Raw genomic sequence first — 57,025 nt, 5'->3', positions numbered from 1 at the left:
GAAGACCTCGATCACCGGCTCGACGGGAGCGGCGAAGGGGCTGCTGGGCAGGTGGCGGCGACGTGCAGGTGAGCTCGACATCGGCTCCAGTATGCGCCCGTTCGGGCGAGAAGGCTGCATCGTGGTGGACACCCGGTCACCGAGCGGGCTGGACCGGTCACGCGATGTCAGTCGGGCAGCTCGAACTGGATCCGCTGGATCGAGGTGGAGATCGGGGCGAACAGCTCGCGCCGGATCCGGTTGTGCTCCTCGTCGAGGTCGTAGGTGCGGTACGCCGCGGCGTCCGGGAAGTCGACCGTCAGGCAGTACGACGCGTTGCCCTCGCGCAGCCCGAGGTCCTGGCCGGCGACGATGCCGACGAGCTCGCCGTCCATCCGGAACTGGCGCAAGGCGTCGAGCGCCTCCTCGACCTGCTCGGGGCTGACGCCCTCCCGGACCACCCCGACGACGACGTTGCGGATCATGGGGAGATTCTGCCTGGCCCTTCGAGACGGCCCTTCGAGACGGTCGCTGCGCGACCTCCTCAGGGACCGAGGCGACCGGGCCGGCCCCTTCGAGACGGTCGCTGCGCGACCTCCTCAGGGACCGAGGCGACCGCGACCTCCTCAGGGACCGGAGCGACTTCCTCAGGGACCGGTGCGACCTCCTCGTGGACCGGGCTCACAGGGACGGAGGCCTCAGCAGCAGCGCGCCTGGGTGCCGTGCTCGCGCTGGTGGTCGCGGTGGCGCTCGAACTCGCGCCGCGTCATCGGGGGGACGCCGTCGCGCTCGCAGCGGGCGAGGTGCTCGTCCCACTTGGACTCGCCGCTGAGCTGCTTGGCGTACCACCGCACCCCGGCGAGGGCCCGGCGCAGCGGGCCCCCGACCGGGGTGGCGGAGTGGGGTGACGACGTCACCGTCGGCTCCCGACGCCCTCGTGGCGCTCGGACTCCCACGCGGCGACGGCCTGCTTCTCCTCGGCGGTGGCGAAGAAGTCGGCCGGGGCGACGAGGTCGGAGTGGACCGCGGGCACCTCGGTGGTGGGCAGCGAGCCCGCGCGGACCGCCTTGACCCAGATCAGGACCGCGTTGGCCACGATCACGATGACGAGCACCGCGAAGCTGGCCTGCAGGACGCCGTTCACGGTCGAGTTGGTGATCACCGTGTCCATCTGCGAGGCGTTGGTGGCCGGGGCGAGCACCTCGCCGGCCTCGCGGGCGCTGCGGTACTTGTCGGCCTGGGCGAAGTAGCCGATGGCCGGGTTGTCGGAGAACACCTTCTGGTAGCTCGCGGTCATCGTGGTGACCAGGTCCCACGCCAGCGGGACGGCCGGCACCCAGACGTAGCGCAGCCAGCCCTGCTTGAGGAACAGCGTCACGCACAGCGTCAGCGCGATCGCGGCGAGCAGCTGGTTGGCGATGCCGAACAGCGGGAAGAGCTGGTTGATGCCACCCAGCGGATCGGTGACGCCGACGTAGAGCATGTAGCCCCAGCAGCCGACGACCGCGGCGGAGGCGAGCCACGAGGCGGGCTTCCAGGACGTGTCGCCGAAGCGGGGCCAGATGTTGCCGACCGTGTCCTGCAGCATGAAGCGGCCCACGCGGGTGCCGGCGTCGACGGCGGTGAGGATGAACAGCGCCTCGAACATGATCGCGAAGTGGTACCAGAACGCCGCGAGGTTGCCGCCGAAGGCGTCGTTGAAGATGACCGAGATGCCGAAGGCCAGGGTCGGGGCGCCGCCGGTGCGCGAGACCAGCTCCTCCTCGACGGAGGCGGCCGCGGCCTGCAGCTGGTCGGGGGTCAGGGTCAGCCCCAGCCCGTTGACGAACTGGACGGCGCCCTCGACGGTGCCGCCGGTCGCGCCGGCGGGGGCGTTGATGGCGAAGTAGAGGCCCTGGTCGATGACGCAGGCGGCGATGAGTGCCGAGATGGCCACGAAGGACTCCATCAGCATGCCGCCGTAGCCGATCATCCGGACGTGGCTCTCCTTGGCCACCATCTTCGGGGTGGTGCCCGAGGAGATCAGCGCGTGGAAGCCCGACAGCGCGCCGCACGCGATGGTGATGAACAGGAACGGGAACAGCTTGCCGGCGAAGACCGGTCCGTCGCCGTCGGTCGCGAAGGACGTGACGGCGTCGTTCTGCAGCACCGGCCGGGCCAGGACCATCGCCACGGCGAGCAGCCCGATGACGCCGACCTTCATGAACGTCGAGAGGTAGTCGCGCGGCGTGAGCAGCATCCACACCGGCAGTATCGAGGCGACGAAGCCGTAGACCACCAGCGTGATGGTCAGCGTCTCCTTCGACAGCGTCAGCGCGTCGCCGAGGCCCCAGGCCTCGACGTACCCGCCGCCGATGATGGCCAGGAGCAGCAGCACCACGCCGATGCCCGTCACCTCGAGCACGCGGCCCGGGCGCACGTAGCGCAGGTAGAAGCCCATGAGCAGCGCGATCGGGATCGTCAGGCCGATCGAGAACACGCCCCACGGCGACTCGGCCAGGGCGTTGACGACCACCAGCGAGAGCACGGCCAGGATGATGATCATGATCGCGAAGACGGCGATCAGGGCCGCGGTGCCGCCGACGACGCCGATCTCCTCGCGGACCATCTGGCCCAGGCTCTTGCCGTCGCGGCGCATCGAGAGGAACAGCACGACCATGTCCTGGACCGCGCCGGCGAAGATGACGCCGACGATGATCCAGACCGTGCCCGGCAGGTAGCCCATCTGCGCGGCCAGGACCGGGCCCACCAGGGGGCCGGCGCCGGCGATGGCGGCGAAGTGGTGGCCGAACAGCACGCGGCGGTCGGTGACCTCGTAGTCGCTGCCGTTCTCCAGCCGCTCGGCCGGCGTGGCCCGGGTGTCGTCGAGGCGCAGCACCCGACGGGCGATGAAGCGGGAGTAGAAGCGGTAGGCGATCAGGTACGACGACAGCGCCGCGAACAGGATCCACAGGGCCGAAACCGACTCGCCGCGGCTCAGCGCCAGGACGACCCAGCAGGTGGCCCCGACCAGGGCCACGAGCACCCAGGTGGCGATCGACCGCGCGGACATCTTCTCGCGCCCGCCGTCCCCGGGTGGGGGTGCGCTGGGCGGTCGGGTGGGGGTGTGCGTGGACATCGTGCCTCCGCTCCGAGGGGTCGTGAGGCCGGTCACGCTACTCGGCCCGGGTCAGGGGGTGCGGGTCACCTGCACCGTGCGCGACCTCACCACGTCGTCGCCGGTGGCGACGTACCAGCCGCCGTCCTCGGGCGTGGAGCGCGGCGCCAGGGTGACCTGGAGGGTGGCAGCGCCGTTGCGCAGGCCGGCGGCGTCCGGGTCGGCGTACGACGAGCGCAGCAGCGTCACGGTCTGCTCGACCGCGGCGCCGGTGCAGGTGGCCTGGAGCAGGCCGCCGGTGTCGCCGCGCAGCCCGCGGTTGTAGGACGGCCGGTCGGTCTGGGTCAGCTGCACCACGAGGTAGTGGGCCTGGGTGGGGCCGTCGGCGCACGCGTAGCGCAGCCGCACCCGGGCGACGTCCTGGCCGGTGAGGTACGCCACGCCCGCCGGCAGCGGGCCGAAGCGCGGCGCCACCGTGTCGTCCGCCTGGGCGACCGCCGGGGTCGCGAGCGGTGCTCCGAGGGCGATCAGCGAGGTCGTGGCGAGCAGGGCGGCGGTGCGACGGAGCATGAGGTCCCCCAGGAGTTGGGCCGTCTCCCGAGCGGAGCGGCACGTCGTGGTCCTCCCGAGCCTGCCCAGCCGATGAATCCGACAAACCTCACGAATCACTCATGCGCGGCGAGCGGATCAGCGAGCAGCGACCACGAAGACCGACCGGTCGACCGCCACGTCGGGCCCGGTCGGGACGTAGGGCCCCCCGCGGGAGGGGATCGAGCGCGGGCTGATCGTGGCCTGCAGGTCGGCCGGGCCCTGGCGCAGCCCCGGGGCCGCGGGGTCCTCGTAGGAGGTGCGGACCAGCCGGACCAGCTCGCTGACCGGGGCGCCCGTGCAGCGCGCCTCGCGCAGGCCGGTGCCGTCGTTGCGCAGGCCGGCGTTGTAGTTGGGGGTGGTCCGGGGCTGCTGGAGCAGCAGCGAGAGGTAGTGGACCTGCTCCGCGTTGTTGGTGCACTGGTAGCGGACCGCGACCCACGCCACGTCCGGGCGCCGCGAGTACAGCGCCACCCCCGGCACGGCCAGCAGCCGCGGCGCCACGACGGGCGCGGGCTCCGGCTCGGCCGCCACGGGGGCGGCGCTCGCGGGGAGCGGGACCGCGGTGAGCGCCGCGATCAGGGCGGTGGCGACGACGGCCGTGGTGCGGAACGCCTGCATGTGTCCTCCCGGGATGGTCTGCACGAGAAGACTAGGGCGCGAACGGCCCCGGAGCCCGCAGGTGGAGCAGTCCATCTGGGGCGCCGGGGCCGGCGTGGGTCTCGTATTGCGGGCAGGGCCCTCAGAGGCGGTTCCAGGCCTCCGTCAGCACCGAGCGCAGGGTCGACTCCATCTCGTCGAAGTGCGACTGGTCGCAGATCAGCGGGGGAGCCAGCTGCACGACCGGGTCGCCGCGGTCGTCGGCGCGGCAGTAGAGCCCGGCCTCGAAGAGGGCGCCCGACAGGAAGCCGCGCAGCAGCCGCTCGGACTCGGCGTCGTCGAAGGTCTCCTTGGTCGCCTTGTCCTTGACCAGCTCGATCCCGTAGAAGTAGCCGTCGCCGCGGACGTCGCCGACGATCGGCAGGTCCTTGAGCTTCTCCAGCGTGGCGCGGAAGTCGCCCTCGGTCGCCAGCACGTGCTCGTTGAGCTGCTCGCGCTCGAAGATGTCGAGGTTGGCCATCGCGACCGCGGTCGAGACCGGGTGGCCGCCGAAGGTGTAGCCGTGGGCGAAGGACGTGTCGCCCTTGCTGAAGGGCTCGAAGAGGCGGTCGGTCGCGATCATGGCGCCGAGCGGGGAGTAGCCCGAGGTCAGGCCCTTGGCGCAGGTGATGATGTCGGGCTGGTAGCCGTAGCGCTCGGCGGCGAACATGTGCCCGAGGCGGCCGAAGGCGCAGATGACCTCGTCGCTGACCAGCAGCACGTCGTACTCGTCGCAGATCTCGCGCACCCGCTGGAAGTAGCCGGGCGGGGGCGGGAAGCAGCCGCCGGAGTTCTGCACGGGCTCGAGGAAGACGGCCGCGACCGTGTCGGGGCCCTCGAACTCGATCGCCTCGGCGATCCGGTTGGCGCACCACTGGCCGAAGGCGTGCTCGTCGTCGGGGTCGCCGAGGTAGCTGGTCTCGCCGGCGCGGTAGAGGTTGGTGTTGGGCACCCGGAAGGTGGAGGGCACCAGCGGCTCGAAGGGGGCCTTCATGCCGGGCAGGCCGGTGATGGACAGGGCGCCCTGCGGCGTGCCGTGGTAGGCGATCGCGCGGCTGATGACCTTGTGCTTGGTCGGCTTGCCGGTCAGCTTGAAGTACTGCTTGGCCAGCTTCCACGCCGACTCGACGGCCTCGCCGCCGCCGGTGGTGAAGAAGACGCGGTTGAGGTCGCCCGGCGCGTACGACGCGACGCGTGCGGCCAGCTCGATGGCGCCGGGGGTGGCGTAGGACCACAGCGGGAAGAACGCCAGCTCGGCGGCCTGCTTGGCGGCGGCCTCGGCGAGCTCGGTGCGGCCGTGGCCGGTCTGCACGACGAACAGGCCGGAGAGGCCGTCGAGGTACTTGCGGCCGTGGGAGTCCCAGATGTGGGCGCCGTCACCGCGCACGATCGTCGGCACGTCGTGGCTGTCGTAGGTGGAGTGGCGCGTGAAGTGCATCCACAGGTGGTCCTTCGCGGCCTGCTGCCGGGTCTGCTCGGACATGGGGTCGGTCATGGCGTATCGGACCTTCGTTGTCGCGTCGTGCGCGGGTGTCGGACGGTCCCGCCAGTGTGCCTCCCGCCACCGGGGGCTGGCAAACGATTCGGACGTGTTTCACGGATGTTTCGATGGAATCCATGGTTGGCAACGGCTCAGACCTACCGAATCCGTTGTCGGATCACTACGCTCCCCCCATGCCTGAGACCCACTTCCGCAACGTCATCAACGGTGAGCTCGTCGACGCAGCGTCGGGGGAGGCCTACGACGTGGTCGACCCGACCACCGGCGAGGTCTACGCCACCGCGGCCAAGTCCGGCGCCGAGGACGTCGACCGGGCGTACGCCGCCGCCGACGCCGCCTTCGAGGGCTGGGGGTACGCCACCCCGCAGGACCGGTCCAACGCCCTGCTGAAGCTGGCCGGGGCCATCGAGGAGCGGATCGAGGAGATCAACGCCGTCGAGTGCCGCGACACCGGCAAGCCCCTCCAGGTGACGATGGAGGAGGAGATGCCCTACGCCTCGGACCACTTCAAGTTCTTCGCCGGCGCGGCCCGCCTGCTCGACGGCGTCTCGGCCGGGGAGTACATGGCCGACCACACCTCCTGGGTGCGCCGCGAGCCGATCGGGGTCGTGGGCCAGGTGACGCCGTGGAACTACCCGCTGCTGATGATGATCTGGAAGATCGCCCCGGCGCTCGCGGCCGGCAACACGGTGGTGCTCAAGCCCTCCGACACCACCCCCGCCTCCTCGACCCTTCTGGCCGAGATCGCCCAGGGCGTGCTGCCGCCCGGCGTGCTCAACGTCGTGTGCGGCGACCGCGACACCGGCCGCGCGCTGGTCGAGCACAAGACGCCCCAGATGGTGGCCATCACCGGCTCCGTGCGGGCCGGCATGCAGGTGGCCGAGTCCGCCGCGCGCGACCTCAAGCGGGTGCACCTCGAGCTGGGCGGCAAGGCGCCCTGCGTGGTCTTCGACGACGCCGACGTCGCCGCGGCGGCCGAGGGCATCGCCGGCGCCGGGCTGTTCAACGCCGGCCAGGACTGCACCGCGGCGACCCGGGTGCTCGTGCAGGCCGGCGTCCACGACGAGTTCGTGGCGGCCCTGGCCGAGGCCGCCCAGGGCATGCCGACCGGCATGCCCGACGCGGAGGGCACCTACTACGGCCCGCTCAACAACGAGAACCAGCTCGCCCACGTCAGCGGCATGGTCGACCGGCTGCCCGACCACGCGTCGGTCGTCACCGGCGGCACCCGCCACGGCGACCGTGGCTACTTCTACGACCCCACCGTGCTCTCGGGCCTGCGCCAGGACGACGAGCAGATCCAGACCGAGATCTTCGGCCCCGTCATGACCGTGCAGAAGTTCGGCGACGAGGCCGAGGCGCTGCGCTGGGCCAACGACGTGCCCTACGCCCTGGCGTCCTCGGTCTGGACCCGCGACCACGCCCGGGCGCTGCGGGTCTCGCGCCGCCTCGACTTCGGCGCGGTCTGGATCAACACCCACATCCCGTTCATCAGCGAGATGCCCCACGGTGGCTTCAAGCACAGCGGCTACGGCAAGGACCTGTCGAAGTACGGCTTCGACGACTACACGCGCATCAAGCACGTCATGAGCTACATCGGTGAGTGAGCGCGCCGCGATGAGGATCCTGCTGGTCGGGGCCGGGGGCGTGGGGTCGGCGTTCACCGCCATCGCCGCCCGCCGCTCCTTCTTCGAGCGCTGCGTGGTCGCGGACTACTCCCGCGAGCGGGCCGACGCCGCCGTGGCGGCGCTGGAGGGCGACACCCGCTTCGTGGCCGCCCAGGTCGACGCGTCCGACGCGTCGTCGGTGGAGGCGCTGGTGCGCGAGCACGAGGTCACCCACGTGATGAACGCCGTCGACCCACGCTTCGTGATGCCGGTCTTCGAGGGAGCCCACGCCGGGGGCGCGGACTACCTCGACATGGCGATGAGCCTGTCCCACCCGCACCCCGAGCGGCCCCACTCCGAGACCGGGATCAAGCTCGGCGACGAGCAGTTCGCGGTCGCCGACCAGTGGCAGCGCGAGGGTCGCCTGGCGCTGGTGGGGATCGGCGTGGAGCCGGGCCTGTCCGACGTCTTCGCGCGCTACGCCGCGGACCACCTGTTCTCCGAGATCGACGAGCTCGGCGTGCGCGACGGCGCCAACCTGGCGGTCGAGGGCCACGACTTCGCGCCGTCGTTCTCCATCTGGACCACGATCGAGGAGTGCCTCAACCCTCCCGTGATCTGGGAGCGCGACCGCGGCTGGTTCACCACCCCGCCGTTCAGCGAGCCCGAGGTGTTCGAGTTCCCCGAGGGCATCGGCCCGGTCGAGTGCGTCAACGTCGAGCACGAGGAGGTGCTGCTGATGCCGCGGTGGGTGGACTGCCGCCGCGCCACCTTCAAGTACGGCCTCGGCGACGAGTTCATCGAGGTGCTCAAGACGCTGCACAAGCTGGGCCTGGACTCGACCGAGAAGGTCCGCGCCTCCGGCGTCGAGGTCAGCCCGCGCGACGTGGTCGCCGCCTGCCTGCCCGACCCGGCGACGCTGGGCGCGAAGATGACCGGCAAGACCTGCGCGGGCCTGTTCGTCACCGGCACCGGCACGGACGGCCGGCCCCGGGCGACGTACCTCTACCACGTGGTCGACAACGAGTGGTCGATGCGCGAGTACGGCCACCAGTGCGTCGTCTGGCAGACCGCGGTCAACCCGGTGGTGGCGCTCGAGCTGCTGGCCACGGGGGAGTGGACCGGCACCGGCGTGCTCGGCCCCGAGGCCTTCGACGCGGTGCCGTTCCTCGACCTGCTCACGGCCTACGGCAGCCCCTGGGGCCAGCGCGAGGACGGGCTCGGCGACGTGTCGGTCGGCGACGAGCGGCACGAGGCGGTCTGAGCGTGGCCCGCTACGGCGCCCAGTTCGGGCCGGACCTCACCTTCCTCGGGGTCGACGCCGTCGACCTCGAGGACCGGACGGCGCTGGAGGCCGCCGACGTGGTGGTGGTCGGTGCCCCCTTCGACGGCGGGGCCAGCCACCGAGCCGGCACCCGCTTCGGGCCCGGCGCCATCCGCCAGGCCTGCTACCTGCCCCACGACGGCTCGCGGCCCAGCCTGGCCCTGCGCGTGGACGCGCTCCAGGACGTCCGGGTGGTCGACGCCGGTGACGTGATGATGCCGCCCGGCCACATCGAGCAGTCGCTCGGCAACCTCGAGGACGCGGTGTTCGCCGTCGCCTCGGCCGGCGCCGTCCCGCTGGTGCTCGGCGGGGACCACTCCATCGCCCTGGCCGACGCCACCGGCGTGGCCCGGCACCTCGGCTACGGCCGGGTCTCGATGATCCACTTCGACGCCCACGCCGACACCGGCGACATCGAGTTCGGCTCGCTCTACGGCCACGGCCAGCCGATGCGTCGCCTCATCGAGTCCGGTGCCCTGCGCGGCGACCGGTTCCTCCAGATGGGGCTGCGCGGCTACTGGCCCGGCCCGGAGACCCTCGGCTGGATGGCCGAGCAGCAGATGCGCTCCTACGAGATGACCGAGATCGGCAAGCGTGGTCTCGACGCCTGCCTCGACGAGGCCTTCGAGATCGCGCTCGACGACTGCGACGCCGTCTTCCTCTCGGTCGACATCGACGTCTGCGACCCCGGCCACGCCCCGGGCACGGGCACCCCCGAGCCGGGCGGTCTCTCGTCGCGGCAGCTGCTGGACGCCGTGCGCCGGATCTGCCTCGAGCTGCCGGTGGCCGGGATCGACGTCGTGGAGGTCAGTCCGCCCTACGACCACGCCGAGATCACGGCCTTCCTGGCCAACCGGGTCTGCCTCGAGGCGCTCTCGGGACTGGCGGCTCGGAAGGTCGGGATCAGCCACGACCCGGCCGGTCCGCTGCTCGACGGTCGCTGACGCCGCGGATGGGTACCGGCAGGGACACCACCACCCGTCGAAAGTAGAGTGCCGCAGTGCAGTTCTTCCGCTGCCGGGCCACGGCCCCGGCTTCCTTCCTACTGGCGGTGCTGGGGCTGCTCGTGCTCCTCGCCGGGCCGGCCCAGGCAGCCGACGGCGACGGGCCGCTCGTCCGGGTCGGGACCGAGGGCACCTACCCGCCCTTCACCTACGAGGACCCCGACACCGGCGACCTGACCGGCTACGACGTCGACGTCATGAAGGCGGTGGCCAAGGAGGCCGGCTGGCGGGTGCAGTTCGCGACCTCCCAGTTCGACGCCATCTTCGGCTCGCTCGACAGCGGCCGCATCGACGCGGTCGCCAACCAGATCACGATCAACCCCGAGCGCCAGGCGCGCTACCTGTTCTCCGAGCCCTACACCTACTCCCGCGGCGTCATCGTCACCGCCAAGGACGACGACAGCATCACCACGCTGGCCGACCTGAAGGGCCGCACGACCGCCCAGTCGGAGACGAGCAACTGGTCCCAGGTGGCCAAGGACGCGGGCGCGAAGGTCGAGAACGTCGACCAGTTCTCCCAGGCCGCCACCCTGCTCGCACAGGGGCGGGTGGACGCGATCGTCAACGACAACATCGCGGTCCTCGACTACCTCAAGACCAGCGGCTCCGACGCCATCAAGATCGCCGGCTACGCCGGTGACGACGTGAGCGAGCAGGCGCTGACCTTCCGCAAGGACGAGCCGCAGCTGCAGCGCCAGGCCGACCAGGCGCTGCAGGAGCTGCGCGCCGACGGGACGCTGTCACGGCTGTCGGAGAAGTACTTCGGCACCGACGTCTCCTCGGAGTCCTCCACCGAGGTCGACCTCCAGGGCGACCGCCAGCGCAGCACCTGGCAGGTGCTCCGCGGGGCGGCCGGGCCGATGCTGTGGGGGATGCTCAAGGGCACCATCCCGCTCACCGTGGTCAGCTTCGTCCTCGGTCTGGCGCTCGGCCTGGTCGTGGCGCTGGGGAGGCTCTCCCAGGTCCGGGTGCTCCGGGCCGCGTCGAGGTTCTTCATCTCCGTCATCCGCGGCACCCCGCTGCTGGTGCAGCTGTTCATCGTCTTCTACGGCCTGGGCCAGGTCGGGCTCAAGCTCGACCCGTTCGTCGCAGCGACGGTGGCCTTCAGCCTCAACGTCGCGGGGTACGCCGCCGAGATCATCCGGGCGGCGATCCTCTCGGTGCCCCGGGGCCAGTTCGAGGCGGCCAGCTCGATCGGCATGGACCGCGGCCTGGCGATGCGCCGCATCGTGCTGCCGCAGGCGTCGCGGATCGCGGTCCCGCCGCTGGGCAACACGCTGCTCTCGCTGGTCAAGGACACCTCGCTCGCCGCGGTGGTGCTCGTCGACGAGACCTTCCGGGCCGCGGTCTCGGCCGCAGCGACCAGCTTCGAGTACCTGCCGCTGTACTGCCTGGCGGCGCTGTACTACTGGATCGTCTGCTTCCTCATCTCCTCGGCGCAGAAGCCCCTGGAGCGTCGACTCGGGAGGTACGTCGCATGACCGGCTCGTCCACGGGCCGGTCCACCGGCCCCACCACCGGCCCGCTCGTCGAGGTGCGCGGCCTGCGCAAGGCCTTCGACGGGACGCCCGTGCTCGAAGGGGTCTCCTTCGAGGCCACCGAGGGCACCGTCACGGCGGTGCTCGGCCCGTCCGGCTCGGGCAAGTCCACGCTGCTGCGCTCGCTCAACGTGCTCGAGGTGCCCGACGCCGGCACCGTGCGCCTGGCCGACGACGAGATCGACTTCGGCACCTTCGCCGGCCTGGGCCGGGCCCAGCAGAAGCGCCAGCTGGCCGCCCTGCGGGGGCACAGCGGCATGGTGTTCCAGTCCCACCACCTGTTCCCGCACCGCACGGTCCTGCAGAACCTCGTCGAGGGCCCCGTGCAGGTGCAGCACCGACCTCTGGCCGAGGCGGAGGCGGACGCCCACCGGCTGCTGGACCAGGTCGGCCTGGCCGACCGCGCCGCGGCGTACCCCTCGCAGCTCTCGGGCGGCCAGCAGCAGCGCGTGGGCATCGCCCGCGCGCTGGCGCTCCACCCCGACGTGGTGCTGCTCGACGAGCCGACCTCGGCCCTCGACCCCGAGCTGGTGGGGGAGGTGCTCGGCGTGGTCCGCGACCTCGCGGCCCAGGGACGCACGATGGTGATCGTCACCCACGAGGTCCGCTTCGCGCGGGACGTGGCCGACCAGGTGCTGTTCCTCGACGGTGGCGTCATCGCCGAGCAGGGCGGCGCCGAGGTGCTCACCGACCCGCAGCACGAGCGCACGCGGCAGTTCCTGAGCCGGGTGCTGCAGGCGGGCTGAGCCGGCCCGCAGCCCCGGCGCGGGGTGGGTCAGGCGACGAGCGCGTGCGCCTTGCGACCGGTGAGGGCGTGGCCCTCGGCGCCGCACCAGCAGGTGAAGCTGACGAAGATGCCCGAGTCGGTGTTGTCGATGGAGGTCACCTGGCTGGGGGCGATCAGCTGACGCTGCTCGCAGGCGGTGCAGTAGTGGTCGAACATGGGGGCCTCCCCTTCAGGGACTCGGCGGTGCGGTCGATGCTGTCGAGGACAAGTCTGACGGCTTTCAACTGATAGAGGTAGCCTCGCTTTCCTTGTGCTGCCATAGGATCTTCCTATGATGACCCTGCACCAGCTGACGTGCTTCCTCAGCGTCTACGAGGAGGGCTCGCTGACCGCGGCGGCCGCGCGGCTCGGGTACGCCCAGCCGTCGGTCTCCGAGCAGGTCCGCAACCTGGAGAAGACCCTCGGCGCCGAGCTGTTCCGGCGCGCAGGCCGCGGGGTGGTGGCGACCACCGTCGCCGACGACCTGCGCCCGCACGCCGAGCGGGTGCTGGCCGCGGCGCAGGAGGCGCGGGCGGCGGTCGCGAGCGGCGTGCGCCTGGAGACCGGGACGATCCGCTTCGGGATGTTCGGCACCGCCCGGCTGTACGCCGGCGCCGGGCTGGTCGCCGACGTCCTCGCCCGACACCCCGGCGTGCGGGTGGAGCTGATCGGGCAGAACTCCAACGAGGTCAGCGAGGACCTGCGCAAGGGCCGCCTCGAGGCCGCCATGATCGCGGTGCCGCAGCTGCAGAGCGAGGGCCTCGACATCACCCCGGTGGCGCGCGACGAGCTCGTCTACGTCAGCGCCGACCCGCAGCGCCTGGAGTCCCCGGTGACCCCGCAGCGGCTGGCCACCGCCTCGCTGGTGATGCCGGAGACCACCTTCCGGGCTGAGGACTCGGTGCGGATGGCGCTGCGGCAGTGGCTCCACGAGACCGGCCGCAACCCGCAGACCCGGATCGAGGTCGAGGACGTCGAGACCGCCGTCGAGCTGGCCGGGATGGGCCTGGCCGACACCGTCATCAACCGGGGTGCCGCCGAGCAGCTCGTCCCACGGCTGGCGCCGGGTGCGGGCTGGGTCTCGCTGCGCCCCAAGCAGTACGACACCCTCGCGATCGTCCACCGCGCCGGCGCGACCCTCTCGCCGGCCGCGCGGCTGATGATCGAGCTCGCGACCGCCCGGATCCAGGCGATCGCCGAGCCGGTGCGGCCGCGCTGAGGCTCACACCAGGGTGAGCGCGACCTCCTCGATCACGTCGAGCGCCTCGTGGAGCAGGTGCTCGGGCATGACCAGGGAGGGCAGGAACCGCAGCACGTTGCCGTAGGTGCCGCAGGTCAGGGTGAGCACGCCGCGCTGGTGGCAGCCGGCGCTGAGCCGGCCCGCCAGGGCGGCGTCGGGCGTGGTGGTGCCGGGCTCGACGAGCTCGATGGCGAGCATGGCGCCGCGTCCCCGGACCTCGCCGATGGCGGGGAACTTCTCGGCCAGGGTGCCGAGCCGGTCGCGCATGGTCGCTTCGATGCGCCGCGCGGCGGCGTTGAGGTCGAGCTGCTCCATCGTGGCGATGGCGCCGAGGGCGGCGGCGCAGGCGACCGGGTTGCCGCCGTACGTCCCGCCGAGGCCACCGCCGTGGACGGAGTCCATGATCTCGGCGCGGCCCACGACCGCCGCGAGCGGCAGCCCGCCGGCCACGCCCTTGGCCACGGTCACCAGGTCGGGCACGACGTCGTCGTGCTCGCTGGCGAACCACGCGCCGGTGCGGCACATGCCCGACTGGATCTCGTCGGCCACGAAGACCACGCCGTTGGCGCGGCACCACGCGGCGACGGTGGACAGGAAGCCGGGGGCCGGGACCACGAAGCCGCCCTCGCCCAGGACGGGCTCGATCACCACGCAGGCCAGGTTGGCCGCACCGACCTGCTTCTCGACGACGTCGATCGCACGCGCCGCGGCCTGCTCGCCGGTGATCTCGACCGGCTCGCGGAAGGGGTAGGAGATCGGCGCCCGGTAGACCTCGCCGGCGAAGGGGCCGAAGCCGTCCTTGTAGGGCATGTTCTTGGCCGTCATGGCCATCGTGAGGTTGGTGCGGCCGTGGTAGGCGTGGTCGAAGACGACCACCGCGTCGCGGCCGGTGTACGACCGGGCCACCTTGACGGCGTTCTCGACCGCCTCGGCACCTGAGTTGAACAGCGCGGTCTTCTTGGCGTGGTCGCCGGGGGTCAGCTGCGCGAGCTTCTCGCAGACCTCCACGTAGCCCTCGTAGGGCGCGACCATGAAGCAGGTGTGGGTGAACGCCGCGACCTGCTCGGTGACGCGGGAGACGACCTCGGGGGCGCTGTTGCCGACGCTGGTGACCGCGATGCCGCTGGCCAGGTCGATGAACGAGTTGCCGTCGACGTCGACGACCACCCCGCCGCCGGCCGCCTCGACGTACACCGGGAGCGTGCTGCCGACGCCGGCCGCGACGGCCGCGAGCCGCCGCTCGTGCATCGCCCGCGAGCGCGGGCCGGGGATCTCGGTGACCAGGCGCCGCTCCTGCGGCAGGTCAGGTCCACCGGCGACACGGGCGGGGGCTGCGGATTCGGTCGTCATCGGGGTCTCCTGCAACGAGATCAGAAGTGCGAGGCTGGGTCGCGTCCAGTATCCGTCGTGACCCGACGGATGTCACGTCGGCTCGTCCGGTCGTCGTCGTCCACAGCCCGGGGACGCGGGCTGGCAGCCCGTGCCGCGGCGGGCGAGCCTGGTCGCGTGTCCGAGGCATCCGCGCTGCTGCTCCTGCTGGCCGACTACCTCGGGCGCCAGGACGGCGTGGTGAGCCGCAAGCAGGCGCTCGCCGCAGGGCTGCGCCAGCACGACCTCGACCGGCTGGCGCGGCGGCGCTTGCTCGTGCCGCTGCTCCGGGGAGTGCTGGTGGACCACACGGGCGAGCCGACCTGGAGGCAGCGGGCGTGGGGCGCGGTGCTGGCGACCTGGCCCGCGGCCGTCGCGGGGGAGTCCGCGATCGCGCTCGCCGAGGGCAGGCTGCCCGGCCCGCGGGAGACGGTGCACCTGGTCGTGGCCGGCGACCGGGCCCGCCCCGCGCCGCTGCCCGGCGTGCGGGTGCGGCACCGCTCACGGATGGAGGAGACGGTCCACTGGCACCTCGGGCCGCCGCGCCAGCGCCTGGAGGAGGCGGTGGTCGACCTCGCTGCGGCCGCGCACGACGAGGGCGCCGCGGTCGCCGTGCTGGCTGCGGCGGTCAACGCCCGCGGCACCACCGCGGCGCGCCTGGCCGCGGCCGTGGCCGCTCGCCCGCGCCTGGCGCGGCGGGATCGGCTGGTGTCGGTGCTCGACGACGTCGCCCGGGGCACCTGCTCGGTCCTCGAGCACGGCTTCCTGGTCCACGTCGAGCGCCCGCACGGCCTGCCGCGGGCCGAGCGGCAGCAGGCCGACCAGGGCCGCGCCGGTCGCGTCTACCGCGACGCCGTCTACGGCCAGGGCTGCCTCGTCGAGCTCGACGGGCGGCTCCACGAGCGGTTCCGGTCGCGCGACGCCGACATGGACCGCGACCTGGACGCCGCCGCGGCGGGCGGTGTCACCGTGCGGCTCGGCTACGGCCAGGTCTTCTCGCGGCCGTGCGCGACGGCGGCCGCGCTCGTGCGGGTGCTGCACCAGCGCGGAGCGGGCGCGTGAGCGCGCGGGTGCCGGCCGGGCTGTCCGGTCCAGGACGTGGCCGACGGCCTGGTCCGTGGATCCTCCTCACCCGGTGCGTGAGATCCACGGACAGGAGGGTGCCGAGTCCGGTCCGAGGTCAGAGCAGGGGGCGCAGGGGCTTGAGGACGAACTCGGTGAAGCGGGAGTAGACGTCACGCGCCTCCCACTCGTGGAGGGTCAGCGGGAGGCTGTTGGTCAGGTCGGTCTCGAAGATGCGCTCCATCTCGGCCGCGAGCGACTCGTCGATGATCTCGACGTTGATCTCGTAGTTGCCGCTCATGGACAGCCGGTCGACGTTGGCGGTGCCGATCGTGGTCCAGCTGCCGTCGATGGTGGCGGTCTTGGCGTGGACCATCGCGTCGCGGAAGCGGTGGATGCCGACCCCGGCGTCGAGCATCCGGCGGAAGTAGCCGCGCGAGATCCAGTCGGCCACGATGTGGTTGGACTTGGCCGGCAGCAGCAGCCGCACGTCGACGCCGCGGCGGGACGCCATCAGCAGCGCCTCGACGAAGCTCTCGTCGGGGATGAAGTAGGCGTGGGTCATCCAGACGTTGGTCTGGGCGCGGTTGATGGCCTCGAGGTACATCGAGCGGATCGGGAACATCCACAGCCGCGGCAGGTTGCGGTGCACCCGGATCCGGGGCTCCCAGGCCGAGGGCGCGGAGACCAGCATGGGCGACTCGCTGCGCCGGAAGCGCTTCTCGCGGTGCAGGTTCCAGAAGTCGGCGAACGCCCGGGTCAGGTCGGAGACGCCGGGGCCGGTGATCCGGCAGTGGGTGTCGCGCCACTCGGTGGCGTACGCCGAGCCGAGGTTGTAGCCGCCGACGAAGCCCACCTCGTCGTCGACGACGAGGATCTTGCGGTGGTCGCGGCCGTAGCGGCTCAGGTCGAAGAACCGCCAGCCGGCGGAGTACACCGGGTAGACCAGCACCTTCACCTGGGGCGGGAAGTGCTTGAACGGCGGCCGCACGACGAGGTTGGCGAGCTGGTCGTAGATCACCCGCACCTCGACGCCGCGGTCGGCCGCGTCGATGATCGCCTTCTTGAACCGCTGGCCGAGGGCGTCGCCCTTCCAGATGTAGGTCTCGAGGAGCACCAGGCGCTGGGCGCCCTCGATGGCGCGGAGCATGTCGTCGTACAGGTCCTGGCCGTAGGTGTAGGTCGTGACCGTGCCGCTCCCGACCGGGGTCTCGGCCGCCGTGCGGGTGGGGAACGGCTTCGGCTTCTTGCCCCGCCGCCGGTAGGAGTCGACCAGGCTCATGCCCAGCGCGATCAGCACGGGGATGCCGAAGGTGACCATCACGAACCTCCGGGCGAGCATGGCCACGGGGTGGGACATGTTCACGAGGGGGAGGTGTCGGCGCTGCACGGCCGCAGTCTCCCAGAGTCGCCGGCGTCCGTGGCTGTCGGTGGCCGGTCGTAGGCTCGTCCCATGCGTCCAGTGACCGATCTCGAGCGCCGCGTCGCGCCCTTCGACGTGCAGTCGGACTACCAGCCGGCGGGGGACCAGCCCACGGCGATCGCCGAGATCACCAAGCGGATCACCGACGGGGAGAAGGACGTCGTCCTCCTCGGCGCCACCGGCACCGGCAAGACGGCGACCGTCGCGTGGGTCGCCGAGCAGGTGCAGCGGCCGCTGCTGGTGATGCAGCCCAACAAGACGCTGGCCGCGCAGTTCGCCAACGAGCTGCGCCAGCTGTTCCCCGACAACGCGGTCGAGTACTTCGTCTCCTACTACGACTACTACCAGCCCGAGGCCTACGTCCCGCAGACGGACACCTACATCGAGAAGGACTCCTCGATCAACGAGGAGGTCGAGCGGCTGCGCCACTCGGCGACCAACTCGCTGCTGACCCGCCGCGACGTGATCGTGGTCTCGACCGTCTCGTGCATCTACGGCCTCGGCACCCCGCAGGAGTACGTCGACCGCATGCTGCGGCTCAAGGTCGGCAAGGAGATGGACCGCGACGACGTGCTGCGCCAGCTCGTCAACATCCAGTACACCCGCAACGACCTGGCCTTCACCCGCGGCACCTTCCGCGTCCGCGGCGACACCCTCGAGATCTTCCCGGTCTACGAGGAGCACGCCGTGCGCGTGGAGTTCTTCGGCGACGAGATCGAGCGGCTGATGACGCTCCACCCGGTGACCGGCGAGATCATCACCGACGACCAGGAGATCTACGTCTTCCCCGCGACCCACTACGTCGCCGGGCCGGCGCGGATGGAGCGCGCCATCGGCAGCATCGAGGCCGAGATGGAGGAGCAGGTCGCGCTGTTCGAGCGGCAGGGCAAGCTGCTCGAGGCCCAGCGGCTGCGGATGCGCACCTCCTACGACATCGAGATGATGCGCCAGGTCGGGTCGTGCTCGGGCATCGAGAACTACTCGATGCACATCGACGGCCGCGCCCGCGGGAGCGCGCCCAACTGCCTGCTCGACTACTTCCCCGAGGACTTCGTGCTCGTCGTGGACGAGTCCCACGTCGCCGTGCCGCAGATCGGCGGCATGTACGAGGGCGACATGTCCCGCAAGCGCAACCTGGTCGACCACGGGTTCCGCCTGCCCAGCGCGATGGACAACCGCCCGCTCAAGTGGGAGGAGTTCCTCGACCGCATCGGCCAGACGATCTACCTCTCGGCCACGCCGGGCGACTACGAGGTCGCCAAGGGCGGCGGGATCGACAACGTCGTCGAGCAGATCATCCGCCCGACCGGCCTGGTCGACCCCGAGGTCATCGTCAAGCCGACCAAGGGCCAGATCGACGACCTGATGTCGGAGATCAACACCCGGGTCGAGCGCAACGAGCGGGTCCTGGTCACCACGTTGACCAAGAAGATGTCCGAGGACCTCACCGACTACCTCCTCGAGGCCGGCGTGCGGTGCCGCTACCTCCACTCGGAGGTCGACACCCTGCGCCGCATCGAGCTGCTGCGCGAGCTGCGGATGGGGGAGTACGACGTCCTCATCGGCATCAACCTGCTCCGCGAGGGCCTCGACCTGCCCGAGGTGTCGCTGGTGGCGATCCTCGACGCCGACAAGGAGGGCTTCCTGCGCTCCGACAAGTCTTTGATCCAGACCATCGGCCGTGCGGCCCGCAACGTGTCGGGCCAGGTCCACATGTACGCCGACCGCATCACGCCCTCGATGGAGAAGGCGATCGACGAGACCAACCGTCGGCGCGCCAAGCAGGTCGCCTACAACACCGCCCACGGCGTCGACCCGCAGCCGCTGCGCAAGAAGATCGCCGACATCACCGAGATGCTGGCCCGCGACGACGAGGACACGGCCGAGCTGCTGGCCACCTGGCAGGGCACCGGCGCCCGCGGCGACAAGTCCCGCAAGGCACCCGTGCCGGGGCTGTCCAAGATGGGCAAGCTCCACGAGAAGCTGCCCGACACCGCCGGCATCCCGTCCTCCGACCTGGCCGAGCTGGTGCAGGCGCTGACCGAGCAGATGCACACCGCGGCGGCCGAGCTGCAGTTCGAGGTGGCCGCGAGGCTGCGCGACGAGATCTCGGACCTCAAGAAGGAGCTGCGCCAGATGCTGGAGGCCACCCGGTGAGCGAGCGCCGCACCCGGTGAGCGCGCCCCCCGCCCCCGGCTACCGCAGCGCGTGGACGGTCTGGGCCGTCGGCCTGTCCGTCTACGTGCTCGCCGTGTTCCACCGCTCCTCGCTCGGCGTCGCCGGCCTGGTCGCCACCGAGCGCTTCGGCATCTCGGCGGCCCAGCTGGCGACCTTCACCATGCTGCAGCTGCTCGTCTACGCCGGGATGCAGATCCCCGTGGGCCTGCTCGTCGACCGGTTCGGCTCCCGCAGCGTGATGCTGGCCGGGCTCGCGTTCATGACGGCCGGGCAGGCGGCGTTCGCGTTCGCGTCCAGCTATCCGGTGGCGCTGGTCGCGCGGGCCTTCGTCGGCATGGGCGACGCGATGACCTTCATCTGCGTGCTGCGCCTGGTCAGCACGTGGTTCCCAGTGCGCCGGATCCCCTTCGTCACCCAGGTCACCGGCACGCTCGGCCAGCTCGGCGCCGTGGCCGCGGCGGTGCCGATGACGTGGGCGCTGAGCACGCTGGGCTGGACGACCTCCTACCTGACGGCGGCCGGCATCGGCGTGGTGCTGGCGGTGCTGCTCGTCGTCGTCCTGCACGACGCCCCCGACGGGCGCCACCTCCGCGGCGCGCCGCTGTCGCTGGGTGCGGTCAGGGAGAGCCTCACCGCCTCCTGGCAGCAGCCCGGCACCCGGCTCGGCTTCTGGATGCACTTCAGCACCCAGTTCAGCGCCACCACGATGACGCTGCTGTGGGGCTTCCCGTTCTTCGTCCGCGGCGAGGGTCTCTCCGCCGGGGCGGCCGGCCTGCTGCTGACCCTGATGGTGGTCGTGATGATGGTCTCCGGGCCGGCCCTGGGCTGGCTGGTCGGAGCCCACCCGTGGCACCGCTCCACCGTGGTGCTGGCCATCGTGGCCGCCATCGTCACCGCCTGGACGGTGGTGCTCGCGTGGCCCGGCCCCGCGCCGTACGCCGTGCTGGTGGTGCTGGTCCTCGTCGCCGGCGTCGGGGGCCCCGCCTCGGTGATCGGGTTCGACGTCGGCCGCACCTCCAACCCCTCCCACCGGTTGGCCAGCGCCACCGGGATCATCAACCAGGGCGGCTTCTACGCCAGCCTGTTCATGGTCGTGGTGATCGGCCTGGTGCTCGACTGGCGCACGCCCGGGGCCAGCACCTCCTACACCCCCGAGGCGTTCCGCTGGGCGATGGCGACGCAGTACCCCCTGTGGGCGCTCGGCCTGGTCCAGATCTACCGCTACCGGGTCCGGACCCGGGCGCGGCTGCTGGCCGACCAGCTGGGCTAGCGGTTGCGCACGGTCATCGCGACCAGCCGCGAGATCACCATGGCGACGTACAGCACGCCGGCGACCTGCTCGAGGATGACGACCGAGCGCGCGTGGTCGCCGACCGGCAGGATGTCGGAGAGCCCGACGCTGGTCAGGTTGGTGAAGGAGAAGAACAGCAGGTCGAAGAACCGGCCGGCCCCCGAGGCCGCGACCGGGTCGATCGAGCCGGGCCACACGATCGCCACCACGACGTAGAGGTAGGCGAAGCCCCAGGCCACGACCGTGAAGGCCGCCCCGATGGCGTAGAGCTCGTCGGTCGTGACGTGGTCGTCGTGGAAGAGGTACTTGATGATGCTGTAGGCGACGTAGAAGTAGAACGGCGCGTGCAGCAGGGCGCTGGTCAGCGCCACCCCGTCGGAGGTGGGCAGCGCGGCCTCGACCACGGTCATCACCACGGCCGGCAGGCCGACGGCGACCGCCACGAACGACAGCGCCGGGGTGCTGCGGACCACGGTGACGGCCAGGGCCACCGCGACCATCGAGATCACCCCGAGGAAGGCCGAGCCGAGCCGGCTGGCGTCGAGGAACGGGTAGGCGACCACGGCCAGCAGCTGGGCGGTCAGCAGCAGCGCCGAGGGGTGACGGACCAGGCGTCTCCCCGGCCCGGGGTCGGCAGTGGTCTGGTTCACCCGCCGGAGTCTAGGGCCGCGCCACTACGATGCCCGACGGGTCGCAGGGGAGGCGGTTTCAGGTGGGCGGACGACGCCGGACAGGCTCGTGGGGCGTGGTCAACGCGCTGCTGGCCGCCCTGGTGCTGGCGCTCGCCGTCGCGGCCGTGCTGACCTGGACCCACCAGCCGGGGCGCGCCGAGCCCGCACCGGCCGCGCGGGCGCTGTCGACCGACTACCGCACCGTCTCCGACGCCGCCCGGGCCGAGGTACTGGCCTTCCTGCGGGTCGACCACCACGACATGGACCCCGTCGTCGACGACGTGCTGGCCGGCGCCACGGGCGAGTTCCGCGAGCAGTACGCCGCCGGCCGCGACGAGCTGGTGTCCTCGGCACGCCGCACCCTCACCACCGCCTACGGCACCGTGCGCGCCGTCGGGGTGAGGTCCCTGGCCGACGACCGGGCGGTGGTGCTGGTCGCGGCCGACGTCGCGGCGCGCAACCGGCAGACCGGGGGCCGCGACGAGACCCGCGAGCAGCGGCTGCGGCTGGTGCTCGAGCGGCGCGAGGGCACCTGGCTGACCTCCCGGCTGGAGTTCGTGCGGTGAGCGCGGTGGGGCAGCGGACGAGCCGGACCGGCGCCGGCACCGCCCTGGTGCTGCTGCTGGTCGTCGTGGTGCTCGGTGCCACGACGGCGCTGGGCTGGTGGTGGCGCGACCAGGGCGCCGGGGCCGCCCGACCCACGCTGCGGACGCCGGTCACCTCGGTCACCAGCATCGAGCCCGGCTCCCGGGCGGCGGCCGAGCTCAGCGCCCGGGTGCTGTCCTACGACTGGGGCACGTTCGACGCCGACGCGACGCGCGTCGAGGCCGACCTGGCCCCGGGGTTCCGCGAGGACTACGCCCGCACCATGCGCGACACCCGCAGCGAGGCGCTCGCCGAGAAGGTGGTGCTGCGGGCGGCGGTGCGCGACAGCGCCGTGGTCTCGGCCAGCGCTCGGCGGGTGGTGGCGCTGGTCTACCTCGACCAGGTGACCTCCGCCCAGGGCTCGATGACGCAGCGGCGCGACCAGACGCGGGTACTGGTCACGGTGACCCGCGATGGGGGACAGTGGCGCGTGTCCAGGATGGACGCGTTCTGAGCCCCGGGACGGCCCCGGGGACCGACCGAGCGACGAGGTGAGCCAGGTGGCGCCAGCGCACGACCGCGAGATCGAGACCGACCTGCTGATCGTGGGAGCCGGCCCGGCGGGCCTGTTCGGCGTCTACTACGCCGGCTTCCGGGGCCTCAGCGTCACGGTCGTCGACTCGCTGCCCGAGCTCGGCGGCCAGGTCTCGGCGATGTACCCCGAGAAGCTCATCCTCGACGTCGCCGGCTTCCCCGCCGTCAAGGGCCGCGAGCTGGTCGAGCAGCTGGTGGAGCAGGCGGCGAGCGCACGGCCGACGTACCTGCTGGGCCGCACCGCCTCGGTGCTCAAGACCGACGACGAGGGCGCGGTCATGGAGCTCGACGACGGCACCACCATCCACGCGAAGGTCGTCATCGTCACCGCGGGCATCGGCAAGTTCACGCCGCGCCCGCTGCCCGCCGGCGCGGGCTGGGAGGACCGGGGGCTGGTGTTCTTCGTCCCCTCCTTCGCGGAGTACGCCGGCCGCGACGTCGTCATCGTCGGCGGCGGCGACAGCGCCTTCGACTGGGCCCACCACCTCGAGCCGATCGCCGCCTCGGTGACCCTGGTCCACCGGCGCGACGCCTTCCGGGCCCACCAGGCCACCGTCGACGCCGTCGTGGCCGGCCGCACCGAGATCATCACCAGGGCCCAGGTCACCCGGCTGCTCGGCGAGCACCACGTCGAGGCGGTCGAGATCACCACCGCCGACGGCGAGGTGCTCACCCGCCCGGCGCAGTCGGTCGTGGCCTCGCTGGGCTTCGTGGCGGACCTGTCGGCCATGAAGGAGTGGGGCATCGAGTTCGAGGGTCGCCACCTCAAGGTCGACACCGCGATGCGGACCAACCTGCCGCGGGTGCTCGCCGCCGGCGACATCACGGAGTACCCCGGCAAGGTGCGGCTGATCGCCGTGGGCTTCGGCGAGGTGGCCACCGCGGTCAACAACGCGGCCGTGCTGGTCGACCCGGAGGCGCACGTCTTCCCGGGGCACTCGAGCGAGGGCTCGTAGGGCACGGCCGTCGGGGTCGCCGGGCGCCCGACCGGCGTACGGCTATCGACACGCGTTCAGTTAGGCTCGCCGCTCCCGCCCGTCCCGGCCAGGAGGCTCCTTGCGCATCGCGATGTTGTCCTACCGCAGCAAGCCCCACTGCGGCGGACAGGGCGTCTACGTCCGCCACCTGAGCCGCGAGCTGGTCGCCCTGGGCCACGAGGTCGAGGTGTTCTCGGGCCAGCCCTACCCCGAGCTCGACGAGGGCGTGGTGCTGACCGAGGTGCCGAGCCTCGACCTCTACCGCGAGCCCGACCCGTTCCGGACGCCGCACCCGCGCGAGCTGCGCGACCTGCTCGACGTCTCCGAGGTGCTGGAGATGTGGACGGCCGGGTTCCCCGAGCCCCGCACCTTCAGCCGCCGCGTCGCCCGGCTGCTGGCCCAGCGGGCCGGCGACTTCGACGTCGCCCACGACAACCAGGTGCTGGGCCACGGGATGCGCGACGTCGCCGCGCTGCTGCCGCTGGTCACGAGCATCCACCACCCCATCACCGTCGACCGACGCGTCGACCTGGCCGCCGCCCCGTCGTGGCGCAGGCGGCTGACGCTGCGCCGGTGGTACTCCTTCCTGCGCATGCAGGGCACGGTCGCGCGCGCCGCCGAGCGGGTCGTCACGGTCTCGGAGTCGAGCAGGCGCGACATCGTCCGCGACTTCGGCGTGGCCGACGAGCGGATCCAGGTGATCCCGCTGGGCGTCGACGACGTCTTCGTGCCGCCGACGGCGCCGCGCGTGCCGGGGCGGCTGGTCGCGATGGCCAGTGCCGACGCCCCGATGAAGGGCATCGCCACGCTGCTGGAGGCCTTCGCCAAGCTGCGCACCGAGCGCGACCTCGAGCTGGTGCTGGTCACCCGGCCGCTGGCCGGCGGGCGCACCGAGCAGCTGATCGACCAGCTCGGCATCCGCGACCACGTCCGGTTCGTGCACGGCATCAGCGACGCCGAGCTCGTCGAGGTGATGGGGTCGGCCGAGCTGGCCTGCGTGCCCTCGCTCTACGAGGGCTTCTCGCTGCCGACCGCCGAGCTGATGGCCTGCGAGACCCCGCTGGTCGTGAGCCGCGCGGGCGCCATCCCCGAGGTCGTCGGACCCGACGGCGAGTGCGCTGACCTGGTCACCCCCGGCGACGTCGGGGAGCTGGAGCACGCCATCGCCGCGCTGCTCGACGACCCCGAGCGCCGCGCCCGGATGGGGGCCGCGGGGCGCCGCCGGGTGCTCGAGCGGTTCAGCTGGCGGGCCGTCGCGGAGGCCACCGCGGCGGCGTACGAGGATGTGGTGCGCGCCCGCGGGGGCGCGCCCGAGGAGCAGGAGGACGCACGTTGCTGACCGTCGACTTCGACCGGCTGGGGCTGCGGCCCGGTGACCGCGTCATCGACATGGGCTGTGGCGCGGGGCGCCACGCCTACGAGATGTACCGCCGCGGCGCCGACGTCATCGCCTTCGACCAGGACGCCGACGAGCTCTCCGGCGTCTCGGACGTGTTCGCCGGGATGCGCGAGGCCGGCGAGGTGCCCGCGGGCGCCGAGGCCGACGTCAAGCAGGGCGACGCGCTGTCGCTGCCCTTCGCCGACGGCGAGTTCGACCGGGTGGTGGCCTCCGAGGTCCTCGAGCACATCCCCGACGACGTCTCCGCGATCTCCGAGCTGGTGCGGGTGCTCGCGCCGGGCGGCACCATGGCCGTCACCGTGCCGCGCTGGCTTCCCGAGCGGATCTGCTGGGCGCTGTCGGACGAGTACCACGCCAACGAGGGTGGCCACATCCGGATCTACACCCGCACCGAGCTGGTGGCCAGGCTCGAGGCCGCGGGGATGGTCCTGGAGGGCCACGCCCACGCCCACGCGCTGCACTCGCCCTACTGGTGGATCAAGTGTGCGGTCGGGGTCGACCGCGAGCGCCACCCTCTGGTCCGCGGCTACCACCAGCTGCTGGTCTGGGACATCATGCGCACCCGCGGGATCAGCCGGCTGACCCGTGGGGCCGAGCGGGCGCTGGACCCGCTGATCGGCAAGAGCGTGGTGCTCTACCTCCGCAAGCCGTCCGCGTGAGCGAGCCGGTCGAGGTGCCCGGCCTCCCCGGTCTCCTCACCCCCGAGCAGGTGGTCGCGACCGCGCGCTCCATCACCCGCACCCAGGAGCCCGACGGGGCGATCCCGTGGAGCCCGGGCGCCCACACCGACGTGTGGAACCACGTCGAGGCGGCCATGGGCGCGCTGGTGGGCGGCGAGGTCGCGACGGCCGAGGCGGCGTACGACTGGTGCGCGCGGTGGCAGCGCCCCGACGGCTCCTGGCCGATGCGGATCGTGCAGGGCGTCGTGGACGACGCGAGCGGCGAGACCAACATGTGCGCCTACCTGGCCGTCGGGCTCTGGCACCACTGGCGGCTGCGCCGCGACCTGGCGTACGTCGAGCGGCTGTGGCCGGTGGTGCGCCGCGGCCTGGACTACGTGGTCGGCCTGCAGCTGCCCTTCGGCGGCATCGCCTGGTCGCAGGAGTGGGACGGCGACCAGCCGGGGCGGGTCAACGAGCAGGCGCTGGTCGCGGGGTCCTCGAGCATCTACCAGGCGCTGCGGGCCGGGGTGGCGCTGGCCGCGCTGGTGGGGGAGCAGCAGCCCGACTGGGAGCTGGCCGGCGGCCGGCTCGGCCACGCGCTGCGCGAGCACGCCGACCTGTTCCTCGACAAGCGCAGCTTCGCGATGGACTGGTACTACCCCGTCCTCGGCGGCGCCGTGCGCGGCCAGGCCGGCCTCGACCTCGTCGCGGGCCGGTGGGACGACTTCGTGGTGCCGGGCCTGGGGATCCGCTGCGTCGACACCAACCCGTGGGTGACCGGCGCCGAGACCTGCGAGCTGGTGCTGTCGCTGGACTGCCTCGACGACCGCGACCGCGCCCTGCGGCTGCTGGCCGACATGCAGCACCTGCGCAACGAGGACGGCGGCTACTGGACCGGCTACGTCTACGAGGACGAGGTGGTCTGGCCGCGCGAGGAGACGACGTACACCGCCGCCGCCGTGGTGCTGGCCGTCGACGCGCTCTCGCGCACCACCCCCGGCTCGGGGATCATGCGCGGCGAGGACCTGGCCCCGCACTTCGAGGAGATCGCGCTCGAGTGCGGCTGCGCCGAGGGCGCCTCAGCCGACGTCCTCGCCCGCTGACCCGGACGACCGCAGCAGCACCCGCATCGACCCGACGGTCTCCACCGGGGTGAAGGCGCCGGACGCGACCGCGCGCTGCCAGACGTGGAAAGGCGCCTGGCCGCCGTCCTCGGGCCGCTCGAAGACGTCGTGGACGACCAGCGCCCCGCCGGGGGCGATCCAGCGGGCGAAGCCGGTGTAGTCGTCCTGGGCCGGCTCCTCGGCGTGGCCCCCGTCGATGAACAGCAGCGCCAGCGGGGTGCGCCAGTGGGCCGCGACGGTGGTGGAGCGCCCCACCAGGGCGACCACCTCGTCCTCGAGCCCGGCAGCGGCGACCGCCCGGCGGAAGAAGGGCAGGGTGTCCATGCGCCCGGTCGCGGGGTCGACCAGGCTGGTGTCGTGGTGCTCCCAGCCGGCCTGGTTCTCCTCCGAGCCGCGGTGGTGGTCGACGGTGAAGACGGTGCTGCCGGTCGTGCGGGCGGCGGCGCCGAGGTAGATGGCCGACTTGCCGCAGTAGGTGCCGACCTCCAGCGCCGGACCGTCGACGAGGTGGGTGCAGGCGGTGCGGTGCAGCAGCGCGCCCTCGTCCTCGGGCATGAAGCCCTTGGTGGCGCGGGCGTGCGCGAGCAGGTCGGGGTCCATGGCAGCAGTCTCGGTCACGCCGGCTCGGCCTCGGCGGCCGCCTGCTCGTGCAGCCACAGCGCCCGGTGGTGGAGCAGCCAGCGCTCGACGGCCCGCACGGTGTGGTGGGCGCGGATCGAGCTGAAGACCTCGAAGGCGTGGTGGGCTCCGGGCAGCTCGGCGTAGGTCACGCTGCGGCGCGAGGTCGCCCGCAGCGCCGCGACGAAGGCCCGGGCCTGGCGCACGTCGACGAGCGTGTCGGCGGTGCCGTGGAGCACGAAGAAGTCCGGCGCGTCGGGCGTGACCCGGGCCAGCGGGGAGGCGGCGACGAAGGCGTCGCGGTCGGTGACCGGGTCGCGCTGGATCACCTTGGGCGCGAGGAAGGTGTCGCGCATGGTGGTGGCGGGTCGATCGCCCGTGAGGCCGGCGAGGTCGAAGACGCCGTAGAAGGGCACGCAGGCCGCGACGCTGGTGTCGGCGTCCTCGAAGCCGGGCTGCCAGGCGCGCTCGCCCGGGGTCAGGGCCGCCAGGGAGGCGAGGTGGCCACCCGCCGACCCGCCGGTGAGGACGAGGTAGTCGGGGTCGCCGCCGTGGTCCGCGATGTGCTCCCGGATCCAGGCCAGGGCCCGCTTGACGTCGACCACCTGGGTGGGGAAGGCGTGCCGCGGGGCCAGCCGGTAGTTCATCGCGACGCAGACCCAGCCCTGGCGGGCCATCCGGTTCATCAGCAGGACGCCCTGGCCCTCCTTGCTGCCCATGGTCCAGGCGCCGCCGTGCACCTGGACCAGCACGGGCGCGCGGTGCAGCTCGACGCCGCGCGGTCGGTAGACGTCGAGCCGGGCCCGGCGTCCGCCCCGGGTGTACTCCAGGTCCCGGAGCACCTCGACCCCGTCGTCGGCGAGGTGGAAGGGGCGGGCCAGCTCGCGCAGGTGCAGCCGCAGGTCGGCCGCCGTCGGCGGCTGCTCGAGGACGTCGAGGTAGTCCTCGCCGAGCCCGCGCTGCAGGGTCGTCTCCACCCGGCTGGCCGAGCGCAGCGCGCCCAGCGTCATCCAGGTCAGGCCGGCGGCGGTGAGGCCGGCCAGGGCCAGGCCCCGGGGGTCGGGGTGGCCGTCGCGACGCCGGCGCACGGTCAGCTCGGCGGCGACGTCGGCCGCGGTCACGGCGAGCAGCTGGGGCGCCAGCTCGCTGGTGAGCCAGCCGCCGACGAAGGCGGGGACGCCGCCCCCGAGGCCGCGCAGGGGACGCAGGGCGTTGGCGACGAGCCCGGCGGCGAGGACCTGACGTGCGAGGAGACCCATGCTCCCCACGCTACCGAACTCAGTTCAGTAGCGCGGGGAGCACGGGGAGGTGCCGGCGCCGGGTCAGGTGCGCTGCCGGTCGATGAACGCGGCGTACCACTTGAGCGGCGGGTCGTACGGCGTGTCGGCGATCTCGTCGGCGTCGCGCGAGACGTCCTGCATGCGCAGCACGGTCAGGCCCAGGTAGCCCCACTGGTCGAAGGCGTCCTGGATGTTGGCCCAGCCCTGCTCGCTGTAGAGGCCGCCGTTGAGGGCGTTCTCGCCCTTGAGGTCGGTGTCGACGCGGGCGGCGTAGTCACCGATCCACCCGACCAGGGTCTTGGCCAGCGAGTAGGGGCGCAGGCCGCCGTTGAACGGCTCGCCCGGGTTGTTGTCGTCCATCTCGAGGGCGGTGAAGTGCATCTCGACGTCGCGGCGGGTGGGGATCCTGCCGGCGAGCTCGATGATCTTCGCGTAGCCGTGGCCGGTGGACCACGCCTGCTCGTCGACGCTGGTCTGGATCAGGCCGGTCGTGACCTCGGTGGCGCGGGGGTAGGGCGAGCCCTGGCCCATCTGCCAGTGGATGCCGGGCACCTTGTAGCCGAGGTCGGCGTAGCGGAAGCCGGACCCGAGGGCCTTCGAGACGGTGGTCAGCATCCGCTTGCCGTGGGAGACCAGCGAGCCGTTGTACCAGTCGACGTAGTCGCGGCCGTAGCGCGTGCTCGCGTAGGTGCCGTCCTCGAAGAAGGCGTCGGCGTCGCGCGGCGAGGCCACCTGGGCGCGGCTGCGGTAGCTGGTGCCCCAGGCGCGGTTGACCTTGCGCAGGGTGTCGTACTTGGCCAGGGTCCAGCGGCGGAAGCTCTGCTGGGCCAGGGGGGAGTAGGACTGCAGCGCGCCACGGGTGGGGTAGCCGCTGCCGGTGTCGTGGCTGTTGTACGACGGGTAGCGCAGCTCGCCCGAGGGCCCGAGCGAGACGTTGATCTCCGAGACGTCGCGGCCGTAGCGGCCCTCGAAGTGGCGGGTGAAGGCCTTGGTGAAGTCGCGGTACTCGCCGGCGACCACCCCGTCGGCCCAGCCGGCGACGGTCTCCTTCGACCAGTTGCCCTGCTCGCTGCGGTGCTGCAGGCCGTGCTGGCCCAGCTTGATGCCGCGGTAGGAGCGCCCGGCGTACTTCTTCCACAGCCAGGACGGCAGCAGGCTGGTGTAGTCGTCGCCGACGTTGCCGCCGCACTGGTGGAAGGACAGGATCGGCGCCAGGTCGAGCCCGGCCCGCGTGACCTCGGCGAAGACGCGGTCGTAGTAGCTCCAGTCGAACCGGTTGTCGCCGGCCTTCTCGACGTCGCCCCACCAGACGTCGACGCTGACGGCGTCGACGCCGTAGCCGTCGACGACCTCCAGGTCGTGGCGGAAGTCCGCCCAGTTGGTGACCTTGAGCGGCGCCATCACGTTGGCGGTGAAGTCGGGGTTGCCCTGGGCGAGGTTGCCGGGTGGGCGGGGGCCGTCGGCGGCGGTCGCCGGGGCGGCGAGCAGGGGTGAGGTGAGGGCGGCAGCGGTCAGCCCGACGAGGAGCCGGGGGACCGTCCGTGACAGGTGGGTCAGGCGCATCGCGCCACCCTGCCACGCGTCGCGGACACCCGGCTAGACTGACGCGCTGCCCCGGAGCGACCCTCGTGGCAGCCCGACGTCCCCCAGCAGAAGGTGCGACCACCGCATGGCAACGACGAACGACCTGAAGAACGGCATGGTGCTCAAGCTCGACGGCCAGCTCTGGCAGGTCATCTGGTTCCAGCACCACAAGCCCGGCAAGGGCGGGGCGGTCGTCCGGACCAAGATCAAGAACATCGAGTCGGGCAAGACCGTCGACAAGACGTTCAACGCCGACGTCAAGGTCGAGGTCGCCTCGGTCGACAAGCGGACGATGCAGTACCTCTACAACGACGGCACGTCCTACGTCTTCATGGACACCGGCACCTACGACCAGCTCGAGGTCGCCCCCGAGATCGTCGGCGGCGCCAAGGACTTCATGCTCGAGAACCAGGAGGCCATCGTGGCCACCAACGAGGGTCGGGTGCTCTACATCGAGCTGCCCGCCTCGGTCGAGCTCGAGGTGACCTACACCGAGCCGGGCCTGCAGGGCGACCGCTCGACGGGCGGCACCAAGCCCGCCACGGTCGAGACCGGCGCCCAGGTGAGCGTGCCGCTGTTCATCACCACCGGCGAGAAGATCAAGGTCGACACCCGCGACTCCTCCTACCTGGGTCGCGTCAGCAGCTGATGGCTGCGCGTTCCAAGGCGCGCAAACGCGCGCTCGACGTCATCTACGCCGCCGAGATGCGCGAGCGCTCCCCGCTCGAGCAGCTCGCCGAGGTGCGCGAGGACGGCCCCCTCAACCCCTACACGACCGAGCTGGTCGAGGGGGTCACCGCCCACCGCGAGCGGCTCGACCAGGTCCTGACCGACTACGTCCAGGGCTGGTCGCTCAAGCGGATGCCGGCGGTCGACCGCAACGTGCTGCGCCTCGGCGCCTACGAGATCCTCTTCGTCGACGACGTGCCCGACGCGGTCGCCGTCTCGGAGGCCCTCAAGCTCGTCCAGGACCTCTCCACCGACGACTCGCCCGGGTTCGTCAACGGCGTGCTCGGCAACATCGTGCGCGACCGCGACTCGCTGGTCGGCTGAGGTCCGTGCGCGGGTCGCGGGCCCTGCTCGTGCCCGTCGTCCTGCTCCTGGCGGCCTGCTCGTCCCCGACGGCGGCCCCGGACGGGCCGGGGTCCCCGTCGCCGGGGTCCCCGTCGGCCAGCCCCTCGGCGGCGGTGCCCGCCGACGCTCCCTGCCGGGTGGCCGGCTTCGTCGGCCGCACCCGGGTCGAGGTCACCGGCCAACAGGTCCTCCCCGTGTACGCCGCGGGGCTGGCGCTCGCCCCCGGCACCGGCGTGCGGGGGCCCACCGAGCTGCAGCGGGTCGTCGACGTCCGGCCCGGGGTGCGGGTCCAGGAGCCCGAGCGGGTCTCGGTCGACCCCGCCCTGCTGCGGCAGGTGGCCACCACCGTGCGCGACAGCTCGACCGCCCCGCTCCCCACGTCCTACTTCGTGCGCCGCCGCCAGCAGAACACCACCGGGCGCGACCGGACCTACGCGCAGTACGCCGCGGCGCGCTTCTACCGCGGCCGCTGGAGCGCCCGGGTGTGTGGCGGCCCGACCAACGACGGCACCGAGGTCACCCGGATCAGCGGCACCTTCCTGTCCGTGGGCCGGTTCCGCACCGGTGTGCTGGCCTGCTCGGTGGTGGAGCGCCGCGAGGCGCCCCTGGCCCGCCAGCTGCGGGAGACGTGCGACTCGTCGCGGTGAGCGAAGCCCTGGGGGTCTCGCCGGGGGCCCGACTCCGGCAGGATGGGCCGGTGACCTCTCCGCCGCCGGCCGACCCGACCGCCCGACCCACCACGATCCCGGGCCTGCCCGACGGCTGGACCGCGAGGCTGCCGGTGCTCGACGACCTGGCTGCGCTGTCCGAGCTGCGCGGCGCCGACAAGGAGCCGTGGACGGGCTCGTCCTCGGTCGACCGCGAGGCCGTGGAGTCCGAGATCGCCGGTCCGGCGTCGTGGACCCGCCGGCAGCGGGTGCTCGTCGACCCCGGGGGGAGCGCTCGGGGCTGGGTGGTGGTCCACGACCGCGCGGCGGGCCGCACGATGCTGCACGTCTACGTCGACCGGCGCGAGCTGGACCGCCCGACGCAGGACGCCGTCGCCGCGGCGGCGTACGCCTGGGTGGAGGAGCAGGCCCGCGAGATCGTCGTGCTGCGCGGCGAGCCCGGCACCCGCCTCGACGCCAGCCCCTTCGCCGAGGACGCCGTGCAGCGCGAGTGGCTGGCGGCGGCGGGCTACTCCCTGCGCCGCACCTGGTTGCAGATGACCCGCCCGGTCGACCCGGACGAGGTCGCCTCGCTGCCCGAGGCGCGCGAGGGCGTCCTGATCCGGGGCGTCGACCAGCACGAGAACGGCCTGCCCGTGGCCGGCGACCTGCAGATCGTCCACCAGATGCTCGAGAGCAGCTTCGAGGACCACTTCAACTCCTACAAGGAGAGCTTCCCGGAGTTCGTGCAGCGGCTGCGCGAGGACCCGGGCCACCGCTGGGACCACTGGTGGGTGGCCTTCGTCGACGTCGACGGGGTGCAGCAGCCGGCCGGTGCGCTGGTGAGCACGGTGCTGCCCGAGAACGCCGCCGGCCACGAGGGCAGCTACGTCGACTACATCGGCGTGCACCGCGACGCCCGCGGCCGCGGCGTGGCCAAGTCGCTGCTGCACACCGTCATCGCCGACGCGGCCCGCCGGGGTCGCGACCGCGTCGGCCTGGAGGTCGACGCCGACTCCCCGACGGGCGCCGACGGGCTCTACCACTCCATGGGGTGGGTCACCGACTACGTCACCGAGTCGTGGTTCCGAGAGCTGGAGTCGTGAGGGGCGGCCCGGCCGGGCCCGGCCGAGGTCCCGGCGGGCTCGACGGGGACGACGTGCGCGACCTCGGGGAGCAGGCCGAGCGCAGCGAGTGGCTCGACCACGCGGTGCGGCTCGGCCTCGTGGCCTACGGCGTGGTCCACGTGCTGCTCGGCTACCTGTGCGTGCAGCTCGCGCTCGGGGGCGCCAACGAGGACGCCAGCACCCAGGGCGCGATGCACACGCTGGCGCGCCAGCCGCTCGGACGCACGTTGGTGGGGGTGGTCGCCCTGGGGATGCTGCTGCTCGTCGTGTGGCGCGTCATCGAGGCCGGCTGGGGCCACCGCGGCGAGGGCGACCGCCGGACCCGCAAGCGGGTCACGTCGGCCGGCAAGGCCGTGGTGTACGCCGTCATCGGCTTCTCGGCCGTCAAGGTCGCCGTCGGTGCCGGGTCGGGCAGGAGCGGCGGCTGGACGGCCACCGTCATGGACTGGCCGGCCGGGCAGTGGCTGATCGCGCTGGCCGGGCTCGCCGTGCTGGCGTACGCCGCCAACCTCGCGCGCCGCGGCTGGACCGAGGAGTTCGCCGAGCACCTCGACGCCGAGGCGAGGACCGGCACGAGCGGCGCGGCGTTCCTGGTCGTGGGCAAGGTCGGCCACGTCGCCAAGGGCCTCTCGCTCGGCCTCGTCGGGCTGCTGACCGTGGTGGCCGGGGTCACGCACGACGCCCGGAAGGGCGGCGGGCTCGACCAGGCGCTGCAGCAGGTGCTGCAGGAGCCCTACGGGCGGATCCTGGTGGCGGTGGTCGGCGTCGGGCTCTGGTCCTACGCCGGGTTCTGCTTCCTGCGGGCGCGGTTCCTGAGCCGATGAGGCGCGACCGGTTCTCGGGACGGATCGCCGGCGTCGGCTCGCGCTCGGGCGTGCGCGTCGTGGTCGGGCACTGGGTCGACAGCCCCCTGGGCAGCTTCACCGACGTGATGGTCGCCGAGCCCGACGGCACCCGCGTGCTGCTCGCGCCCACGCAGGAGGTGGCCGACTTCGTGGCCACGACCTACCGCTTCGACCGGGTGGTCATCGGTCCGGTCGCCGGGGTGGTCTCCGGGTCGGGGCGCCGCTCGGCGTGGGAGGTGAGCTCGGCCGAGCTGCGGCTCAGCGTCCGCGTCGGCCGGCGCACCCTGCTGGGCTGGGCGCTGCGGCTGGTGCCGCGCGCCGTGGCCACGGCGCCCGCGTGGACCGCGGTCACCGACCCGGTCGCCCGGGTCCTGCTGCGCGGCGTCCGGACCCGCGGCAGCGCGGCCCACGGCCGCCGCGAGTTCTACGGCGCCACCGACCACCACCGGGTGCGCTCGGCCACCGGCACCTGGCAGGGCACCGACCTCGGACCCCTGGCCCCGGTCTCCCCGGAGCCCGGCTTCGGCTTCGGGTCCACCCCCGAGCGCCCGTCGGTGACCACGCTGACCTCGACGGTCGAGGTCCCCGGGGGCTGAGCCGCGCCGGGTGCGCCGGCCCCTGCAGACGTGCCTCCCACCCGTGCGCCAGACTCGGGCCATGACGACGTGCGACGTGGTGGTGATCGGTCTCGGCCCCGGTGGCGAGGCGACGGCGACGGAGCTGGCGAAGGCCGGCCTGGACGTGGTGGGGGTCGAGGAGCGGCTCGTGGGCGGCGAGTGTCCCTACTTCGGGTGCATCCCCTCGAAGATGATCATCCGCGCCGCCGACGCCCTGGCCGAGGCCCGCCGCGTCGGCGACCTCGCCGGGTCCGCGGAGGTGCGGCCCGACCTCGGTGTCGTGGCCCGCCGCATCCGCGAGGAGGCCACGGACGACTGGGACGACCAGGTCGCGGTCGACCGCCTCGTCGACGCCGGGGTCCGCTTCGTGCGCGGTCGGGGCCGGCTGACCGGTCCGCGCACCGTGCAGGTGGGCGAGGAGACCTTCGAGGCCCGCCGCGGCGTCGTGCTCAACCCGGGCACCTCGCCCAGCGCGCCTCCCATCGACGGGCTCGCGGACACGCCGTACTGGACCAACCGGGAGGTCCTCCGGGCCGAGGCGGCCCCCGCGTCGATGGCCGTGATCGGCGGCGGCCCCATCGGCGCGGAGCTGGCGCAGGCGTTCTCGCGCTTCGGCACCCGCGTCACCGTCCTCGAGATCGGTCCGCGGATCCTGGGTCCCGAGGAGCCCGAGGCCGGCGAGCTGCTGGGGAAGGTGTTCGCCGAGGAGGGCCTGCAGGTGCTGACCGAGGTCGAGATCCGCCGGGTGTCCTTCGTCGACGGCCACTTCTCCGTCGAGCTCGCCGACCAGACCCTCGAGGTCGAGAAGGTCCTGGTCGCGGCCGGGCGCCGCCCCAACCTCGCGGACCTCGGCCTGGAGACCGTCGGCCTGGACCCGTCGGCGCGCAGCATCGAGGTCGACGAGTCGATGCGGGCCGGGGACGGCCTGTGGGCGATCGGCGACGTCGTGGGCCACGGGGCGTGGACCCACATGTCGATGTACCAGTCCGCCGTCGCGGTGCGCGACCTGCTCGACCAGGACGGCGGCCGCGCCGACTACCGCGCGGTGCCGCACGTGACCTTCACCGACCCCGAGGTCGGCGGGGTCGGGATGACCGAGCAGCAGGCCCGCGACGCCGGCCTGAGCGTGCGCACCGGCTGGCAGGACATGTCGGCCAACTCGCGCGGCTGGATCAACCGGGCCCAGGGCTTCGTCAAGCTGGTCGAGGACGCCGACCGCGGCGTGCTGGTCGGCGCCACCGTCGTGGGCCCGACCGGCGGCGACGTGCTCGGGATGCTCACCACCGCGGTCCACGCGGAGGTGCCCACCGCCACGCTGCGCTCGATGATCTACGCCTACCCGACCATGCACCGCGCGGTCGAGGAGGCGCTCAAGGACCTCGCGGCCGACGACTGAGGCCCCCGGACGGTCCCGGTCGGGCCTCAGACCAGCCGCAGCCGGCGCTCGCGCAGCAGGTCGTACGCCGGTCGGCAGGCCTCGGCCACCGCGGCGTCGTGTGCGCCCAGCTCGACGGGGCGCGGCCGCCACGGCTCGAAGCCGGTCGAGCGGCGGACCGCGTCGTACCAGTGCGGCGCCCAGACGCCGTCGGAGTCGCGCGGCCCCGCCGGCCACGACAGCATCCGGTCGGTCCACCCGATGCCCAGCCAGTCGCACAGCCAGCGCAGGTGCACCTCGGGGTCGCGCAGGAAGTCGCCGGCGTCGAGGACCGGCACGTCGTCGGGCAGCACCTCCAGCAGCCGCACCTGCTGGAGCAGCCCGATGTCCTCGGGCTCGCACGACTCCCGGGAGCGGACGTAGGAGGCCACCACCTCGGCGGGGTCGCGCACCAGCAGCACGTTGCGCGCCGCCGGCACCCACTCCAGGGTCGTGCCGGGGAGCAGGTGGTGCGTCATGTGCTTGACGTAGTGCACGGCGGCGTCGGTCGGCGCGAGCAGGCCGGCCACGGCCTCGTGCCAGTCGGTGGGCTGGGAGGCGAGCACCTCCTCACGACCGGGGTGCTCGAGGCCGGTGGCGGCGAGGTAGGCGGCGTACAGCGGCTCGTCGACGACCTCGGTGTCGGGCCGGTTCTCCCAGGCCCGCATCATCGCGGTCGACAGGTTGCGCGGACCGCTCCACATCGCGACCCGGACGGTCACGACGCCGCCCCGGCCCGCGCGGCGACGTCGGCCGCGACGTGCTGCTGGTAGAGCTCCTGGAGGCGCTGCACCACGGGCCCGCGGCCGCCGGCGTGGGGGAGCCCGGCGCCGATGGTGCGGCCGTCGACGGTGCGGACCGGGACCACCCCGGCGAAGGTGCCGGTGACGAAGGCCTCCGAGGCGTCGTAGACGTCGGTGAGGCTGAAGGTGGTCTCGCGCGCCGGGATCTCGTGGGTGCGGCAGACCTCCAGGACGTGGGAGCGGGTGATGCCGCCGAGGCAGAAGCGACCGTCGGAGGTCCACACCTCGCCGGCCCGCGTGACGACGAAGAAGTGGGTGCTGTTGCAGGTGGCCACGAAGCCGTGGGGGTCGAGCATGAGCGCCTCGTCGGCCCCGGCGGTGTAGGCCTGGATGCAGGCCTGGACGTCGTTGAGCTTGCTGTGGGCGTTGAGCTTGGGGTCCAGGGTGTCGGGGGTCGCCCGGCGCACGTGGGTGGTGAAGAGCGTGATGCCGTCGGTGACGGTCGCCGGCATCGGCTCCTTGTGCTCGGCGACCACCACCACGGTCGCGGGGCCCACGGTCACGCGCGGGTCCTGGTAGGGCGTGGACTTCACGCCGCGCGTCACCATCAGCCGCACGTGCACGCCGTCGGTCATGTCGTTGGCGCGCAGCGTCGCGTGGACCGCCTCGGTCAGCTCGGCGCGTGTCGGCAGGTCGATGAGCAGCGCCCGGGCGCCCTCCTCGAGCCGGTCGAGGTGCTGGTCGAGGAAGACCGGGTGGCCGCCGCTGACGCGCAGGCCCTCCCAGACCCCGTCGCCGAGCACGAAGCCGGAGTCGAAGACCGACACCACCGCCTTCTCCCGCGGCAGCAGCTGCCCGTCGACCCAGACCAGGATCGAGGCGTTGCGGGGGTCGTCGCTGGAGTGCTGGGTGCCGGTCGTGCCGGGGGAGGACGTCATGGCGCTCAGCCTAGGAGGGTGCGCACCCACAGGTCGGCCAGCGTCTCGGCGTACTGCTCGGGCGTGCGGCGGCTGGTGTGGAGCAGGTAGAGCTCCGGCGAGCCGGTGGTCCACAGCAGCTGCGCGACGTCGTCGTCGGCGAGGTCGGTGCGCAGCTCGCCGGTCGCCCGCAGCTCGCCGGCCAGCACCCGCATCCCGGCCAGGCGGCGCTCGCCGAGGGCCGTCCAGACCTCGCCGCAGGCCGCCTCGGTCTGCGCCGCGACGCGCAGCGCCTCGGCCAGGGGAGCGGTGGCGGGGTAGCGCTCGGCGAGCGCCCCGGCGTACGTCGTCAGCTTGGCGCGGGCGCCCGCGGCCGCCCGCACGGCGGCCACGTAGTCGCGCTGCTCGGCCGGCAGCGCGTCGTCGCCGCCGCTCAGCGCCCGGTCGTGCACGGCCAGCAGCAGGGCCGGCTTGCGACCCACGCTCGCGTAGACGGTGTCGAGCGAGACCCCGGCGACCCGGGCGACCTCGGCGACGGCCGTGTCGGCGTACCCCCGGGAGGCGAAGAGGTCCTGCGCGGCCGCGAGCACGGCCCGGCGGGTGGCCGCCGCCTGCTCCTCGCGGACCGCGGAGCGGTAGCGACGGGGGTTGACCGGGTCGGGCACGGGACCTAGGTTAGCAATTGATCCGAAGTCGCTTCGGACCGATCTCGGGTGACCCGCCTGGAGGCACCATGTCGAGCTCGTCCGTGGTCGTGCACCGCTCCGGGGAGGGGCCCGGCACCTGGGCCATGGGGTCGCTGTTCGAGCACCTGGTCGGTGCCGGTCAGACCGACGGCCGGCTGGGGATGTCGCTGGTGACGCAGCCGCCCGGCACGGCCACGCCGGTGCACCGCCACACCCGCGAGGCCGAGGCGCTGCTGGTGCTCGAGGGGCGCGTGGACTACCTCGCCGGGGAGGAGCTGCACCACCTCGCCGACGGGGACTTCCTCTACCTCCCGCTCGGGCTGCCGCACGCGTTCCGCATCCGGGGCGAGGCCCCGGCCCGGCTGCTCTCGCTGACGGTGCCCGGCGGCCTGATGGGGCTCTACGACGAGGTCGGCGTGCCGGCCGACGCGCTGCGCCTGCCCGGCCCCGGCGAGGGGCGCAGCGCACCCGAGGAGATCGCCCGCTGGAACGAGGTGGGGCCGCGCTACGGGCTGGAGGTGCTCGGCCCGCCGCTGCCCGCGTGACGGCGCGGGGCCTCGGGCGCAGCCGCTCGCCGCTCCTGCCCGCTGGTAGGGTCCACCGCGATCGACATCCTTTAACGAGCCGTCCCGTGAGGCGGAGAAGGAGGTCCGGCCGCCGTGGTGCCACCACCCGCCGATCCACCCGCAGACCAGCCCACCGACCCCGCGGTCGACCCGTCCGGCGACCTGCAGGCCGCCCCCGGCGGAGCCCGCACCGTCCTCGACGCCCGTGACATCGCCCGGGCGCTGACCCGGATCTCCCACGAGCTGCTGGAGCGCAACAAGGGCTCCGAGGACCTGGTGCTGCTCGGGATCCCGACGCGCGGCACCCACCTGGCCACCCGGCTCGCGGAGCGGATCGCGCGCGTCGAGGGCATCGAGGTGCCGACCGGCACCCTCGACGTCACGATGTACCGCGACGACCTGCGCCGCCAGCCCACCCGCGGCCCCCAGCACACGCAGGTGCCGCCCGGTGGCATCGACGGCAAGACGGTCGTGCTCGTCGACGACGTCCTCTACTCCGGCCGCACCGTCCGCGCCGCGCTGGACGCCATGAACGACCTCGGCCGTCCCGCGACCGTGCGCCTGGCCGTCCTGGTCGACCGCGGCCACCGCGAGCTGCCGATCCGCGCCGACCACGTCGGCAAGAACCTGCCCAGCGCTCGCAGCGAGCGGGTGATGGTGCGGCTCGAGGAGTCCGACGGCTACGACGTCGTGCGGATCGCGCCGAGCCCGGGCCAGGTGCTGCAGCCGCAGGGGGGAGGCGCGTGAACAAGCACCTGCTGTCGGTCGACGACGTCAGCCCCGACGACGTGGCCGAGCTGTTCGCCACGGCCACCGAGATGCACGACGTGCAGCGGCGCTCGGTCAAGAAGCTGCCCGCGCTGCGCGGCCGCACGGTCGTCAACCTGTTCTTCGAGGACTCGACGCGCACCCGCTCGTCGTTCGAGATCGCCGGCAAGTGGCTCTCGGCCGACGTCATCAACGTCTCGGCCAAGGGGTCCAGCGTCAGCAAGGGCGAGAGCCTGCGCGACACCGTGCTCACCGTGGCCGCGATGGGCGTCGACGGGCTGGTGATCCGCCACATGGCCAGCGGCGCCGCCCGCCAGGTGTCGCAGTGGACCGACGCCGTGGTGGTCAACGCCGGCGACGGCACCCACGAGCACCCCACGCAGGCGCTGCTCGACGCCTACACGCTGACCCGGCGGCTGGGACCGCTCGAGGGCCGCCACGTCGCCATCGTCGGCGACCTGACCCACAGCCGGGTCTTCCGCAGCAACGTCGCGCTGCTCACCAAGCTGGGCGCGCGGGTCACCGTGGTCGCGCCGCCGACCCTGATGCCGGCGGGCGTGGGCCCGTGGTCGGAGGCGGTCGGCTTCGCCACGTCGTACGACCTCGACGCGGTGCTGCCCACGGCGGACGCCGTGATGATGCTGCGGGTGCAGCGGGAGCGGATGAGCGGCGGGTTCTTCCCGACCGCGCGGGAGTACACCGTCGGCTACGGCCTCACCCGCGACCGCCTCGGCCTGCTGCGCGAGGACACCCCGATCCTGCACCCGGGCCCGATGAACCGCGGCCTGGAGATCGCCGCCGACGCCGCCGACGCGGCCTCCTCGGCCGTGCTCGACCAGGTCTCCGCCGGCGTCGCGATCCGCATGTCCGTGCTCTACCACCTGCTCGCAGGGGAAGGGAGCGTCGCGTGAGCGAGCCGCTCGTCATCACCGGCGCCGCCGTCCTCGGCGGGCAGCCGCGGGACCTCTTCGTCGCCGACGGCGTCCTCGTGGACGAGGCCCCCGCCGGCGCCCGGGTCCTCGACGCCGACGGCCTGGTCGCCCTGCCCGGCCTGGTCGACCTGCACACCCACCTGCGCGAGCCCGGTCGCGAGGACGCCGAGACGGTGCTGACCGGCTCGCGCGCCGCGGCGGTCGGCGGTTTCACCGCCGTGCTCGCCATGGCCAACACCAGCCCGGTCACCGACACCGCCGAGGCCGCCGAGCGGGTGCTCGACCTGGGGCGTGCCGCCGGCCTGGTCGACGTGCAGCCGGTGGGCGCCGTCACCCACGGCCTGGGCGGCCAGGAGCTGGCCGAGCTGGGCCTGATGGCCCGCTCCCGCGCCCGCGTCCGGGTGTTCTCCGACGACGGGCGGTGCGTCCACGACCCGCGGGTGATGCGCCGCGCGCTGGAGTACGTCCGCGCCTTCGGCGGCGTGGTCTCCCAGCACAGCCAGGACCCCGACCTCGCCGGACCGACCGCCTGCTGCCACGAGGGCGAGCTGTCGGGGCGCCTCGGCCTGCCCGGGTGGCCCGGCATCGCCGAGGAGACGATCGTGGCCCGCGACGTCATGCTGGCCCGCCACACCCGCAGCCGCGTCCACGTCGCCCACGTCTCCACCGCCGGCTCGGTCGAGGTGCTGCGCTGGGCCAAGGCGCAGGGCATCGACGTCACCGCCGAGGTGACGCCGCACCACCTGCTGCTCACCACCGACCTGCTCGGCGACTACGACCCCGTCTACAAGGTCAACCCGCCGCTGCGCCCCGACGAGGACGTCGCGGCGCTGCGCGCCGCCCTCGCCGACGGCACCATCGACGCCGTCGCCACCGACCACGCCCCCCACGCCCGGCACGACAAGCAGCACGCCTTCGCCGACGCCGCCTTCGGGATGCTCGGGCTGGAGACGGCGCTGTCGGTCGTCAGCGAGGTGATGGTCTCCTCCGGCGCCCTCGACTGGGCCGGCGTCGCCCGGGTGATGTCGCAGGCGCCGGCGCGGATCGCGGGCCTGGAGTCCCACGGCGGAGCGCTCGAGGTCGGCCGCCCGGCCCACCTGACCCTGGTCGACCCGGCCGCGGTCGTCACCGTCGACCGCGACGCCTCGGTGTCGCTGTCGCGCAACAACCCCTGGCACGACCGCACCCTGACCGGCGCGGTCGTCCACACCGTCTTCGGCGGCCGCCCCACGGTGCTCGACGGCCGCCTGGTCTGAGCCGGGCGCCGGCTGCCGCGGGTGCCGGGGGAGAGCCCCGGCGCTGGTAGCATCGGCGCCGATCGGCATCCTTTAACGATCCGTCCCGTGAGGCGGAGAAGGAGGTACGGCGTGCCCCTGCATGCCCCCACCCGTCCCATCCCGGCGATCCTCGTCCTGGAGGACGGCCGGACCTTCCGCGGCGAGTCCTACGGGGCCGCCGGCGAGACCTTCGGCGAAGCCGTCTTCTCCACCGGCATGACCGGCTACCAGGAGACGCTGACCGACCCGTCGTACCACCGCCAGGTGGTCGTGATGACCGCGCCGCACGTCGGCAACACCGGCATCAACGACGACGACCCCGAGTCGCGCCGCATCTGGGTCAGCGGCTACGTCGTGCGCGACCCCGCCCGGGTCCCGTCGAGCTGGCGCTCGGTGCGCAGCCTCGACGACGAGCTGCGCGAGCAGGGCGTGGTCGGCATCAGCGGCGTCGACACCCGCGCGCTGACCCGCCACCTGCGCGAGCGCGGCGCGATGCGCGTCGGCATCTCGACCGAGACCACCGACGCCGAGTCGCTGCTCGCCCGCGTCCGGGGCGCGGCCGAGATGGAGGGCAGCGAGCTCGCGGGCGAGGTCACCACGTCCGAGGCGTACGTCGTCCCGGCGGTCGGCGCGCGGCGCTTCACCGTCGCGGCGGTCGACCTCGGCATCAAGGCCAACACCCCGCGGATGATGGCCGAGCGCGGCATCGAGGTGCACGTGCTCCCCGCCACCTCCACCCTCGACGACGTCCTGGCCGTGTCCCCCGACGGCCTGTTCTTCTCCAACGGGCCCGGCGACCCGGCGGCCACCACCTCCCAGGTCGCGCTGCTGCAGGGTGCCCTCGAGCGGGAGCTGCCCTACTTCGGGATCTGCTTCGGCAACCAGCTCTTCGGCCGGGCGCTCGGGTTCGGCACCTACAAGCTGACCTACGGCCACCGCGGCATCAACCAGCCGGTGATGGACCGCACGACCGGCAAGGTCGAGGTCACCGCGCACAACCACGGCTTCGCGGTCGACGCGCCGCTCGACGGGCCGACCGACACGGCGTACGGCACCGCGACGGTGAGCCACGTCTGCCTCAACGACGACGTCGTCGAGGGCCTCGAGCTGCGCGACGCCGCGGGGGCGCTGCGGAGCTTCTCGGTGCAGTACCACCCCGAGGCGGCCGCGGGTCCGCACGACGCCGCCTACCTCTTCGACCGCTTCTGCGAGCTCATGGACGCCCGCCGCAGCGCCACCACCGACGGGAAGGACGCCTGATGCCCAAGCGCACCGACATCCAGAGCGTGCTGGTCATCGGGTCCGGCCCGATCGTCATCGGCCAGGCCTGCGAGTTCGACTACTCCGGCACCCAGGCGTGCCGCGTGCTGCGGGCCGAGGGCCTGCGGGTCGTGCTGGTCAACTCCAACCCGGCCACGATCATGACCGATCCGGAGTTCGCCGACGCGACGTACGTCGAGCCCATCACCGCCGAGTTCGTCGAGAAGGTGATCGAGAAGGAGCGCCCCGACGCGCTGCTCGCCACCCTGGGCGGCCAGACCGCGCTCAACACCGCGATGGCGCTCGACGCCGCGGGCGTGCTCGACAAGTACGGCGTGGAGCTCATCGGCGCGAGCATCGAGGCGATCAACCGCGGCGAGAACCGCGAGTCCTTCAAGCGCATCGTCGAGGAGCTCGGGGGAGAGGTGGCCCGCTCGGTGGTCTGCCACACCCTCGAGGAGTGCTTCGAGGCCTCGCGGGACCTCGGCTGGCCGATGGTCGTGCGCCCCAGCTTCACCATGGGCGGCACCGGCTCCGGCATGGCCTACGACGAGGACGACCTGCGCCGCATCGCCGGCTCCGGCCTGGCCGCCAGCCCGACCACCGAGGTGCTCCTCGAGGAGTCGATCATCGGCTGGAAGGAGTACGAGCTCGAGGTGATGCGCGACACCGCCGACAACGTGGTGATCGTGTGCTCCATCGAGAACCTCGACCCGATGGGGGTCCACACCGGCGACTCCATCACCGTCGCGCCGGCGATGACGCTGACCGACCGCGAGTACCAGCACCTGCGCGACCTCTCGATCGGCATCATCCGCTCCGTCGGCGTCGACACCGGCGGCTGCAACATCCAGTTCGCGGTCAACCCCGCCGACGGCCGCGTCGTCGTCATCGAGATGAACCCCCGCGTCTCGCGCTCCAGCGCGCTGGCGTCGAAGGCCACCGGCTTCCCGATCGCCAAGATCGCGGCCAAGGTCGCCATCGGCTACACCCTCGACGAGATCCCCAACGACATCACCACCCGCGAGGACGGCCAGAGCACCCCGGCGGCCTTCGAGCCGACGCTGGACTACGTCGTGGTGAAGGTGCCGCGGTTCGCCTTCGAGAAGTTCCCCGCCGCCGACCCGGTGCTCACCACGCACATGAAGTCCGTGGGCGAGGCCATGGCCATCGGGCGCAACTTCACCGAGGCGCTGCAGAAGGCGCTGCGCTCCCTGGAGGACGCGAAGGCCGTCTTCGACTGGAGCCACACGACCGTCGACCTCGACAAGGACGCGCTGCTCACCACCATCGCCACGCCCCACGACGGCCGGCTGCGCGAGGTGATGGACGCGCTGCGTGCCGAGGCCACCCCCGAGGAGGTCGTCGCCGCCACCGGCATCGACCCGTGGTTCGTCGACCAGCTGGCGCTCGTCAACGAGGTCGCCCAGGAGGTCATCGACGCCCCCGAGCTGACCCCCGGGCTGCTGCGCCTGGCCAAGCGGCACGGGTTCTCCGACCGCCAGCTCGGCCGGATCCGCGACATGAAGGAGGACGTCGTGCGCGGCGTCCGGCACGCGCTCGGTGTCCGCCCGGTCTACAAGACGGTCGACACCTGCGCGGCGGAGTTCGCGGCCCGCACGCCGTACCACTACTCGTCGTACGACGAGGAGACCGAGGTCGCGCCGCGCGAGAAGCGTGCCGTCATCATCCTGGGCTCGGGCCCCAACCGGATCGGCCAGGGCATCGAGTTCGACTACTCGTGCGTCCACGCCAGCCTGGCGCTGCACGAGGCCGGCTACGAGACCGTGATGGTCAACTGCAACCCCGAGACCGTCTCCACCGACTACGACACCTCCGACCGGCTCTACTTCGAGCCGCTCACCCTGGAGGACGTGCTCGAGGTGGTCCACGCCGAGCGCGCCGCCGGCCCGGTCGCCGGCGTCATCTGCCAGCTCGGCGGCCAGACCCCGCTGGGCCTGGCGCAGGGCCTGGAGGACGCCGGCGTGCCGATCGTCGGCACGCCGCCGGCCGCCATCCACCTGGCCGAGGAGCGCGGTGCCTTCGGCCGCGTGCTGGCCGAGGCGGGGCTGCCGGCCCCCAAGCACGGCATGGCGACGACGTTCGGCGAGGCCCAGCAGATCGCGGCCACCATCGGGTTCCCGGTCCTGGTGCGCCCGTCGTACGTCCTGGGCGGGCGCGGCATGGAGATCGTCTACGACGACGAGGCGCTGCGCGGCTACATCCAGCGCGCCACCGAGATCAGCCCCGAGCACCCCGTGCTGGTCGACCGCTTCATCGACGACGCGGTCGAGATCGACGTGGACGCGCTCTACGACGGCACCGACCTCTACCTCGGCGGCGTCATGGAGCACATCGAGGAGGCCGGCATCCACTCCGGCGACTCCAGCTGTGCCCTGCCCCCGATCACGCTGGGCCAGGAGGAGATCGACCGGATCCGGGTCGCCACCGAGGCCATCGCCCGGGGCGTCGGGGTGCGGGGCCTGCTCAACATCCAGTTCGCGCTCGGCTCGGACGTGCTCTACGTCCTCGAGGCCAACCCCCGGGCCAGCCGGACCGTGCCCTTCGTCTCCAAGGCCACCGCCACGCCGCTGGCCAAGGCGGCCGCGCGGGTGATGCTCGGCGAGACCATCGCCGGGCTCCGGGCCGAGGGGCTGCTGCCGGCCGTCGGCGACGGCGGCGACCTGCCGGGCGACGCCCCGATCGCGGTCAAGGAGGCCGTGATGCCCTTCAACCGCTTCCGCACCCCGGACGGCCAGTCCGTCGACACCGTGCTCGGCCCGGAGATGCGCTCCACCGGCGAGGTGATGGGCTTCGACGCCCACTTCGGCACCGCCTTCGCCAAGGCGCAGACGGCCGCCTACGGCTCGCTGCCGCTGACGGGCCGGGTCTTCGTCTCGATGGCCAACCGCGACAAGCGCACCATGATCTTCCCGGTCAAGCGCCTGGCCGACCTCGGCTTCGACATCCTCGCGACGACCGGCACCGCCGAGGTGCTGCGCCGCCACGGGGTCTCGGCCAGCGTGGTGCGCAAGCACAGCGAGGGCGACGGCGCCGACGGCGAGCGGACGGTCGTGGGCCGCATCCTCGACGGCGAGATCGACCTCATCGTCAACACCCCCCACGGCACCTCGGTCGGGGGCGGGTCACCGCGCCTGGACGGCTACGAGATCCGCACCGCCGCCATCCTGGGCAACATCCCCTGCATCACCACCGTGCAGGGACTCGGCGCCGCGGTCCAGGGCATCGAGGCGATGCGGGCGGCCGACATCGGGGTCCGCTCGCTCCAGGACTGGGCCCGGTTCGCCGCCGAGCGCGCGGCCGAGCGGGACGCCTGAGGGTGGGCCTCTACCGCCAGCTGTTCGACCGGGTGCTGACGCGCACCGACGCCGAGCAGGCGCACCACGCGGCCTTCCGGGCCATCCGCGCCGGACGACCGGTGACCCACCTGCTGCCGGCGGCCCGCGGCGCGGGTGGCGGCGCGGCGGTCCGCGCGATGGGGCTGGACTTCCCCGGCGTGCTCGGCCTCGCGGCGGGGTTCGACAAGAACGGCGTCGGCATCGACGCGCTGGCCAACCTCGGCTTCGGCTCCGTCGAGATCGGCACCGTCACCGCGCACCCCCAGCCAGGCAACCCCCGGCCCCGGCTGGCGCGGCTGCCGGCCGACGGGGCGATCGTCAACCGGATGGGGTTCAACAACGAGGGGGCGCAGGCGGTCGCCCGGCGGCTGGCCGAGCGTCGCCTCGACCGCACCGGCCGTCGCTCCGGCGTGCCCCTGGGCATCAACATCGGCAAGACCAAGGTGGTGCCCGAGGACGAGGCGGTCGCCGACTACGAGCGCAGCGCAGCCCTGCTGACGCCGTACGCCGACTACCTGGTCGTCAACGTGTCCTCGCCCAACACCCCCGGCCTGCGCGACCTGCAGACCGTGGAGCGCCTCGAGCCGCTGCTGCGCGCCGTGCGCCGCCGGGCCGACGACGTCAGCTCGGGCCACGTCCCGCTGCTGGTGAAGATCGCCCCCGACCTGGCCGACGACGACGTCCTGGCCGTGGCCGACCTGGCCCTGGCGCTCGGGCTCGACGGCGTGGTCGCCACCAACACCACGATCGCCCGCGACGGCCTGGCCAGCCCGGCCTCGGCCGTCGAGGCGGCCGGCGGGGGCGGGCTCTCCGGCCCGCCGCTGCGGCGCCGCGCCACCGAGGTCGTCCGGCTGCTGCGCGGCCGCCTGGGGCCGGACCCGGTGGTGGTCGGGGTCGGCGGGATCACCACGGTGGCCGACGCCCGGGAGCGCCTCGAGGCGGGGGCCGACCTGCTGCAGGGCTACACCGGCCTCGTCTACGAGGGACCCTTCTGGGCCGCCCGCCTCAACCGGGCGCTGGCCCGCAGCGGAGCCACCCGGTGACCGCCCCCTTCGGTGCCCGGCTCCACGCCGCGATGGCGGCCCGGGGACCGCTGTGCGCCGGCATCGACCCCCACGCCGCGCTGCTGGCCGAGTGGGGCCTGCCCGACACGGTCTCCGGCCTGGAGCGGTTCGCGCTCACCGCCACCGAGGCGCTGGCCCCGCACGTGGCGGCGCTCAAGCCCCAGTCGGCGTTCTTCGAGCGCTTCGGCTCGGCCGGGGTCGCCGTCCTCGAGCGGGTGCTGGCCACGGCCCGCGAGGCCGGCACGCTCAGCGTGCTCGACGTCAAGCGCGGCGACATCGGCTCGACGGCGCAGGGGTACGCCGACGCGTACCTCGACCCGGCCTCCCCGCTGGCCGCCGACGCGATGACGGCCTCGCCGTACCTCGGCGTCGGCAGCCTGGGGCCGGTCGTCGAGACCGCCCGCCGCCACGGGGGCGGGGTGTTCGTGCTGGCGCTGACCTCCAACCCCGAGGCACCGCTGTTCCAGCAGGCCCGCACGGCCGAGGGCACCACGGTCGCGGGTGCGGTCCTGGACGCGCTGCGCGGGCTCAACGCGGGGGAGCAGCCGCTGGGCTCCTTCGGTGCCGTGGTGGGTGCCACCATCGGCGAGACGGGGGAGGACCTCGACGTGGGTGGCCCGCTGCTCGTGCCGGGCCTGGGCGCCCAGGGCGGCACGCCCGAGGACGTGCGCCGCATCTTCGGCCGCTCGGTCGAGCTGGTGCTGGCCTCCAGCTCGCGCGAGATCCTGCGCGCCGGCCCCGACGCGGGCGCGCTGCGCGACGCCGCCCTGCGGACCGCCGAGGGGCTGGCTGCGCTGCGGGGCACCCGGTGAGGGCCGCGACCCGGGCGCGCGCGGCCTCCGGGCTGGCGGTGCTGCTCCTGGCCGCCCTGACGGCCTGCGGCGAGCCGACCACCGAGGACTACTGCGCCCGTCTCGACCAGGACCGGCGCCAGCTCAGCGAGATGGTCGACTCGGGGTCCCCGACGGCGCTGCTGAGCAACCTCGAGCTGCTCGACGGCCTCGCCGAGCTCGCCCCCAGCGACCTGAAGGACGAGTGGCAGACCTTCCTGGGGGCCCTGGAGGAGCTCGACCGCGCCCTCGACGCGGCCGGCGTGACGGCCGGCGACTTCCGGGACGGGCGACCACCCGCCGGACTGGGCCGGGCCGACCGGGAGGCCATCGTCGCGGCCGCCGACCAGGTCCGATCGGAGGAGGTCGTGACGGCCGCGTCCGGCATCGAGCAGCAGGGACGCGACGTCTGCAAGGTCAACCTCGGGCTCTGAGACGAGCCGTCCACCGTACGCCCGGTGAACGGCCGGGGTGATCTGGGTCTCCGGCTCCCGCGAGGACCGGACGCCGCGTTGCAGCCGGTCCGAGGACGTGACTACTGTGCCTTCACATTCTTCTCATCCCACCCATCCGCTCGTCAGGCCGACACCGCCGCCCCGAGCAGGAAGACGAGGAACCCTCCGTGGCCCTGCCGCCCCTCACCCCCGAACAGCGCCAGGCGGCTCTCGAGAAGGCCGCCCGCTCCCGCAAGGAGCGCGCCGAGGTCAAGAACCGCCTCAAGCACTCCGGTGCCACCATCGCCGAGGTCGTCGCCGAAGGGCAGGCCAACGAGGTGATCGGCAAGATGCGCGTCAGCGAGCTGCTGCAGTCGATGCCCGGCATCGGCAAGGTGCGTGCCGCCCAGACGATGGAGCGGCTCAAGATCTCCGAGAGCCGCCGCGTGCGCGGCCTGGGCGCCAAGCAGGTCGCCGCCCTGGTCGACGAGTTCGCCGGCGAGTGACCGACCCCGGACCTGAACGCCCACCGGGCCCGGCCCACCGGGCCGCACCGGCACGGCTGACCGTCCTCGCCGGCCCCACCGCGGTGGGCAAGGGCAGCGTCACCGCCTGGGTGCGCGAGCACCACCCCGAGGTCTGGATCTCGGTCTCCGCGACCACCCGGCGCCGTCGCCCCGGCGAGCAGGACGGCGTCCACTACCACTTCGTCGACGACGCGGAGTTCGACCGGCTCGTGGCCGAGGACGAGCTGCTCGAGTGGGCCGTGGTCCACCGCGGCGCCCGCTACGGCACGCCGCGCGGCCCCGTCGAGGAGGCGCTGGCCGCCGGCCGGCAGGCGCTGCTGGAGATCGACCTGCAGGGCGCCCGGCAGGTGCGCCGGCGGATGCCGCAGGCGCAGTTCGTCTTCCTGGCCCCGCCGTCCTGGGACGAGCTGGTGCGCCGCCTGGTCGGTCGCGGCACCGAGGACGCGGCCGAGCGCGAGCGTCGGCTGGGCACCGCCCGCGAGGAGCTGGCGGCCGAGCCGGAGTTCGACGTGACGGTCGTCAACCGCCGGATTCCCGATGCGGGCGCCCGATTGGTAGAGTTGATCGGGTTGGGCAGCCGCTGATCCAGCTGGCCCGGCACCATCCCCGATCTGCGAATGAGGCACCACATGACTGCGTCCGGACCTGTCGCGGAGGGCATCACCAACCCCCCGATCGACGACCTGCTGACGAAGACCGACTCCAAGTACAAGCTGGTCCTCTACAGCGCCAAGCGGGCGCGCCAGATCAACGCCTACTACTCCCAGCTGGGCGAGGGCCTGCTCGAGTACGTCGGCCCGCTCGTGGACACCCACGTGCAGGAGAAGCCCCTCTCGATCGCGCTCCGCGAGATCAACGAGGACCTGCTGACCTGCGAGGACATCGACCCGGAGGAGGCCGCGGCCGAGGCGCTCGCCGTCGACCAGGCCGCCGCTGCCGGCTCCAGCGACGAGCCCGTCTCCTGATGAGCTGCTGCCGGTGACCACCACCGGTGGATCCCGTCCTCACGCCGGCCCCGAGGAGGTCGCCCCGCGACCGTCCCGCAGGGTCGTGCTCGGCGTGAGCGGCGGGATCGCTGCGTACAAGGCCTGCGAGCTGCTCCGGAGGTTCACCGAGTCGGGCCACGACGTCACCGTCGTCCCGACCGCGGCCGCGCTGGAGTTCGTCGGCGCCCCGACCTGGGCGGCGCTGTCCGGCAAGCCGGTCAGCACCGAGGTGTGGGACGGCGTCCACGAGGTGCCCCACGTGCGGATCGGCCAGTCGGCCGACCTCGTCGTGGTCGCCCCGGCGACCGCCGACCTGCTGGCCCGCGCGGCGCACGGCCTGGCCGACGACCTGCTCACCAGCACCCTGCTGACCGCCCGCTGCCCGGTGGTGCTCGCCCCGGCGATGCACACCGAGATGTGGGAGCACCCCGCCACCCGGGCCAACGTCGAGACGCTGCGGTCGCGCGGCGTGGTCGTCGTGGAGCCCGCCGAGGGCCGGCTCACCGGCGCCGACACCGGCAAGGGCCGCCTGCCCGAGCCCGGCGAGATCTTCGCCCTGGCCACCGACGTGCTGGCGCGCAGCACCGCCGGCGCCCCGCTGCAGGACCTGGCGGGGCTCGCGGTCGTGGTGTCGGCCGGTGGCACCCGCGAGTACCTCGACCCGGTGCGCTTCATCGGCAACCGGTCCTCGGGCCTGCAGGGCCTCGCCCTGGCCCGCGCGGCCAGCGCCCGTGGTGCCTCGGTGACCCTGGTCGCGGCCAACGTCTCGCTGCCGGACCCCGCCGGCGTCAAGGTCGTCCGGGTCGAGACCACCGCGCAGCTGCGCGACGCCGTCGTCGAGGCGTCCAGCGCCGCCGACGCCGTGGTGATGGCCGCCGCGCCCGCCGACTTCCGCCCGGCGGAGCACTCCGCCACCAAGATCAAGAAGTCCGAGGACGGCTCCTCCCCGACGCTGCACCTCGAGCAGAACCCCGACATCCTCGCCGGCCTGGCCGCCGACCGTCCCCACCCGGGCATCGTCGTGGTGGGCTTCGCGGCCGAGACGGGCGACGCCCAGGGCACGGTGCTGGAGCACGCCCGCGCCAAGCTGGCCCGCAAGGGCTGCGACCTGCTGGTCGTCAACGACGTCTCCGGCGGTGCCGTCTTCGGCGCGCAGGACAACGAGGCGGTCCTGCTGGGCCAGGACGGCAGCGCGGTGCCGGTGGCCCGCGGCTCGAAGTCGGCGCTCGCGCACGCCATCTGGGACCGCGTCGTCGCGCTGCGCGCGCTCGGTTAGGCTCGGTCGCTGACGAGCGTCTCGGGGTCCGGGGCGCATCCCCCCAGCTGCAGGAGCCGAAGTGACCGGACGTCTGTTCACCTCCGAGTCGGTGACCGAGGGTCACCCCGACAAGATCGCCGACGCGATCAGCGACACCGTCCTGGACTACCTGCTGGCCCACGACGAGGACCGCGCCAACCTGCGCGTGGCCGTCGAGACGCTGCTGACGACCGGCCTGGTCGTGGTGGCCGGCGAGGTCCGCACCAACGCCTACGCCCCCGTCGCCGAGCTGGTCCGGGCCAAGATCCTCGACATCGGCTACGACTCCTCGCTCAAGGGCTTCGACGGCAAGTCCTGCGGCGTGCAGGTGGCCATCGGCGGCCAGTCGGCCGACATCGCCGCCGGCGTCGACCACGGCCACGAGTCGCGGGTCGGGTCCTCCGACGACGAGATCGACCGCCAGGGCGCGGGCGACCAGGGCCTGATGTTCGGCTACGCGTCGGACGACACCCCCGAGCTGATGCCGCTGCCCATCACCATCGCGCACCGCCTCTCCGAGCGGCTCACGGCCGTCCGCAAGGACGGCACGCTGGACTACCTGCGTCCCGACGGCAAGACCCAGGTCACCATCGAGTACGACGACCAGGACCGCCCCGTGCGCGTCGACACCGTCGTGCTGTCCACCCAGCACTCCGCCGAGGTCAGCCTCGAGCAGCTCGAGGCCGACATCGAGCAGCACGTCATCGCCCCGGTGCTCGCCTCCTTCGACATCCCCTCGGACGACCACCGCCTGCTCGTCAACCCCACCGGCATCTTCGTGGTCGGCGGCCCGATGGGCGACGCCGGCCTGACCGGTCGCAAGATCATCGTCGACACCTACGGCGGCATGGCCCGCCACGGCGGCGGCGCGTTCTCCGGCAAGGACCCGTCCAAGGTCGACCGCTCCGCGGCGTACGCCATGCGCTGGGTGGCCAAGAACATCGTCGCCGCCGGGCTCGCCCGCCGCGCCGAGGTCCAGGTCGCCTACGCCATCGGCAAGGCCCAGCCGGTCGGCGTGTTCGTGCAGACCTTCGGCACCGGCGTCGTCTCCGACGAGGTCATCCAGAAGGCCGTCCTCGAGGTCTTCGACCTGCGGCCCGCCGCCATCATCCGCGACCTCGACCTGCTGCGGCCGATCTACGCCCAGACCGCCGCCTACGGCCACTTCGGTCGCGAGCTCGAGGACTTCACCTGGGAGCGGACCGACCGTGCCGACGCCCTGAAGAAGGTCGCCGGCACCTGAGCCCCGAGGTCCGACCCGACGCCGCGGGGGAGGGGCAGCCGGACGACCAGCTCGCCCTGCTCCCCGCTCCGGCGCGGGCGCGGGTCGAGGCCCGCCGGGCCACGCCGCCCGCCGAGCGGGTGCCGGACCCGGTGGCCGAGGTCGACCCGGTCGCCCGGGTGCTGGTCGACGTGCCGCTGGCGCACCTCGACCGGCCCTTCGACTACGCCGTCCCGGCGACCATGGCCGACGCCGCCCGGCCGGGGGTCCGGGTCAAGGTCCGCTTCGCCGGCAAGGACGTGCACGGGTTCGTGCTCGCCCGCACCTCGCGGACCGACCACACCGGGCGGCTGCAGCCGCTGCGACGGGTGGTCGGCGAGGAGCCCGTGCTGACCCCCGAGGTCGCCGAGCTGACGGCCGAGGTGGCCGCGCGCTACGCCGGCACCCGCTCCGACGTGCTGCGGCTCGCGGTGCCCTCGCGGCACGCGACGGTCGAGAAGGAGCCGCCCCGCGACCCGGCCCCCACGCCAGCGGCCCCGTCGGGCGCGACCTGGGCGGCGTACGACGGGGGCGAGCGGGCGGTCGACGACCTCGCCGCCGGCGGCTCGCCGCGGCTGGTCTGGTCGGTGCTGCCGGGCGACGACCCGAGCGCGCTGCTGGCCGACGCGGCCGTGGCCACCGCGGCCTCGGGCCGCGGCGCCCTGGTGTGCCTGCCCGACCACCGCGACGTGGCCCGCCTCGACGCCGCGCTGACCCAGCGCCTGGGCGCCGGCAGCCACGTCGTGCTGACCGCCGACGCGGGGCCGGCCAAGCGCTACCGCGCCTTCCTGGCGGTGCGACGGGGGGCGGTGCGCATCGTCATCGGCACCCGGGCGGCCGCCTTCGCACCGGTGCGCGACCTGGGCCTGGTCGCGATGTGGGACGACGGCGACGACCTGTTCGACGAGCCGCGGGCGCCGTACCCCCACACCCGCGAGGTGCTGCTCGTGCGCGCGCGCAGCTCGGGCAGCGCGCTGCTGCTGGCCGCGCACGCCCGCAGCGTCGAGGCGGAGTACCTGCTGCGCACCGACTGGGCCCGCGAGGTGGTGGCACCGCGCGACGTGGTCCGCGAGCGCGTCGCGGTGGGCGTCGCCGGGGCAGACCCGGTCGTGGCGGCGCGCGACGCCGGCGCCCACGGGCGGCTGCCGAGCGAGGTCATCACGCTGCTGCGCACGGCCGTCGCCGACGGGCCGGTGCTGGTGCAGGCACCCCGGGTCGGGTACGCCACCCGGCTGGCCTGCGAGCGCTGCCGGACCCCGGCCACCTGCCGGGTCTGCCACGGTCCCCTGCGCCAGCGGGGACCGGTGCGGCCGGTCGAGTGCGCCTGGTGCGCCACGCCCGAGCCCGGCTGGCAGTGCGGCGAGTGCGGCCACCGCGGGCTGCGCGCGCCCGTGCTGGGCGACGCCCGCACCGCCGAGGAGATCGGTCGGGCGCTGCCCGGCACCACCATCCGGCAGTCGTCGTCGGGGGAGCGGGTCCTCGCCGGTGTGCCGGCGACCCCGGCCGTCGTGGTCGCCACGCCGGGGGCCGAGCCGGTGGCCGAGGGCGGGTACGCCGCCGTCGTGCTGCTCGACACCTGGCTGCTGCTCGGCCGGGCCGACCTGCGGGCGACCGAGGAGGCGGTGCGGCGCTGGTCCAACGCCGCCGCCCTGGTGCGACCGGCCGTCGAGGGCGGTCGCGTGCTGGCCGTCGGCGACCCGGCGCACCCCGGCCTGCAGGCGCTGGTCCGCTGGGACCCGGGCGGCCTGGCGCGACGCGAGATCGAGGACCGGGTGGCCGCCCACCTGCCCCCGGCCTCGCGGGTCGCGACGCTGACCGGCGACCCCGCCGACCTCGAGCAGGGGCTGGCCGGCCTGGTGCTGCCCCCCGGGGCCGAGGTGCTCGGACCGGTGCCCCTCGACCCGCCCCGCGAGCCTGCGCGTGCCCCGGAGACCGACCAGGTGCGCTACGTGCTGCGGGTGCCCCGGGCCGCCGGGCCCGCGCTGTCGGCGGCGCTGCAGGACCTGCAGGTGCACCGCTCGACCCGCAAGCTCCCGCACCTGCGGGTCGAGGTCGAGCCCGCCGAGCTGGGCTGAGCGCAGCCGCCACCGTCGTGCGCCCAGGTGGGCTCGCGCCGCGTCACCCGGCGACGCATAGGATCGGACGCTGACGTCGCCACCGCCAACCCGCAGGAGGACTCGTGTCGGTCAGGCCCATCCGGCTCTTCGGAGACCCGGTGCTGCGCACCCCCGCGGCTCCGGTCGTCGACTTCGACAAGGAGCTGCGCACGCTCGTCGAGGACCTCACCGCCACCATGCTCGACGCTCCCGGCGCAGGGCTGGCCGCCCCGCAGATCGGCGTGGGCCTGCGGGTCTTCACCTGGCACGTCGACGGCGAGGTCGGCCACCTGGTCAACCCGACGCTGACGCTGTCGGAGGACCTGCAGGAGGGCGACGAGGGCTGCCTGTCGATCCCCGGCTTCAAGATCGACTGCCGCCGCGCGGCCACGGTCGTGGCCCACGGCTTCGACCAGCACGGCGAGCCGCTGCTGGTGGAGGGCACCGAGATGCTCGCCCGCGCGATCCAGCACGAGACCGACCACCTCGACGGCATCCTGTTCGTCGACCGCCTCGACCGGGAGGCCCGCCGCGAGGCGATGCGCTTCATCCGCGAGGCGGAGTGGTTCGGCCAGCCGGCACCGCAGGTCAAGGTCTCGCCCCACGCCACCCGCGGTCTCGGCATCTAGCCCGTGCGCGTCGTCTTCGCCGGCACCCCCGAGGTCGCCCTGCCCGCGCTGGAGGCGGTGGCCGCGAGCCGCCACGACCTCGTAGGCGTGGTCACCCGCCCCGACGCCCCGGCCGGCCGCGGCCGGCGCCTGGTGGCCTCGCCGGTCGCGCAGCGCGCCGAGGAGCTGGGGCTCCCGGTGCTGCGCCCCGAGCACCCCCGCGACCCCGACTTCCAGGCGGCGCTGCGGGCGCTGGCGCCCGACTGCTGCCCCGTGGTGGCCTACGGCGCGCTGCTGCCGACCTCGGCGCTCGAGATCCCGGTCCACGGCTGGATCAACCTGCACTTCTCCGTGCTGCCCGCGTGGCGCGGCGCCGCCCCGGTCCAGCACGCCGTGTGGGCCGGCGACGAGGTCACCGGCGCGACCACCTTCCGGATCGTGCGCGAGCTCGACGCCGGACCGACGTACGGCCTGATGACGCAGACGGTGCGTCCCGACGACACCGCCGGGGACCTGCTCGCCCGGCTCGCCGAGGGCGGCTCGCAGCTGCTGGTGCAGACCCTCGACGGGATCGAGGACGGCAGCCTGGAGGCCCGCGAGCAGCCCACCGACGGCGTCAGCCTCGCGCCCAAGATCACCACCGCGGACGCCGAGGTCGACTGGAGCGAGCCCGCGGTCGCCGTCGACCGCCGTGTCCGGGCCTGCACGCCGTTCCCGGGCGCCTGGTCGACGCTCGCGGGCGAGCGGATCAAGCTCGGCCCGGTCCGTCCGGTGGGGCGCGCCCGGCTCGAGCCCGGCGTGCTGGAGACCACCAAGAACGACGTCTTCGTCGGCACCGGCACCGGCCCCGTCCGGCTCGGCCGGGTCAAGGCCTTCGGCAAGAAGGAGATGGCGGCCGCCGACTGGGCCCGGGGCGTGCGCCTGGAGCCCGGGACCCGCCTGGGGGGTCCGGTCGCGTGACGCGCCCTGCCCGCCCCGAGGACGTCGACGAGATCTGCGGCGCCCTGCCGGGCACCTGGTTCGGGACCTCGTGGGGCGCGGTGCCGACCTGGCTGGTGCAGACCCGCGCGACCCGCACCGAGGGCGACCGGGGCCGCGGCTTCGTGCTCTACCGCGAGCCCCACGCCACCGCCACCGACCCGGCGACCGGCGAGCCGTACGACGACCTGCTGGTCGTGCGCACGCCCGACGAGGCGGCGAAGGCGGCGCTGGTGGAGGCCGAGGGACCCTTCTTCACCATCGACCACTTCCGCCGCAGCAACGCGGTGCTGGTCCGCCTCTCGCGGCTGGGCGAGCTGGACCGTGACGAGCTGGTCGAGGTGCTGACCGAGGCCTGGCGTGCGATGGCCCCGCCGCGGCTGGTCCGCGAGCACGACGCATGAGCCGGGGGAGCGGGAGGCAGGCCGGCCCGCGGGCCGGCTCCCCGGCCGCGCCCCGCGTGGACGCGGCGCGGCTGGCGGCGTACGACGTGCTGGTGGCGGTGCGCGAGCAGGACGCCTACGCCAACCTGGTGATGCCGCGGCTGCTGCGCGAGCGCGACCTCGGGGGTCGCGACGCCGCCTTCGTGACCGAGCTGGTGGGCGGGACGCTG

At 73.5% G+C, this 57,025-nt stretch carries 58 protein-coding genes (2 of these 58 only partly in view); 41 read left to right on the top strand and 17 right to left on the bottom strand.

What is annotated here, in order from left to right; translation table 11 throughout:
* From BLU55_RS06295 to BLU55_RS06265, 7 genes are all read right to left on the bottom strand, one after another.
* A protein-coding gene (locus BLU55_RS06295) for a hypothetical protein (protein ID WP_091727369.1) crosses the window boundary here: on the bottom strand, positions 1-81 show its 5' end (the start). Its footprint begins 138 nt before the window's first position; the window shows 81 of its 219 coding nt (coding positions 1-81); its start codon is at positions 79-81; the stop codon falls past the left edge of the window.
* 86 nt (positions 82-167) lie between these two features.
* On the bottom strand, positions 168-464 hold the full coding sequence (locus tag BLU55_RS06290) for an antibiotic biosynthesis monooxygenase family protein (RefSeq protein ID WP_091727367.1): 297 nt from the start codon (positions 462-464) through the stop codon (positions 168-170).
* 213 nt (positions 465-677) lie between these two features.
* Positions 678-896, bottom strand: coding sequence for a YbdD/YjiX family protein (locus BLU55_RS06285; RefSeq protein WP_231917075.1), 219 nt, complete (start codon positions 894-896; stop codon positions 678-680).
* Entirely contained in the window at positions 893-3,097 is a 2,205-nt protein-coding gene (locus BLU55_RS06280) for a carbon starvation CstA family protein (protein WP_091727364.1), read from the bottom strand. Before BLU55_RS06280 ends, BLU55_RS06285 begins: the two co-directional genes overlap by 4 nt.
* Positions 3,098-3,148: 51 nt before the next feature.
* Complete coding sequence (locus BLU55_RS06275; protein ID WP_091727361.1) at positions 3,149-3,646, bottom strand: hypothetical protein; 498 nt, start codon at positions 3,644-3,646, stop codon at positions 3,149-3,151.
* A 117-nt stretch (positions 3,647-3,763) separates the two neighbouring features.
* Positions 3,764-4,309, bottom strand: a complete 546-nt coding sequence (locus tag BLU55_RS06270; protein ID WP_157682753.1) for a hypothetical protein — start codon at positions 4,307-4,309, stop codon at positions 3,764-3,766.
* 97 nt (positions 4,310-4,406) lie between these two features.
* Entirely contained in the window at positions 4,407-5,798 is a 1,392-nt protein-coding gene (locus tag BLU55_RS06265; RefSeq protein WP_091727358.1) for an aspartate aminotransferase family protein, read from the bottom strand.
* Between the two features lie 179 nt (positions 5,799-5,977).
* On the opposite strand from BLU55_RS06265, the gene BLU55_RS06260 reads away from it, so the two are divergent.
* From BLU55_RS06260 to BLU55_RS06240, 5 genes are read left to right on the top strand one after another with little or no spacing between them, the layout of a single operon-like run.
* A complete protein-coding gene (locus BLU55_RS06260; RefSeq protein WP_091727355.1) occupies positions 5,978-7,411 on the top strand; it encodes an aminobutyraldehyde dehydrogenase in 1,434 nt (477 codons plus the stop codon).
* Positions 7,404-8,675, top strand: a complete 1,272-nt coding sequence (locus BLU55_RS06255; RefSeq protein WP_231917074.1) for a saccharopine dehydrogenase family protein — start codon at positions 7,404-7,406, stop codon at positions 8,673-8,675. The genes BLU55_RS06260 and BLU55_RS06255 overlap by 8 nt, the downstream gene beginning before the upstream one ends.
* Positions 8,676-8,677: 2 nt before the next feature.
* Positions 8,678-9,679 carry an agmatinase gene (speB, locus tag BLU55_RS06250; protein ID WP_091727349.1) on the top strand — a complete coding sequence of 334 codons (1,002 nt, stop codon included), beginning with the start codon at positions 8,678-8,680 and terminating at the stop codon, positions 9,677-9,679.
* Between the two features lie 56 nt (positions 9,680-9,735).
* Positions 9,736-11,220: an ABC transporter permease subunit gene (locus tag BLU55_RS06245; RefSeq protein ID WP_091727346.1), complete on the top strand. Its 1,485-nt coding sequence runs from the start codon at positions 9,736-9,738 to the stop codon at positions 11,218-11,220.
* Positions 11,217-12,023: an amino acid ABC transporter ATP-binding protein gene (locus tag BLU55_RS06240; protein WP_091727343.1), complete on the top strand. Its 807-nt coding sequence runs from the start codon at positions 11,217-11,219 to the stop codon at positions 12,021-12,023. The genes BLU55_RS06245 and BLU55_RS06240 overlap by 4 nt, the downstream gene beginning before the upstream one ends.
* Before the next feature lie 29 nt (positions 12,024-12,052).
* On the opposite strand, the gene BLU55_RS19375 is transcribed toward BLU55_RS06240, so the two are convergent.
* Positions 12,053-12,220 carry a hypothetical protein gene (locus tag BLU55_RS19375; RefSeq protein ID WP_157682752.1) on the bottom strand — a complete coding sequence of 56 codons (168 nt, stop codon included), beginning with the start codon at positions 12,218-12,220 and terminating at the stop codon, positions 12,053-12,055.
* A 115-nt stretch (positions 12,221-12,335) separates the two neighbouring features.
* On the opposite strand from BLU55_RS19375, the gene BLU55_RS06235 reads away from it, so the two are divergent.
* A complete protein-coding gene (locus BLU55_RS06235; protein ID WP_091727341.1) occupies positions 12,336-13,262 on the top strand; it encodes a LysR family transcriptional regulator in 927 nt (308 codons plus the stop codon).
* 3 nt (positions 13,263-13,265) lie between these two features.
* Here BLU55_RS06235 and gabT read toward each other — a convergent pair whose 3' ends face one another.
* Positions 13,266-14,633 carry a 4-aminobutyrate--2-oxoglutarate transaminase gene (gene gabT, locus BLU55_RS06230; protein ID WP_091727338.1) on the bottom strand — a complete coding sequence of 456 codons (1,368 nt, stop codon included), beginning with the start codon at positions 14,631-14,633 and terminating at the stop codon, positions 13,266-13,268.
* Positions 14,634-14,789: 156 nt separating this feature from the next.
* Between gabT and BLU55_RS06225 the strand changes: the two genes are divergently transcribed.
* Positions 14,790-15,713: a hypothetical protein gene (locus BLU55_RS06225; RefSeq protein ID WP_091727336.1), complete on the top strand. Its 924-nt coding sequence runs from the start codon at positions 14,790-14,792 to the stop codon at positions 15,711-15,713.
* A gap of 118 nt (positions 15,714-15,831) precedes the next feature.
* Here BLU55_RS06225 and BLU55_RS06220 read toward each other — a convergent pair whose 3' ends face one another.
* Complete coding sequence (locus BLU55_RS06220; protein WP_197681115.1) at positions 15,832-17,073, bottom strand: phospholipase D-like domain-containing protein; 1,242 nt, start codon at positions 17,071-17,073, stop codon at positions 15,832-15,834.
* A 93-nt stretch (positions 17,074-17,166) separates the two neighbouring features.
* Here BLU55_RS06220 and uvrB point away from each other — a divergent pair, with 93 nt between their 5' ends.
* Positions 17,167-19,293 (top strand): excinuclease ABC subunit UvrB, encoded by a 2,127-nt coding sequence (uvrB, locus tag BLU55_RS06215; RefSeq protein WP_091727334.1) that lies wholly within the window; start codon positions 17,167-17,169, stop codon positions 19,291-19,293.
* 16 nt (positions 19,294-19,309) lie between these two features.
* Positions 19,310-20,584, top strand: a complete 1,275-nt coding sequence (locus BLU55_RS06210; protein WP_091727331.1) for an MFS transporter — start codon at positions 19,310-19,312, stop codon at positions 20,582-20,584.
* Here BLU55_RS06210 and BLU55_RS06205 read toward each other — a convergent pair.
* On the bottom strand, positions 20,581-21,255 hold the full coding sequence (locus BLU55_RS06205) for a potassium channel family protein (RefSeq protein WP_091727328.1): 675 nt from the start codon (positions 21,253-21,255) through the stop codon (positions 20,581-20,583). The two genes, BLU55_RS06210 and BLU55_RS06205, sit on opposite strands and share 4 nt — an antisense overlap.
* A 95-nt stretch (positions 21,256-21,350) precedes the next feature.
* On the opposite strand from BLU55_RS06205, the gene BLU55_RS06200 reads away from it, so the two are divergent.
* The 6 genes from BLU55_RS06200 (at position 21,351) to BLU55_RS06175 (ending at position 26,596) form a co-directional block, all read left to right on the top strand.
* Positions 21,351-21,842, top strand: a complete 492-nt coding sequence (locus BLU55_RS06200; RefSeq protein ID WP_091727326.1) for a hypothetical protein — start codon at positions 21,351-21,353, stop codon at positions 21,840-21,842.
* The gene (locus BLU55_RS06195; RefSeq protein ID WP_091727323.1) at positions 21,839-22,375 is read left to right on the top strand and encodes a hypothetical protein; all 537 of its coding nucleotides are present in this window, start codon (positions 21,839-21,841) and stop codon (positions 22,373-22,375) included. The genes BLU55_RS06200 and BLU55_RS06195 overlap by 4 nt, the downstream gene beginning before the upstream one ends.
* 46 nt (positions 22,376-22,421) lie before the next feature.
* Complete coding sequence (locus BLU55_RS06190) at positions 22,422-23,411, top strand: NAD(P)/FAD-dependent oxidoreductase (RefSeq protein ID WP_231917073.1); 990 nt, start codon at positions 22,422-22,424, stop codon at positions 23,409-23,411.
* Positions 23,412-23,511: 100 nt separating this feature from the next.
* On the top strand, positions 23,512-24,771 hold the full coding sequence (locus tag BLU55_RS06185; RefSeq protein WP_091727317.1) for a glycosyltransferase family 4 protein: 1,260 nt from the start codon (positions 23,512-23,514) through the stop codon (positions 24,769-24,771).
* Positions 24,765-25,490 (top strand): class I SAM-dependent methyltransferase, encoded by a 726-nt coding sequence (locus BLU55_RS06180; RefSeq protein WP_091727315.1) that lies wholly within the window; start codon positions 24,765-24,767, stop codon positions 25,488-25,490. The genes BLU55_RS06185 and BLU55_RS06180 overlap by 7 nt, the downstream gene beginning before the upstream one ends.
* Positions 25,487-26,596: a prenyltransferase gene (locus tag BLU55_RS06175; protein ID WP_091727312.1), complete on the top strand. Its 1,110-nt coding sequence runs from the start codon at positions 25,487-25,489 to the stop codon at positions 26,594-26,596. The genes BLU55_RS06180 and BLU55_RS06175 overlap by 4 nt, the downstream gene beginning before the upstream one ends.
* Here BLU55_RS06175 and BLU55_RS06170 read toward each other — a convergent pair.
* From BLU55_RS06170 to BLU55_RS06160, 3 genes are all read right to left on the bottom strand, one after another.
* A complete protein-coding gene (locus BLU55_RS06170; protein ID WP_231917072.1) occupies positions 26,573-27,235 on the bottom strand; it encodes a class I SAM-dependent methyltransferase in 663 nt (220 codons plus the stop codon). The genes BLU55_RS06175 and BLU55_RS06170 overlap by 24 nt on opposite strands.
* Positions 27,232-28,494 (bottom strand): alpha/beta hydrolase, encoded by a 1,263-nt coding sequence (locus BLU55_RS06165; RefSeq protein ID WP_091727305.1) that lies wholly within the window; start codon positions 28,492-28,494, stop codon positions 27,232-27,234. The genes BLU55_RS06170 and BLU55_RS06165 overlap by 4 nt, the downstream gene beginning before the upstream one ends.
* 63 nt (positions 28,495-28,557) lie before the next feature.
* Positions 28,558-30,078, bottom strand: coding sequence for a family 14 glycosylhydrolase (locus BLU55_RS06160; RefSeq protein WP_091727303.1), 1,521 nt, complete (start codon positions 30,076-30,078; stop codon positions 28,558-28,560).
* A 106-nt stretch (positions 30,079-30,184) separates the two neighbouring features.
* Between BLU55_RS06160 and efp the strand changes: the two genes are divergently transcribed.
* The 7 genes from efp (at position 30,185) to BLU55_RS06125 (ending at position 35,805) form a co-directional block, all read left to right on the top strand.
* Positions 30,185-30,748 carry an elongation factor P gene (gene efp, locus BLU55_RS06155; RefSeq protein ID WP_091727300.1) on the top strand — a complete coding sequence of 188 codons (564 nt, stop codon included), beginning with the start codon at positions 30,185-30,187 and terminating at the stop codon, positions 30,746-30,748.
* Positions 30,748-31,152 (top strand): transcription antitermination factor NusB, encoded by a 405-nt coding sequence (gene nusB / locus BLU55_RS06150; RefSeq protein ID WP_091727297.1) that lies wholly within the window; start codon positions 30,748-30,750, stop codon positions 31,150-31,152. Before efp ends, nusB begins: the two co-directional genes overlap by 1 nt.
* A 5-nt stretch (positions 31,153-31,157) precedes the next feature.
* Complete coding sequence (locus BLU55_RS06145) at positions 31,158-31,820, top strand: hypothetical protein (protein WP_091727294.1); 663 nt, start codon at positions 31,158-31,160, stop codon at positions 31,818-31,820.
* Between the two features lie 50 nt (positions 31,821-31,870).
* Positions 31,871-32,926 carry a GNAT family N-acetyltransferase gene (locus BLU55_RS06140; protein ID WP_231917071.1) on the top strand — a complete coding sequence of 352 codons (1,056 nt, stop codon included), beginning with the start codon at positions 31,871-31,873 and terminating at the stop codon, positions 32,924-32,926.
* 53 nt (positions 32,927-32,979) lie between these two features.
* Positions 32,980-33,771: a DUF1206 domain-containing protein gene (locus tag BLU55_RS06135; protein WP_172833875.1), complete on the top strand. Its 792-nt coding sequence runs from the start codon at positions 32,980-32,982 to the stop codon at positions 33,769-33,771.
* A complete protein-coding gene (locus BLU55_RS06130; protein ID WP_091727288.1) occupies positions 33,768-34,388 on the top strand; it encodes a hypothetical protein in 621 nt (206 codons plus the stop codon). The genes BLU55_RS06135 and BLU55_RS06130 overlap by 4 nt, the downstream gene beginning before the upstream one ends.
* 61 nt (positions 34,389-34,449) lie before the next feature.
* Entirely contained in the window at positions 34,450-35,805 is a 1,356-nt protein-coding gene (locus tag BLU55_RS06125; protein ID WP_091727286.1) for a dihydrolipoyl dehydrogenase family protein, read from the top strand.
* A gap of 26 nt (positions 35,806-35,831) precedes the next feature.
* Here the strand turns inward: BLU55_RS06125 and BLU55_RS06120 are convergent, their stop codons facing one another.
* The 3 genes from BLU55_RS06120 to BLU55_RS06110 are packed head-to-tail and all read right to left on the bottom strand — an operon-like array spanning position 35,832 to position 38,148.
* A complete protein-coding gene (locus BLU55_RS06120; RefSeq protein ID WP_091727283.1) occupies positions 35,832-36,545 on the bottom strand; it encodes a sulfotransferase-like domain-containing protein in 714 nt (237 codons plus the stop codon).
* Positions 36,542-37,504 (bottom strand): aminotransferase class IV, encoded by a 963-nt coding sequence (locus BLU55_RS06115; protein ID WP_091727280.1) that lies wholly within the window; start codon positions 37,502-37,504, stop codon positions 36,542-36,544. Before BLU55_RS06115 ends, BLU55_RS06120 begins: the two co-directional genes overlap by 4 nt.
* Positions 37,505-37,509: 5 nt before the next feature.
* The gene (locus BLU55_RS06110; RefSeq protein WP_091727277.1) at positions 37,510-38,148 is read right to left on the bottom strand and encodes a TetR/AcrR family transcriptional regulator; all 639 of its coding nucleotides are present in this window, start codon (positions 38,146-38,148) and stop codon (positions 37,510-37,512) included.
* Between the two features lie 68 nt (positions 38,149-38,216).
* Between BLU55_RS06110 and BLU55_RS06105 the strand changes: the two genes are divergently transcribed.
* The 19 genes from BLU55_RS06105 to BLU55_RS06015 form a co-directional block, all read left to right on the top strand.
* Entirely contained in the window at positions 38,217-38,714 is a 498-nt protein-coding gene (locus tag BLU55_RS06105) for a cupin domain-containing protein (RefSeq protein WP_091727274.1), read from the top strand.
* A gap of 183 nt (positions 38,715-38,897) precedes the next feature.
* Positions 38,898-39,482 (top strand): bifunctional pyr operon transcriptional regulator/uracil phosphoribosyltransferase PyrR, encoded by a 585-nt coding sequence (gene pyrR, locus BLU55_RS06100; protein ID WP_091733507.1) that lies wholly within the window; start codon positions 38,898-38,900, stop codon positions 39,480-39,482.
* Positions 39,479-40,414, top strand: a complete 936-nt coding sequence (locus BLU55_RS06095) for an aspartate carbamoyltransferase catalytic subunit (RefSeq protein WP_091727271.1) — start codon at positions 39,479-39,481, stop codon at positions 40,412-40,414. The genes pyrR and BLU55_RS06095 overlap by 4 nt, the downstream gene beginning before the upstream one ends.
* Complete coding sequence (locus tag BLU55_RS06090) at positions 40,411-41,691, top strand: dihydroorotase (protein ID WP_091727269.1); 1,281 nt, start codon at positions 40,411-40,413, stop codon at positions 41,689-41,691. The genes BLU55_RS06095 and BLU55_RS06090 overlap by 4 nt, the downstream gene beginning before the upstream one ends.
* A 111-nt stretch (positions 41,692-41,802) precedes the next feature.
* The gene (carA, locus tag BLU55_RS06085) at positions 41,803-42,972 is read left to right on the top strand and encodes a glutamine-hydrolyzing carbamoyl-phosphate synthase small subunit (protein WP_091727267.1); all 1,170 of its coding nucleotides are present in this window, start codon (positions 41,803-41,805) and stop codon (positions 42,970-42,972) included.
* The gene (carB, locus tag BLU55_RS06080; protein WP_091727264.1) at positions 42,972-46,310 is read left to right on the top strand and encodes a carbamoyl-phosphate synthase large subunit; all 3,339 of its coding nucleotides are present in this window, start codon (positions 42,972-42,974) and stop codon (positions 46,308-46,310) included. Before carA ends, carB begins: the two co-directional genes overlap by 1 nt.
* Before the next feature lie 2 nt (positions 46,311-46,312).
* Entirely contained in the window at positions 46,313-47,374 is a 1,062-nt protein-coding gene (locus BLU55_RS06075; RefSeq protein ID WP_091727261.1) for a quinone-dependent dihydroorotate dehydrogenase, read from the top strand.
* Positions 47,371-48,207 (top strand): orotidine-5'-phosphate decarboxylase, encoded by an 837-nt coding sequence (gene pyrF / locus BLU55_RS06070; RefSeq protein WP_091727258.1) that lies wholly within the window; start codon positions 47,371-47,373, stop codon positions 48,205-48,207. The genes BLU55_RS06075 and pyrF overlap by 4 nt, the downstream gene beginning before the upstream one ends.
* Complete coding sequence (locus BLU55_RS06065) at positions 48,204-48,659, top strand: hypothetical protein (RefSeq protein WP_091727256.1); 456 nt, start codon at positions 48,204-48,206, stop codon at positions 48,657-48,659. The genes pyrF and BLU55_RS06065 overlap by 4 nt, the downstream gene beginning before the upstream one ends.
* A 188-nt stretch (positions 48,660-48,847) precedes the next feature.
* Positions 48,848-49,165: an integration host factor, actinobacterial type gene (mihF, locus tag BLU55_RS06060; RefSeq protein WP_091727253.1), complete on the top strand. Its 318-nt coding sequence runs from the start codon at positions 48,848-48,850 to the stop codon at positions 49,163-49,165.
* Entirely contained in the window at positions 49,162-49,770 is a 609-nt protein-coding gene (gene gmk, locus BLU55_RS06055; RefSeq protein WP_091727251.1) for a guanylate kinase, read from the top strand. The genes mihF and gmk overlap by 4 nt, the downstream gene beginning before the upstream one ends.
* Before the next feature lie 45 nt (positions 49,771-49,815).
* Positions 49,816-50,151 carry a DNA-directed RNA polymerase subunit omega gene (gene rpoZ / locus BLU55_RS06050; RefSeq protein ID WP_091727248.1) on the top strand — a complete coding sequence of 112 codons (336 nt, stop codon included), beginning with the start codon at positions 49,816-49,818 and terminating at the stop codon, positions 50,149-50,151.
* Positions 50,152-50,236: 85 nt separating this feature from the next.
* Positions 50,237-51,448 carry a bifunctional phosphopantothenoylcysteine decarboxylase/phosphopantothenate--cysteine ligase CoaBC gene (coaBC, locus tag BLU55_RS06045; protein WP_407938427.1) on the top strand — a complete coding sequence of 404 codons (1,212 nt, stop codon included), beginning with the start codon at positions 50,237-50,239 and terminating at the stop codon, positions 51,446-51,448.
* Between the two features lie 61 nt (positions 51,449-51,509).
* On the top strand, positions 51,510-52,712 hold the full coding sequence (metK, locus tag BLU55_RS06040) for a methionine adenosyltransferase (protein ID WP_091727243.1): 1,203 nt from the start codon (positions 51,510-51,512) through the stop codon (positions 52,710-52,712).
* 131 nt (positions 52,713-52,843) lie between these two features.
* Entirely contained in the window at positions 52,844-54,805 is a 1,962-nt protein-coding gene (locus tag BLU55_RS06035; RefSeq protein ID WP_231917069.1) for a primosomal protein N', read from the top strand.
* 104 nt (positions 54,806-54,909) lie between these two features.
* Positions 54,910-55,455 carry a peptide deformylase gene (def, locus tag BLU55_RS06030; RefSeq protein ID WP_091727238.1) on the top strand — a complete coding sequence of 182 codons (546 nt, stop codon included), beginning with the start codon at positions 54,910-54,912 and terminating at the stop codon, positions 55,453-55,455.
* Positions 55,456-55,458: 3 nt separating this feature from the next.
* Positions 55,459-56,394 carry a methionyl-tRNA formyltransferase gene (gene fmt, locus BLU55_RS06025; RefSeq protein ID WP_091727235.1) on the top strand — a complete coding sequence of 312 codons (936 nt, stop codon included), beginning with the start codon at positions 55,459-55,461 and terminating at the stop codon, positions 56,392-56,394.
* Positions 56,391-56,816: a hypothetical protein gene (locus tag BLU55_RS06020; RefSeq protein ID WP_091727233.1), complete on the top strand. Its 426-nt coding sequence runs from the start codon at positions 56,391-56,393 to the stop codon at positions 56,814-56,816. The genes fmt and BLU55_RS06020 overlap by 4 nt, the downstream gene beginning before the upstream one ends.
* Positions 56,813-57,025, top strand: partial view of an RsmB/NOP family class I SAM-dependent RNA methyltransferase gene (locus tag BLU55_RS06015; RefSeq protein WP_091727229.1) — the 5' portion only. 1,149 nt of this gene lie beyond the right edge of the window; only the first 213 of its 1,362 coding nucleotides appear in the window; its start codon is at positions 56,813-56,815; the stop codon falls past the right edge of the window. Before BLU55_RS06020 ends, BLU55_RS06015 begins: the two co-directional genes overlap by 4 nt.

The organism is Nocardioides scoriae (assembly GCF_900104965.1).
GTDB classification, from domain to species: domain Bacteria; phylum Actinomycetota; class Actinomycetes; order Propionibacteriales; family Nocardioidaceae; genus Marmoricola; species Marmoricola scoriae.
Note: the sequence above shows the minus strand (reverse complement) of the source record. Positions and strands in the feature narration are given on the sequence as shown.

Excerpts from the sequence above, each read along its gene's own strand:
- BLU55_RS06105 (WP_091727274.1), top strand. The coding sequence starts at position 38,217 with ATGTCGAGCTCGTCCGTGGTCGTGCACCGCTCCGGGGAGGGGCCCGGC.
- carB (WP_091727264.1), top strand. The coding sequence starts at position 42,972 with ATGCCCAAGCGCACCGACATCCAGAGCGTGCTGGTCATCGGGTCCGGC.
- BLU55_RS06130 (WP_091727288.1), top strand. The coding sequence starts at position 33,768 with ATGAGGCGCGACCGGTTCTCGGGACGGATCGCCGGCGTCGGCTCGCGC.
- BLU55_RS06260 (WP_091727355.1), top strand. The coding sequence starts at position 5,978 with ATGCCTGAGACCCACTTCCGCAACGTCATCAACGGTGAGCTCGTCGAC.
- BLU55_RS06165 (WP_091727305.1), bottom strand. The coding sequence starts at position 28,494 with ATGGGTCTCCTCGCACGTCAGGTCCTCGCCGCCGGGCTCGTCGCCAAC.
- BLU55_RS06280 (WP_091727364.1), bottom strand. The coding sequence starts at position 3,097 with ATGTCCACGCACACCCCCACCCGACCGCCCAGCGCACCCCCACCCGGG.
- BLU55_RS19375 (WP_157682752.1), bottom strand. The coding sequence starts at position 12,220 with ATGTTCGACCACTACTGCACCGCCTGCGAGCAGCGTCAGCTGATCGCC.
- efp (WP_091727300.1), top strand. The coding sequence starts at position 30,185 with ATGGCAACGACGAACGACCTGAAGAACGGCATGGTGCTCAAGCTCGAC.
- uvrB (WP_091727334.1), top strand. The coding sequence starts at position 17,167 with ATGCGTCCAGTGACCGATCTCGAGCGCCGCGTCGCGCCCTTCGACGTG.
- BLU55_RS06160 (WP_091727303.1), bottom strand. The coding sequence starts at position 30,078 with ATGCGCCTGACCCACCTGTCACGGACGGTCCCCCGGCTCCTCGTCGGG.
- BLU55_RS06125 (WP_091727286.1), top strand. The coding sequence starts at position 34,450 with ATGACGACGTGCGACGTGGTGGTGATCGGTCTCGGCCCCGGTGGCGAG.
- nusB (WP_091727297.1), top strand. The coding sequence starts at position 30,748 with ATGGCTGCGCGTTCCAAGGCGCGCAAACGCGCGCTCGACGTCATCTAC.
- rpoZ (WP_091727248.1), top strand. The coding sequence starts at position 49,816 with ATGACTGCGTCCGGACCTGTCGCGGAGGGCATCACCAACCCCCCGATC.
- BLU55_RS06275 (WP_091727361.1), bottom strand. The coding sequence starts at position 3,646 with ATGCTCCGTCGCACCGCCGCCCTGCTCGCCACGACCTCGCTGATCGCC.
- BLU55_RS06265 (WP_091727358.1), bottom strand. The coding sequence starts at position 5,798 with ATGACCGACCCCATGTCCGAGCAGACCCGGCAGCAGGCCGCGAAGGAC.
- BLU55_RS06220 (WP_197681115.1), bottom strand. The coding sequence starts at position 17,073 with ATGTCCCACCCCGTGGCCATGCTCGCCCGGAGGTTCGTGATGGTCACC.
- gabT (WP_091727338.1), bottom strand. The coding sequence starts at position 14,633 with ATGACGACCGAATCCGCAGCCCCCGCCCGTGTCGCCGGTGGACCTGAC.
- BLU55_RS06240 (WP_091727343.1), top strand. The coding sequence starts at position 11,217 with ATGACCGGCTCGTCCACGGGCCGGTCCACCGGCCCCACCACCGGCCCG.
- BLU55_RS06290 (WP_091727367.1), bottom strand. The coding sequence starts at position 464 with ATGATCCGCAACGTCGTCGTCGGGGTGGTCCGGGAGGGCGTCAGCCCC.
- BLU55_RS06235 (WP_091727341.1), top strand. The coding sequence starts at position 12,336 with ATGATGACCCTGCACCAGCTGACGTGCTTCCTCAGCGTCTACGAGGAG.
- BLU55_RS06115 (WP_091727280.1), bottom strand. The coding sequence starts at position 37,504 with ATGACGTCCTCCCCCGGCACGACCGGCACCCAGCACTCCAGCGACGAC.